We start from the raw sequence: 47961 nt of genomic DNA, 5'->3' as shown, positions 1-47961 counted from the left end.
CTGTTTGCGCCCTCGCGCGGCTTGGTTCAGGTGGTGCGTGTGCGGGGCGGTGCGGGGGTCAGTCCTTGAAGGTCTCGGACTTGACGTCGGCCCAGTCGGCGCCCTTGACCTGGTAGACGGTCAGCTGCTTGTTGGTGGTGTCGCCGTACTGGTCGAAGGCGACCTTGCCGGTCACACCCTCGAAGGAGACCTTGGACATGGCCTCGGTGACCTTGGCGCGGGCGTCGTCGGGGAGCTTGCCGTTGTTGGCGGCGACGACGGCCTTGACGGCCTGGATGATGGACCATGCGGCGTCGTAGGAGTAGCCGCCGTAGGCCGCGTACGGGTCCTTGTAGCCGGCCGCCGAGTAGTCGGCGATGAACTTCTTGGCCGAGGGGAGCTTCTCGACGGGGAAGCCGACCGAGGTGGCCAGGTCACCGTCGTTGGCCTCGCCCGAGGCCTTGATGAACTCGGGGTCGAAGATGCCGTCGCCGCCCATGGTGGGGATCTTGGCGCCGGTCTTCTTGACCTGGTCGGAGAGCAGGCCGCCCTCGGGGTACTGGCCGCCGAAGTAGACGGAGTCGGCGCCCGAGCCCTTGATCTTGTTGGCGGTGGAGGAGAAGTCCGTCTCCTTGACCGTCACGGAGTCCGTGCCGACGACGGTGCCGCCGAGGCGCTTGAACTCGTCGGAGAAGATCGCGGCGAGGCCGGCGCCGTAGGTCTGCTTGTCGTTGACGACGAAGACCTTCTTCTTGCCGGCGTCCTTGAACAGGTAGTTCGCGGCGAACTTGCCCTGGATGACGTCGGTGGTGGCGGTACGGAAGTAGGTCTTGAAGGGGCGCTTGAACTCGCCCTTGCCCCAGTTGTCACCCTGCGAGAGCGAGGGGTTGGTGTTGGCCGGGGAGACCTGGGTGAGGTTGGCCTTGTCGAAGTCGGCCTGCATCGACTGGGAGACGCCGGAGTTCAGCGGGCCGACGACGCCGAGGACGTCCTTGATGCCGACGAGCTTGGTGGCGTTGGCCTTGCCGGTGGCGGGGACGGCCTGGTCGTCGAGGGCCTCGATCTTGAAGGTTACGCCCGGGACCTCTTTGTTCTTGTTGGCGGTCTGGACCGCCAGGTCCACGGAGTTCTTGATGCCCTGACCCAGCGCCGAGAGCGAGCCCGTGAGCGGCGCGTCGACACCGATGACGACGGTCGTGCCGCCGGCAGTGTTGTCGGACCCGCCCTTGTCGTCGCGCGAACCGCAGGCGGTGAGGGTGAGTGCTCCCGTGGTGACCACGGTGGTGAGGATGAGCAAGGAACGGTTGCGCACGATGAATCCTTTCCCTGGCGCGGCCCCCTCGAGCTGAGGCGGTGCCGTGAAGCATGAAGCTGGAGGTGCCGTTTGTGAATGCCGGGCCGTACTGGGGATGACTGGGTGGTGCAGGGCCGTGCAGTGGACACGCCCGGCGGCGCGGTAACTGGCCGTGACTCTAAGCGCAGGTGGAGGAGGTGGGGAGCGGCGAGGTCAGGATGTGACTGTCTTGTTATCGCGAGGGGGAGAGGAGGTGGACGGCGGGTGGGCAAACTCGGGCAAATCGGTCAGCATGTGGGTGTTCACATAGTGAGAACGCCCAGTTCCGCTAAGGGGCTTGAGCGGATCATGCTCCTGTCGACCCGCCCGCGGAGGTCTCCGGATATCGGACAGTCACTCAAACGTCAGCGGACGGAACGCTGAGTGCAGCGCTCCGCTTGCCCCTCGCGTCGACGTCACGGAGTGTTACGGAGGCGGCTTCCAGTTCTCCGAACTCCCCGTCGCGCCGTTCGCCGCCGCGCACCGTCTTCGGGTCTCCTCGTCGGCGAACGAGGCCGCCGCCTCGCGCCCGGCGGCGCGCTCCTTCGCGCGGGCGAGCGCGAGGACCTCGTCGTGGATCACCAACTGCTCGTTGGAGAGCCCCTTCTGCTCCCAGTCGAGCCCCGCCCACTTGCTCCCGACCAGGGCTTCCTTGACCCAGTACGCGACGAGATCGACGCACAGGTCCACGGGGGATCTGGCGGTCGGCGACGTGGGCGACGGGGTGGGTGATGGGGTGGCGGAGGGGCGGGCGTCGGGGCCCGCGCGGGGGTCGCCGGCGGCGCAGCCGGGGAGCGTGGCGAGGGCGCACGCGGCGAGGGCGGTGCGGAGGGTGACGCGGAGGGCGGTCGTGACCGTCGTGCGCGCCGGAAGCCCCATGACGGCGACGCTAGTGGATGGCCCTTGCTCGACACAACGGGCCTTGATGCCGGGCGAGTTGGAGTTGTCCGGACCTGCTTGGACTTTGCTCGGGGGCATTGCTCGGACATGGAACGGCATGGAACGGCATGGAGCGGCATGGAGTGGCATGGGAACGGCCCGGGACGGTCATGACCGTCCCGGGCCGCGCCGGAAGCCCTTCGCGGGCTGGGGGTTCAGGTACGGGCTGCTCAGGCCCCGGCGCCGCTGCCGCCCGTGTTCGGGACGTTGCCGGCGTCCTTGGCGGTGACCTCGCGGAGCAGGCAGGTCAGCCGGGCCGTGCAGACCCGCTTGTCCTGCTCGTCGGTGATCACGATCTCGTACGTCGCCGTGGACCGGCCGCGGTGCACCGGGGTCGCGACACCCGTCACGAGGCCGCTGCGGACGCCGCGGTGGTGGGTGCAGTTCAGGTCGACGCCCACCGCGATCTTGGAGATGCCGCCGTGCAGCATGGAGCCGACCGACCCGAGGGTCTCGGCGAGGACGGCGGAGGCGCCGCCGTGCAGCAGGCCGTACGGCTGGGTGTTGCCCTCCACCGGCATCGTGCCGACGACCTTGTCCGCCGACGCCTCGAGGATCTGTACACCCATGCGGTTGCCGAGGTGGCCCGCCGAGAAGAGGGCGGGCAGGTCGACGCCGAGCGCGGCGTACTCGTCGAGGACTTCCTGCGGGAACTTCACGTGCTGCTGCTCGCCCATCGGCCCGGCTCCGTTCGTCTTCGTACTGCGTACGTCGTCAGTGCGTGCCTGAGCAAACGCTTAGGCGCGTGGCGATTGTTCCAGACGGACCCGGGCGGTGGGGCGGTCACCCCCGGTCAGCTCGTCGGTCGGCTCTTCGGTCGGCTCGGGAGGAAGAGCCGGCAGAGCGGGTCGTTCGCGTGCTGCGGTTCGTGGCAGGGGACGAGCCGGTAGGGACGGACCTGGAGAAGGAAGTACTGGTCGGGCGCCACGGGCGGCGCCTCCGCGCGGAACGGCTTGCCGTCGTCGTTCCTGATCCGGAGCTCGCCGCGGGTGCCCGCCGCATCCCGGTAGTCGGCCGCGATCTCCCAGTCGCAGCTCTCACGCTCGGTGACGGTCGCCGCCACCCGCAGGCCGCCGGGCGTGCTGCCGCCGCCGAGATCGATCTTCCGGTGGTCGAAGTAAGGCTGCCCCTGGTCGTCGCCTTCGTCGGTGATGAGCGGAACCGGGTTCGGCGTCCGGAGATCGAAGAGGACCCCCGGGTACGGCGCCTCACCCTGGGCCGGGTGTCGCAGGACGAAGCGGGCGGTCGAGGGGGCGCAGGTGACGTCGACCGCGCGCATGTCGGTGATCGACAGCTGGGAGGTCCGGTCGCTGAAGAGGTTGAGTTTGACGACGGTGGTCGGGCCGAGCATGAGGGTCTCGCCCGTCAGGTGGGGGCTCGCGCCGATGACCCGCCCGCCGAGGGGCCCGAGGATCCGCCACGCGTTCCGTCCGTAGTCGCGCGCCGCGATGTCCAGGGCCGCCAGCTCGCGCTGTTCCGCCGGGGTGATCGTCCGGTCGAGGACGATAGTCCAGTCGTCGCTGTCGAGCGCGGAGTTGTCGGGGTCCGTCGCGGTCGTGAACGGCGCCTCCTCCTTGTCCAGTTGCTTCTGGGCATCGTCCTCGGCGCGCAGCCGGGACTCCGTGGAGAGGGTGTCGTAGACGTACGTGACGACCTGACCGAGGCCGGCCGTGGCCAGGATCCCCAGGGCGATCACCACGAGCCCGCGCACGAGGACCTTCGTCCGCCGGGAGGGCGGCACCTCGGCGCCTGGAGCGATCCGCTCCATCGCGAGATCGCTCAGGGACGGCCCCTGGGGTTCGGGCGGAACCGGCGCCACCGGTGGGCGATCAGGCGGTGGCGGCTCCGGGGAGGGCGGAGAGGGTGGAGTGGACAACACGAGCCCCCGTTGCGTCCGTGAATGGGAGTGGAGGATACAGAGCGCCCCGGAACCCCCGGCAGAGCGGAACCGGTCACTCTGCCGAGCCGTTGCCTCCGCGAGGTCAGTCCCCCGCCCCCGCCGCCGGCACCAGCCGGACGATCACGGACTTGCTGGCGGGGGTGTTGCTGATGTCCGCCGTGGAGTCCAGCGGCACCAGGACGTTCGTCTCCGGGTAGTACGCGGCCGCGCAGCCGCGGGCCGTCGGGTAGTGCACGACCCGGAAGCCGGGCGCGCGCCGTTCGACGCCGTCCTTCCACTCGCTCACGAGGTCGGTGTACGCCCCGTCCGCGAGGCCGAGGGCCGCCGCGTCCTCGGGGTGGACGAGGACGACCCGGCGGCCGCCCTTGATACCGCGGTAGCGGTCGTCGAGGCCGTAGATCGTGGTGTTGTACTGGTCGTGCGAGCGAAGGGTCTGCAGGACCAGCCGGCCTTCCGGAACCGTCGGGTACTCGACGGGGGCGGCGGTGAAGTTGGCCTTGCCTGTCGCGGTCGGGAAGCGGCGTTCGTCGCGCGGTGCGTGCGGGAGAGCGAAGCCGCCGGGGGAGGCGGCCAGGCGGGCGTTGAAGTCGTCGAAGCCGGGCACCACGCGCGCGATGCGGTCGCGGATCGTGGCGTAGTCCTTCTCGAACTCCTCCCAGGGCGTGGCCGATCCGGCGCCGAGGACGGCCCGGGCCATGCGGGCCACGATCGCCGGTTCGGAGAGCAGGTGCGGGCTCGCGGGCGGCAGGTTGCCGCGCGAGGCGTGCACCTGGCCCATCGAGTCCTCGACGGTCACGAACTGCTTGCCGCTGCTCTGGACGTCCTTGTCGGTGCGGCCGAGCGTGGGGAGGATCAACGCGCGCGTGCCGGTGACCGCGTGCGAGCGGTTCAGCTTGGTCGAGACGTGGACGGTGAGCCGGGCGCGGCGCATCGCCGCCTCGGTGACGTCCGTGTCGGGGGTGGCTCCGACGAAGTTGCCGCCCATGGCGAAGAAGACCCTCGCCTCGCCGTCGCGGAGCGCCTGGATCGAGCGGACCACGTCGAAGCCGTGGTGGCGCGGCGAGACGATCCCGAACTCCTTGTCCAGGGCGTCCAGGAAGGCGGGCGCGGGCCGCTCGAAAATGCCCATGGTGCGGTCGCCCTGCACGTTCGAGTGGCCGCGCACGGGGCAGACGCCGGCGCCGGGGCGGCCGATGTTGCCGCGCAGCAGGAGGAAGTTGACGACCTCGCGGATCGTGGGCACGGAGTGCTTGTGCTGGGTGAGGCCCATCGCCCAGCAGACGATGGTCCGCTCGGATGCGAGGACCATCTCCAGGGCCCGCTCGATCTCGGTGCGGTCGAGGCCGGTCGCGGCGAGCGTCTCGTCCCAGTCGGCGGCGCGCGCGGCGGCCGTGAACTCCTCGTACCCGTGGGTGTGTTCCCGTACGAACTCCTCGTCGACCGCGCCCGGGGTCTCCAGGACCAGCTTGTTGAGCAGGCGGAAGAGGGCCTGGTCGCCGCCGATGCGGATCTGGAGGAAGAGGTCGGTGAGCGAGGCGCCCTTGAGGAGGCCCAGCGGGGTCTGCGGGTTCTTGAACTTCTCCAGGCCCGCCTCGGGCAGCGGATTGACGGAGATGATCTTCGCGCCGGCCGCCTTGGCCTTCTCCAGGGCGGAGAGCATCCGGGGGTGGTTCGTGCCCGGGTTCTGTCCGGCGACGACGATCAGGTCGGCCTGGTGCAGGTCTTCGAGGGAGACGCTGCCCTTGCCGATCCCGATGGTCTCCTTGAGCGCCGAACCGGAGGACTCGTGGCACATGTTGGAGCAGTCCGGCAGGTTGTTCGTGCCGAACTCGCGGGCGAAGAGCTGGAGGAGGAACGCGGCCTCGTTGCTGGTCCGGCCCGAGGTGTAGAAGAGGGCCTCGTCGGGGGAGGAGAGGGCGGTCAGCTCCTCGGCGATGATCGCGAACGCCCGCTCCCAGGTCACCGCCTCGTACCGCTCGGCGCCCTCGGCCAAATAGACGGGCTGGGCGATGCGGCCCTGCTGGCCCAGCCAGTACCCGCTGCGGTTCGCGAGGTCCGCCACCGGGTGCGCGGCGAAGAAGTCCGGGGTCACGCGGCGCAGCGTCGCCTCCTCGGCGACCGCCTTCGCGCCGTTCTCGCAGAACTCCGCCACGTGCCGCTTGTCGCCTTCGGGCCAGGCGCAGCCGGGGCAGTCGAAGCCGTCCTTCTGGTTGACCTTGAGCAGGGTCCGCGCGGTGCGCCGCACGCCCATCTGTGCCTGGGAGATCCTCAGGGTGTGCGCGACGGCGGCGAGGCCGGCGGCGGTGTGCCGCGGCGGCTCGACCTGCGGGGCGTCCTGGACCGGGTCGCCTGCGGGGGGCTTGCTGACCATCGCGCTCTCCCTTGAGCGGTCATCGTGTGGCGTACGTCTTCGATCCTGTCACGGGCCACCGACAGCGTGTGCCCGAGGGCTGCTGTGGGCGGGATTGTCAGTGGTCCGTGGCAGGATCGTGTCCGTGGCTGATACAGCATCGAAGAAGACCGAAGAAACCCGTCCGCGCCTGCTCCTCATGGACGGGCACTCCTTGGCGTACCGGGCGTTCTTCGCGCTGCCCGCGGAGAACTTCACGACCGCGACCGGACAGCCGACGAACGCCATCTACGGCTTCGCGTCGATGCTGGCGAACACGCTCCGCGACGAGGCGCCCACGCACTTCGCCGTCGCGTTCGACGTGTCCCGCAAGACCTGGCGGTCGCAGGAGTTCCCGGAGTACAAGGCGAACCGCTCCAAGACCCCGGACGAGTTCAAGGGGCAGGTGGAGCTGATCGGCGAGCTGCTCGACGCGATGCGCGCGCCGCGGTTCGCGATCGACGGCTTCGAGGCCGACGACGTCATCGCCACGCTCGCGACGCAGGCCGAGGCGGCCGGCTTCGAGGTCCTGATCGTCACCGGCGACCGGGACTCCTTCCAGCTGATCACGGACCACGTGACCGTGCTGTACCCGACGAAGGGCGTCTCCGAGCTGACCCGGTTCACCCCGGAGAAGGTCGAGGAGAAGTACGGCCTCACGCCGCAGCAGTACCCGGACTTCGCCGCGCTGCGCGGCGACCCGTCGGACAATCTGCCGGGCATCCCGGGTGTCGGTGAGAAGACCGCGGCGAAGTGGATCAACCAGTTCGGTTCGTTCGCGGAGCTGGTCGAACGCGCCGAGGAGATCAAGGGCAAGGCCGGGCAGAACTTCCGGGACCACCTGGATGCGGTCAAGCTCAACCGCGTCCTGACGGAGATGGTGCGGGACGTCGAGCTGCCCAGCACGGTCCAGGACCTGGAGCGCGTTCCGTACGACCGCACGGCCGTCGCGATGGTCCTCGACACGCTGGAGATCCGTAACCCTTCGCTGCGCGAGCGGCTGCTCGCCGTCGACCCGGGCGCCGCCGAGGAGCAGGCCCCGGCGCCCGCCGCCGGTGTGGAGCTGGACGGCTCGGTCCTCGGCGCGGGTGAGCTCGCCCCCTGGCTGGCCGAGCACGGCACGAAGCCGCTGGGCGTGGCCACGGTCGACAGCTGGGCGCTGGGCACGGGGAACGTCGGCGAGATCGCGCTGGCGGCCGGCGACGGCGCCGCCGCCTGGTTCGACACGACCGAGCTCGACGAGGCCGACGAGCAGGCCTTCGCCGCCTGGATCGCGGACCCGGAGCGGCCCAAGGTGCTGCACAACGCCAAGGGCGTGATGCGGGTCTTCCCCGAGCACGGCTGGAGCGTCGCCGGTGTCGCCATGGACACCGCGCTCGCCGCCTACCTCGTCAAGCCGGGCCGCCGCTCCTTCGCGCTCGACGCGCTCTCCCTGGAGTACCTCGGCCGTGAGCTCGCCCCGGCGTCCGCCGCCGACGGCCAGCTCGCGTTCGGCGCCGACGACTCGGCGGAGGCCGACGCCCTGATGACGCAGGCCCGGGCCGTCCTCGACCTCGGTGGCGCCTTCGAGGAGAAGCTCGGCGAGGTCGGTGCCCGCGAGCTGCTGCACGAGGTGGAGCTGCCGACGTCCGAGCTTCTGGCCCGCCTGGAGCGGCACGGCATCGCCGCCGACCGGGCCCATCTGGAGGCCATGGAGCAGCAGTTCGCCGGCGCGGTGCAGCAGGCCGTGAAGGAGGCGCACGCCTCGGTCGGGCACGAGTTCAACCTCGGCTCGCCCAAGCAGCTCCAGGAGGTGTTCTTCGGCGAGCTGAACCTGCCGAAGACGAAGAAGACCAAGACCGGCTACACCACGGACGCCGACGCGCTGGCCTGGCTGGCCGGGCAGACCGAGCACGACCTGCCGGTGATCATGCTCCGTCACCGTGAGCAGGCGCGGCTGCGGTCCACGGTCGAGGGCCTGATCAAGACGATCGCCGCCGACGGCCGCATCCACACCACCTTCAGCCAGACCGTGGCCGCCACCGGCCGGCTCTCCTCCACCGACCCGAACCTGCAGAACGTGCCGGTGCGCACCGACGAGGGCCGGGCGATCCGGCACGGCTTCGTCGTGGGCGAGGGCTTCGAGTCCCTGATGACGGCGGACTACAGCCAGATCGAGCTTCGGGTCATGGCCCACCTCTCCGAGGACGAGGGCCTCATCGAGGCGTTCGCCTCGGGTGAGGACCTGCACACCACGGTCGCCTCGCAGGTCTTCGGCGTCGAGCGGTCCGCCGTCGACGCGGAGATGCGGCGCAAGATCAAGGCCATGTCGTACGGCCTGGCGTACGGCCTGTCGGCCTTCGGCCTCTCCCAGCAGCTGAACATCGAGGCGGGCGAGGCCCGGGCCCTGATGGACACCTACTTCGAGCGCTTCGGCGGGGTACGGGACTATCTGCGCCGCGTCGTCGACGAGGCGCGCGCCACGGGGTACACGGAGACGATGCTGGGCCGCCGCCGGTACCTCCCGGATCTGAACAGCGACAACCGTCAGCGCCGTGAGGCCGCCGAGCGGATGGCGCTGAACGCTCCGATCCAGGGCACGGCGGCGGACATCGTGAAGGTCGCGATGCTGAAGGTGGACCGTGCACTGACCGAGGCGGGTCTCGCCTCCCGCATGCTGCTCCAGGTCCACGACGAAATCGTCCTCGAAGTGGCCCCGGGCGAGCGGAAGAAGGTCGAGTCCCTGGTCCGCGAGCAGATGTCCGCGGCCGCCTCGCTGCGGGCCCCGCTCGACGTCTCGGTCGGCGTGGGCGAGGACTGGGAGTCGGCGGCCCACTGACGGACCGGATCGCTCACGGCCCCCGGCGCGCCGCCGGGGCCGTGAGCGGGCGCGCCGGCGCTTGCGCCGAGCGGACCAGCGCGATCAGCGAGATCCCGGACGGGAGCGCTCCGGCTCACGACCCGCTGCCTCATGGGGCGCCGCCGGACGCGGGCGCGCTCCGCGCAGCCGCATCCCCGCCCCGTACAGCAGCAGGCCGACGGCGAGCCCCGCGCCGCCGCCGAAGCAGGCCGTCGGAATGATGTCCAGGGGCGTCTCGATCCGCCCCCAGTACGTGTACCAGCGCAGGCACCGGTGCACGATCCCGGCCAGGACGCACGCGCCGACGAGCCCGCCGGCCAGCCAGCGGCCCCGGCGGGTCAGGACCGGCACCTCGGCGGGCGGCGTCGCCCCGCCGGGCGCGGCCCGCAGCGCCCGTACCGTGAACCACACCAGCAGCACGAGCGCCAGGGCCGACCCTCCGTACTGGAAGTACAGATAGACCGGGAAACCGGCGATGATCTCGCCGAGGAACGGGAGCGCGCGGGTGCCCCAGCGGTCGAGATGCGTGAAGGAGTCCCACACCACGTGCGTCGAGGCGCCGAGCGCCGCCGACAGACAGAACCAGGTAGCCAGCGGCAGGACCGGCCGGCCGCGCCAGGAGCCGCCCCGGACGAAGCCGTACACCCGGCTCTGCCGTCGGGCCGGCAGCAGGGCCACCAGCGGCTCACGCACCATCAGCCACACGGCCACCAGCGCGGCGCTGATCAGCAGATCGACCGTCAGGATCCCCACGGGGGAGTGCGTGACGCTCCCGAAGAGCATCGCGCCCGGCACCGCGGTCGCCGCGAAATAGGTCATGTCGGGCGAGAACGACCCTGCCACGAGCGCGGAGGCGATCAGCGGTCCGCGTCCGGTGCCGTCGCGGCGGATGCCCGGCAGCACCGCGGCGGCATGGCTGAGCGTGAACGGCATCGGAACTTCCCCCTCGTGTCCGCGCCGGCCCCGGACGTCCTTCACGTCGGCGGTCGGCGGTCACGCCAGTATGCGGGAGCGATCTCCGCCCGGATCGTGGGCGACCAAGAGGTGACGAAAGCGTGAAACACGGTCAGGGCGCGGTGTCCCGGCGCCGGTCGGTGTCATAGGGTCTCCTGAGGCCATGCGCGGGGAGCGCGGGTGCAGTCGAGGGGGAGGGAATACGTATGGCAGCGCAATTCGGCCGCCGTCTTCGCAGGGGAGCCACGAGCGGTGCCGTCGTAGCGGCGGCGGTGGCGGCGCTGGCCGCCTCGCAGGCGCCCGGCGTGGTGCCGCCGCCCTCGGACAGCGCGGCCGGGGACCGGCCGGTCGGCGCCGGTGACGCGACGCCGACCCCGCCCGACGGTTCGGCCACCGGCGACTCGCCGTACTACACCGACCTGCCTCCGCTGAACACGCCGAACAAGCCCGGCACTTCCATAGACCTGCCGATCATCACCGGCCCCGCGGAGGCCGGCATACCCGCGTCCGTGCTCGCCGCCTACAAGCGGGCCGAGCAGTCGATCCGGTCCAGCGACCCCACGTGCAACCTTCCGTGGCAGCTGCTCGCCGGCATAGGCAAGGTCGAGTCCGGACAGGCGCGCGGCGGTCGGGTCGACGCCAACGGCACGACCCTCTCGCCGATCCTCGGCCCGAAGCTCAACGGTGTCGGCTTCGCCAACATCTCGGACACCGACAACGGCGCCTTCGACGGCGACACGACGCACGACCGTGCCGTCGGCCCGATGCAGTTCATCCCCTCCACCTGGGCGACCTGGGGTCAGGACGCCAACGGCGACGGCCGCAAGGACCCCAACAACATCTACGACGCCGCCCAGGCCGCCGGTATGTACCTGTGCGCCAACAACCGCGACCTCGCGGTCAAGGCGGACCTGGACCGGGCGATCCTCAGCTACAACCGCTCGACCGAGTACCTGCGCACGGTGCTCTCCTGGTTCGAGTACTACAAGCGCGGCACCCACCAGGTCCCGGACGGCACGGGCGTGCTGCCCGTCGACCGCAGCGACACCCCGAGCACCGGCCCCTCGTCGAAGCCCACGCCGACTGCGCCCGTCACCCCGTCGCCCGGCCCGACCACGCCGAAGCCGAACCCGACGAAGCCCGGCACCACTCCGCCGGTCACACCGCCCGTCACCCCGCCGACCACCCCGAAGGTCGCCACGCTCAAGGACGCCGGCACCGGCACCCTGACGGCCACCGTCGGCAGCGTCTTCGCCGAGCGACCGACGGTCGAGGCGCTGGACGCCGCGGGCAAGCCCGTCGCCGGAGTGGGCGTGCGCTTCGAGATCGTCGGCTCCACCGACGCCAACCTCGGTGGCGTGGCGAAGAGCGTCACTGTCCTCACCGGCCTCAACGGCCGGGCCGTCGCGCCGAACGTCCGGGCAGGCGAGCAGACGGGCACCTTCACGGTCCGGGCCACGGCCGTTGGCCGCAACACCGCGTCCGTCTCGTTCTCCGCGACCGTCACCGAGCGGCAGGCCGACGCGCTGGTCCGCGCCGACGCCACGGAGCTGACCGCCACCACGGGCGGCCGGTTCGCCGACCGCATCCTGGTGAAGGCCACCCTCGACGGCGCCGTCGCCTCCTCGGTGGGCCTGACCGCCACCATGATCAACTCGGCGGAGGACCCGCAGCAGAACAGCAAGGGCCCGTACTTCAAGGACGCCGACGGCAACCCCGTCCGCACCCTCACAGGCCTGAAGACGGACGCCTTCGGACTCGTCACCCTCCCCGACGTCTTCGCCGACGACCAGGCCGGCACCTTCCTGCTCCGGCTCACGGCGCCCGGTGGCGGCTCCGTGACCATCGAGCTCAAGGTCACCGCCCCGACCCCGGAGCCCGACCCGACGCCGACCCCGTCCTCCTCGCCTACGTCCTGAGGTACCGCCCGGCAGGCGCCCCCGAACAGGCGCCACGCCGCACGGTCAGTCGGTCCGCCGCCCTCCCGTCCACCCCGGACGAGGAGGCGGCGCTCTGCGTTTGAGTGCAACGTGTTCTCATCTCGGGCCCGCGTTGCTACGGTGCCCCCGCCCTGACGCCGCATCAGATCGAGCACCCGGGAGGCCGACCATGCGCGCCCTCGTAGCCGCCGCCATCGGGCTGGTCCCAGTCCTCCTCGTCATCCTCCTCGTCTCCGTGGTCGACCTGCCGCCCGACGGGCCAACCTCGCCCAAGCCCCTCCTCACCGCCGACCCCGGCCCCAAGAAGTAGGAGGAGCTCCGTCCATGCGCCGCCGAGCCAGCCTCGTCCTGCTCGCCTTCGCGGTCTTCTTCGCCGCGATGGCCCCCACCCTCCGCTGGTACGTCTTCCCACGCGTGGCGAAGATCCCGCCGAACCAGTACCAGGAGATCGTCCTGGAGGCGAAGCCCGCGACCCTCGTCGACTACTCGACCCTCACGGCCAAGAAGGTCGAGAAACTCACCATCATCCAGACCCTCAAGGGCAACGTGGAGGAGTCGAAGCGGATCGAACGCTCCGCCGGCCGCGACGTCGTCGTCTGGGACGCCCTCACCTACATCACCGGCCCCGACGGCAAGATGGTCTCCCAGATCCCCGAGCGGTACGTCTTCGACGCCCACACCCAGGACCCGGTCAACGCCACCGGCGCGACGGTCGACGGCGACGCCGTCCGGCGCGAGGGCATCGAGTTCAAGTGGCCCTTCCTCACCGAGAAGCGGGACTACCAGTACTTCGACGCCCGCTCCCGCACCACCTCCCCCATCCACTACAAGGGCACCCGCACCTTCCGCGGCATGGAGGTCTACTACTTCGAGCAGACCATCCCCTGGACCAAGGTCCCCATGCCGAAGACGATGCCGGTCAAGGGCATAACCCCCGAGATGATCAGCCAGTCGGGCATGTCCATCTGGTACACGACCAAGCGGATGTTCTGGGTCGACCCCGTCACCGGCGCCCCGGTCAACGGCGAGGAGATCCACGAGGAGGAGCTCCGCAACGACAAGACCGACTGGAAGGTCACCGCGTTCTCCGGCCACGTGAAGATGCGCGAGGACTACATCCGCGACACCGTCGAGCTGGTCGACTCCAACCGGACCGTCATCCTGCTCGTCACCTCCTATCTGCCCTGGACCTTCCTCACCCTCTCCCTCCTTCTGCTCGCGCTCTCCCTCTGGCTGGAGGCGCGCGGCCGGCGCCCCGCCCCGGACGGCCCCGCTACCGCTCCCTCCTGAGCCGCGCGCTGGTGTGCCGCGTCGGCGCCGCCCCGGCCGGGTCCTCCGGCCACGGATGCTTCGGATAGCGCCCGCGCAGCTCCGCCCGCACCGCCCGGTAACCGTCGCGCCAGAACGAGGCGAGGTCGGCGGTGACGGCGGCCGGCCGCCCGGCGGGGGACAGGAGATGCACCACGACCGGCGTCCCGGCCGCCACCCTCGGTGTCTCGGCAAGCCCGAACATCTCCTGCAACTTCACCGCGAGGACCGGCTGTTCGCCGCTGTAGTCCACCCGTATCCGCGACCCGCTGGGCACCTCGATCCGCTCGGGCGCCAGCTCGTCGAGCCGCCCCGCCTCGCCCGTCGCCCAGGGCAGCAGCCGCGTGAGCCCCTGCCCGGCGTCGATCCGACCGAGGTCGGCACGCCGCCGGGCCCGGGACAGCTCGGGCTCCAGCCACTCGTCCGCGCGGTCCAGCAGTGCCTCCTCCGAGACCTCCGGCCACGGATCACCGAGCACGCGGTGGAGGAAGCCGAGCCGCTGTCTCAGCTCCTGCGCCTCGCGGCTCCACCGCAACAGCCCGAGCCCCTCCCGCCCCAGCCCGTCCAGGAGCGCCGCCCGGACGAGCGCGGGGTCGGCCGTGTCCCTGAGCGGACGGGCGGCCAGCTCGACGGCGCCCAGCCGGGACACCGACCGGGCGACGACGTCCCCGTCCTCCCAGTGCACCTCCTCGCCCGAGGCGAGCAGATGCCCGGCGGCCGCCCGGGCGACGTCCTCGTCCACCACGGCCGCCAGTCGCACGCGGGCCGTGGCGCTCCGCGCGGTCCGGTCCGCCACGGCGACGGCCAGCCAGGGCGCCCGCCCGAGCCCCGAGCCCTCGGCGAGCTCGGCACCCGTCCCCGACACCATCAGGAACCCGCTCCCCTCCCGCGCCCGCGCCACCCGCTCCGGAAACGCGTACGCCGTCACAAGCCCGGCCACCACGTCCTCCCCGCCCCCGGCCAGGACACCGCCCCCGGCCAGGCGTCCGGCACCCCGGCCTTCGGCACCCCGCTCTGCGGCACCCCGGCCCCCGGCACCCTGGTCTGCGGCACCCCGGCCTTCGCCACCTCGCTCTACGGCGCCCCGGCCCCCGGCACCCCGCTCTTCGGCCCCCCGGCCTCCGGCGCCCTCCTCGCCCGCCGCCCGTTCGAGGCGCCGTGCCTCCGCCTTCCAGCGCGCCCCGTACCCGTCGGCGCCCCGCCGCGCGGCGCGCCAGGCGGCGGCCAGGTCGTCCCCGTACTCCCGGGGCGGCTCCTCGCTCAGCAGGGCGACCACCTCGGCCGCCCGTCGCGCGCCGACCTCGGGCGCGCCGTCCAGGAGAGCCCGGGCCAGCCGGGGGTGCACCCCGAGCCGGGACATCCGTACGCCCCTCCCCGTCGCCCGGCCCTTCTCGTCGACCGCGCCGATCGCCGTCAGGACGGAACGGGCCGCCGTCAGCGCCCCGGCCGGCGGTGCGTCCAAGAGGGCGAGGCCCTCCGCCGAAGGGTCGCCCCAGCACGCCGCCCGCAGGGCGAACGAGGCCAGGTCGGCGATCTGGATCTCGGGGGAGGGGAAGCGGGCCCGGCGCCCGTCGTCCGCCTCCGCCCAGCAGCGGTAGACGGCACCGAAGGACTCCCGCCCGGAGCGGCCCGAGCGCTGGGTCGCGCTCGCGATCGACACCGGCACCGTCGCCAGCGAGCCGAGGCCCCGGGCGTGGTCCATCCGCGGCTCCCTGGCCAGGCCCGAGTCCACGACGATCCGCACCCCCGGGACCGTCAGGCTCGACTCCGCCACGGAGGTCGCGAGGATCACCCTGCGCCGCCCGCCGGGCTCCGCCCCCTTCAGGACCGCGTCCTGCACCGCGGCCGGGGCCCGCCCGTGCAACTGGAGGACCTCCGCGTCCAGGCCGGCCAGCATCCCCGCCGTCCGCGCGATCTCCCCCGTACCGGGCAGGAAGCAGAGGACGTCGCCCGCGTGCCGCTCGCAGGCCAGCCGGACCGTCGCCGCGACATGGCGCAGGAGGGCTGGATCCACCCAGGTGCCGTGGGAGGGCCTGATCCCGGCGGGCGGCGCGGCGAAGTGCACGTGGTACCCGTGCCCCTCGCCCTTCCCCCACACGATGGGCGCCGGGCCGCTGCCGTCAAGGACCGTGAGGAGTCGCGCCCAGGCCTCGGCGTCGCTCGTCGCCGACGCGGCGATCAGCTTCAGCTCCGGCCGCAGCGTCGCCCGGACGTCCACCAGGAACGCCATCGCCGTGTCCGCGTCGAGATGACGCTCGTGGCACTCGTCGAGCAGCACCACGTCCACGCCCGCCAGCTCCGGATCACGCTGGAGGCGCTGGAGGAGGATGCCCGTCGTCACCACCTCGACGCGGGTCGCGGGACCGGTCCGGCGCTCGCCGCGCACCGAGAAGCCGACGGCCTCGCCGACCTCCTGGCCCAGCAGCCACGCCATCCGCCGGGCGGCCGCCCGCACCGCCATCCGGCGCGGCTCGGCCACCAGCACCCGCCGCCGGGGTCCGTCCCCTATGAGTCCCGCGAGCGCGAGCGGCACCAGCGTGGTCTTGCCGGTGCCGGGAGGCGCGTACAGCACCGCCGTGCCGCGCTCCTCGAGCGCGGTCAGCAGCTCGGGGACGGCATGGCGGACGGGGAGACGGTCGAGTGCGTCGTTTCGGATCACGCACTCAGTCTCGTACGTCACCGCCGACGGCGGGCCCGGCTGTCCACAGGCCCTGTCCGTTCATGTGACTATCCGGATCACCGCGGCCGTCCGTACTGGGCGGCCGTCCGTCCCGGGCTGGCGCTCGGGCCATCGGTCCGGGCTATCCGTCCCGCTCGCACACGAAGATCGCCGTGCCCGGGATCAGGTTCCCCCGCAGCGGGGACCAGCCGCCCCACTCCTGGCTGTTCCACGCCGGCCACTCCGGCTCGACGAGGTCGATCAGCCGGAAGCCGCCGGCCACCACGTCCCGTACCCGGTCGCCGATCGTCCGGTGGTGCTCGACGTAGACCGCCCGGCCCTGCTCGTCCTGCTCTACATAAGGAGTGCGGTCGAAGTAGGAGGCGGCGATCGACAGGCCCTCGGGGCCCGGCTCGTCGGGGAAGGCCCAGCGGATCGGGTGCGTCACCGAGAACACCCACCGGCCGCCCGGCCGCAGCACCCGGCGCACCTCGCGGAACACCTTCACCGGGTCCGAGACGAACGGCACCGCGCCGTACGCCGAACACGCCAGGTCGAAGGAGCCGTCGCGGAACGGCAGCGCGCCCGCGTCCGCCTCGATCAGCGGCACGTCCCCGCCGATACGCAGCGCGTGCTGGAGCTGGCGGTGCGAGAGGTCCAGGGCCACCGGCCGCGCGCCCCGGGCGGCCAGCCAGCGCGAACACTGCGCCGCCCCCGCGCCGATCTCCAGGACGTCGAGCCCCTTCAGCTCCTCGGCCGGTCCGAGCAGTCCCGCCTCGGCCTCGTCGAGCCCCTCCGGTCCCCAGACGAACCGGTCGTCCCCGAGGAAGGCCCCGTGCTCGCTCTGGTACTCGTCGGCGTTCCGGTCCCACCAGCCCCGGCTCGCCCGGCTGCTCTCGGAGTCCCCGGCGGCACGGCGGGTCGCCTCCGCTTCGTCGGCCCCATCCGCCCCGTCGGCCCCTTCGGCCTTGGCGGCCTTGTTCACGGGGTCGACTTCGTGTCCGTGCTCTTGGTTCATCTCGCCCGTCGTTGTAGTTTGCGCACAGCGTCGCCGTGCGGACCCCGAGGCCATGATGGCCTGGGGAGAATCGAGTTGTGCCGGGTATGTGGTGATCCGCCCCGCCTGCGCGCTTCGCGCATTGACCCTTCCCGGCTGCCCCCGTATGCTAAAGGTTGCGCTGCGGGCCTGCGCGCCTCAGACGGAGCAGGCCGCGCTCGCACGGTTGTATGTCCCCTCGGCTCACGAGGCGCCCCCCTTCATAGGGAACGGCGCTTCCTAGGCTGTCCGGCTTCTTCGGTGCGATACGGGCTCTCGGCGTAGCAGTACCTACGACTTTCTGTCCGTAACCGGAGCCCTTTCCCACATGACGAGCAGCACCGAGACCACCGCCACCAGCACCACCCCGCAGGTTGCGGTCAACGACATCGGTAACGAGGAAGCCTTCCTCGCCGCGATCGACGAGACGATCAAGTACTTCAACGACGGCGACATCGTCGACGGCGTCATCGTGAAGGTCGACCGGGACGAGGTCCTGCTCGACATCGGTTACAAGACCGAAGGTGTCATCCCGAGCCGCGAGCTCTCGATCAAGCACGACGTCGACCCGAACGAGGTCGTCAAGGTCGGCGACGAGATCGAAGCCCTTGTTCTCCAGAAGGAGGACAAGGAAGGCCGCCTGATCCTCTCGAAGAAGCGCGCCCAGTACGAGCGCGCCTGGGGCACCATCGAGAAGATCAAGGAAGAGGACGGCATCGTCACCGGTACCGTCATCGAGGTCGTCAAGGGTGGACTCATCCTCGACATCGGCCTCCGTGGCTTCCTGCCGGCTTCCCTCGTCGAGATGCGCCGTGTCCGCGACCTCCAGCCCTACGTGGGCAAGGAGCTCGAGGCCAAGATCATCGAGCTGGACAAGAACCGCAACAACGTGGTCCTGTCCCGCCGTGCCTGGCTGGAGCAGACCCAGAGCGAGGTCCGTCAGACCTTCCTCACGACCCTGCAGAAGGGCCAGGTCCGCTCCGGCGTCGTCTCCTCGATCGTCAACTTCGGTGCGTTCGTGGACCTCGGTGGCGTCGACGGTCTCGTGCACGTCTCCGAGCTGTCCTGGAAGCACATCGACCACCCGTCCGAGGTTGTCGAGGTCGGCCAGGAAGTCACCGTCGAGGTTCTCGACGTGGACATGGACCGCGAGCGTGTCTCCCTGTCGCTGAAGGCGACGCAGGAAGACCCGTGGCAGCAGTTCGCCCGCACGCACCAGATCGGTCAGGTCGTCCCGGGCAAGGTCACCAAGCTGGTTCCGTTCGGTGCGTTCGTCCGCGTGGACGAGGGCATCGAGGGTCTGGTCCACATCTCCGAGCTGGCCGAGCGCCACGTGGAGATCCCGGAGCAGGTCGTCCAGGTCAACGACGAGATCTTCGTCAAGGTCATCGACATCGACCTCGAGCGTCGCCGGATCTCGCTGTCCCTGAAGCAGGCCAACGAGTCCTTCGGTGCCGACCCGGCGTCGGTCGAGTTCGACCCGACCCTGTACGGCATGGCCGCGTCCTACGACGACCAGGGCAACTACATCTACCCCGAGGGCTTCGACCCCGAGACCAACGACTGGCTCGAGGGCTTCGAGACCCAGCGTGAGGCTTGGGAGGGCCAGTACGCCGAGGCGCAGCAGCGCTTCGAGCAGCACCAGGCTCAGGTCATCAAGTCCCGCGAGGCCGACGAGGCCGCCGCTGCCGAGGGTGGCACCGCCGCTCCGGCCGGTGCCCCGGCGGGCGTCTCCGGTGGTTCGTACTCCTCGGAGTCGGACGACAACTCCGGCGCCCTGGCGTCGGACGAGGCCCTGGCTGCCCTGCGCGAGAAGCTGGCCGGCGGCCAGAGCTGAATCAGCTCCGGTCCTGCTAGGCACTAGCTAGCCAACGACTGAGGCCCGCTCCCCTTCGGGGGAGCGGGCCTCAGTCGTTTCCCGGTACGCCCCCGTGATCACGCCGGGGGGCGCGTGCGCGTGCTCGCGCGCTGACACTCCGCTCACGAAAGCCGGGACTCGGGGAATGCTCGTGGGCCGGTGAGCGTTCTTTCCTAGGAACGCGAGGAGGAGCGGTAATCGTGCTTGATCCCCAGGATTTGTACGAATGGGACCAGAAGGGCCTGGCCGTGGTGGACGTGGCCCTGGCGCAGGAGTCGGCCGGGTTGGTCATGCTCTACCACTTCGACGGCTACATCGACGCAGGTGAGGCCGGCGAGCAGATCGTCGACCGACTGCTCGACACGCTGCCCCACCAGGTGGTGGCCCGCTTCGACCACGACCGGCTCGTCGACTACCGAGCCCGTCGACCGCTGCTCACCTTCCGGCGCGACCGCTGGACGGCGTACGAAACGCCCGCCATCGAGGTCCGCCTCGTCCAGGACGCCACCGGCGCGCCCTTCCTGCTGCTCTCCGGCCCCGAGCCGGACGTGGAGTGGGAGCGCTTCGCCGTCGCCGTCCGCCAGATCGTCGAACGCCTCGGCGTACGGCTCTCGGTCAACTTCCACGGCATCCCGATGGGCGTCCCGCACACCCGCCCCGTCGGCCTCACCCCGCACGGCAACCGCACGGACCTCATGCCGGGCCACAAGAGCCCCTTCGACGAGGCCCAGGTGCCCGGCAGCGCCGAATCGCTCGTCGAGTTCAGGCTCACCGAGTCCGGCCACGACACCCTCGGCGTCGCCGCGCACGTCCCGCACTACGTCGCCCGGTCCTCGTACCCCGACGCCGCGCTGACCGCGCTGGAAGCCATCACGGCCGCCACCGGTCTCGTCCTGCCCGGGGTCGCCCACACGCTGCGCACCGAGGCGCGGCGCACCCAGACCGAGATCGAGCGCCAGATCGGCGAGGGCGACGACGAGCTGACGGCCCTGGTCCAGGGCCTCGAGCACCAGTACGACGCGGTCGCCGGCGCCGAGACCAGGGGCAGCCTGGTCGCGGAGCCCGTCGATCTGCCGTCGGCGGACGAACTGGGCCGCGAGTTCGAGCGCTTCCTCGCCGAGCGGGAGGGCGACGCGTAGCGGCCGGACCGGGGGTCATAGGCTGCCGCTCATGCTGAAGGTGGGCCTGACCGGCGGTATCGGCGCCGGCAAGAGTGCTGTGTCGCGGCTCCTCGTCTCGTACGGGGCCGTGCTGATCGACGCCGACAAGATCGCGCGCGAGGTCGTCGAGCCCGGGACCCCCGGGCTCGCTGCCGTCGTGGCGGCGTTCGGGCCGGAGATCCTGACCGAGCAGGGCACGCTGGACCGGCCGAAGCTCGGCTCCATCGTCTTCGCGGACGCCGACCGCCTGGCCACCCTGAACGGGATCGTCCATCCTCTCGTCGGCGCCCGCTCCGCCGAACTGGAGAGTGCGGCGGGACCGGACGACGTCGTCGTCCACGACGTCCCCCTCCTCACCGAGAACGCCCTCGCGCCCCTCTACGACCTGGTCGTGGTCGTGGACGCCTCCGCCGAGACCCAGCTCGACCGGCTGGTGCGGCTGCGGGGCATGGCCGAGTCCGAGGCGCGCGCCCGGATGGCGGCCCAGGCCACGCGCGAGCAGCGCCGGGCGATCGCCGACCTCCTCATCGACAACGACGGGCCGCTGGAAGCGCTGGAACCCCAGGTGCGCGCGGTCTGGGAGCAGTTGACCCGGCGGGCGGCCGAAGGGAAGCGGTAACCCGGCCCAAAGCGGGGGCGTCCGCGCCGATCGGCCGTGCCTCCGGCTGGGTAGGGAACGCGCAGGCGCGGAATAGCCCCGCAGCACCCGATGTTGAACCGCCGGAGCAAAGGGAAGGATGCCACCGTGGCCGAGAGGAACCCCGAGACCCACGTCATCGACTTCCGCGCAGCCGAGCACCTGCTGGCCGCGCGGGACCCCCGCGGTGCCGTGAAACTGCTCGACTCGGTGATCGCCGCCCACCCCGAGAACACCGCGGCGCGGCTGCTGCGCGCCCGCGCCTTCTTCGCCGCCGCGCAACTGCGTCCCGCGGAGCTGGAGTTCGAGCTGGTCCTGGAGCGCGAGCCGGACAACGCGTTCGCGCACTTCGCCCTGGCCCGCACCTTCCAGCGCTCGGGCCGGCCCGACCAGGCCACCCGGCACTTCCGGCTCGCGGCCGCGCTCGACCCCAAGCCCGAGTACCTCCAGGCGGCCCGCTTCGACGTGGAAGGCTGACGGCTCGGCTCTCCGAGGAGGCTCGGCACTCCGAAGCGGCTCGGCTCGGCGTCGAGGTCCCGGCGGCGAGGGGATCGTCGGCCGACTCTCAGCGGCGGCCCGTGCCGCCGTGGTCCGGCTCGTACGGTGGGATGTCGCGTCCGGGCTGCCAGTGCGGCCCCTGACGCAGGTGGTGCAGCACCATCGACATGTCGACAGCCGCCACCAGGAACAGCACGCCGCAGGCCACCGCCCACCCCGGCCTGCCGACCAGGGCGAACACGGTCGTACCGAAGGCCGCCCAGAGCAGACCCCACAGACTCAGCCAGAACCGCAACCGCAGCGCACTGCGTGCGGTCGCCGGCTCACTGCCCGTACGCATGGCGGTCGCATCTCCTACAGAGGGTCTACCCCCGGCCGGAGGGTCTACCCCCGGCGCGCGCGGGCGAACATCACTCGAACGAGGGGTGTGCGGCCCTTCGGAGCGCCGGAGGGAACGGCCCTCCGGGCGCCTTCGTTCTCCCGTGCATGAGCGTACGGATGCGTGAGGGACACCAAGGGACAGGGCCCGGAGCCATCACCCCGGACGGCTGCGCCGTCGACGTGTATCTGCGTCTGGGGGTCGGGATCGAGCCCGATGTGATCGAGTCGGCCGTGCCACCGGGCGCTTCGCTGCTCGAACTGGGCTGTGGAGCGGGGCGGGTGACGCGACCCCTGGTCGAGCGTGGCTTCGCCGTGACGGCGGTGGACGAGTCGGAGGAGATGCTCGACGCGGTACGGGAGCGCGTACCGGGCGCCGAGACGGTGCGCAGCCCGATCGAATCGCTCGACCTGGCACGGCGGTTCGACGTGGTGACGCTCGCCTCGTACCTCGTGCACACGGCCGAGCACAGCGAGCGCCAGGCGCTCCTTGAGACCTGCAGAGATCATGTGCGGGACGACGGCTGCGTCCTGATCCAGCGTGAGGGCGAGTATTGGCACCGGGACGTGCCGCGCGAACGCCGGGACCCGAGCGGCTGCACGGTACGGATCCTCTCGGCGGACCCGGTCGGCGACGGCGTCAACTCGGTCGTCGCCGAGTACGTCTTCCCGGACCTGCGCTGGACCCAGACCTTCCGTTCGCGCCCCCTGAGCAAGGAGGACTTCGAACGGTATCTGGGCGAGGCCGGGCTCGCCGTGGACGCCTATCTGACGGACGACGGCACCTGGGTCAGGGCCCGCCCCACGCCCCGCTGAGAAGGGGCAGGAGAAGGGGCGGGAGAAGGACCGGGCCGGGCTCCATGTCGGGGCGTCGCTAGTGGACGAAGCTGTAGCTGCGCCAGGGGAGGGTGTCCGGCGCGATCCTGTTGCTCGTGTTGGTGGCCACGTAGATGTAGTCGCCCTGGCAGTTCCGGTTCCGGTACGCCTTGAGGTCGATGAGCGTGCCGTTCTCGATCGCCGTCACGCCGGACGGCGCAAGGCGGTGGCAGCCCTTCACCGACGGGCTCGTCACGGAGATCACGACCTCGCGCTCGGTCTCGTAGGTCACGGGGCCCACCGCGGTGCGGCCGAGGCCGGAACAGCCCGCGACGGCGAGCGTCAGGAGCGCGGCCCCGGCGGCGGTGCCGAGACGCCGGTGTACGGACATGGCGGGTCCTCGTCTGTCGGGCGAAGGCGGCAGAAGCCCTGTTCCCCGTCACCCTGCCGCCTGCCGCCCGGGCTGTCATCCGGTGCTGGGCCGCCCGGGCGAAGCGGCGCGAGGGCCCGTTGTCAGACCCCACCCGTAAGGTCGGAGATCCAGTCGGAATCCGTCGAGGAACGGGAGGTGAGCGGGACCGTGACCCAGCACAGCGCGCAGACCTGCGCCGCCGTCTTCCTCCCGGCCGCGCTGCCCCGGGAGGGGCGGGTCGCCTTCTGGTCCCCGGACGGCGGTCCGCTGCCCGTCGTCGCGGGCGCCGAGCCGACCGAGCTCACCGTCGTACGACGACACGGCGCCGGAGTCCGCAGCCGTACGGTCCCCGCCATGGCCCTCGGCGTCGCCGAGGCGCTCCCGGAGCTGGTCGCCGCCCGCCACCGGCCGGGCGCCCACCCCGCGGCGGCCTGCTGGGGTGCCGCCGCCCTGCACGCCCTGCACCTGGCCGCCAGGGGCCGGCTGCTGCCGGGGCTCACCGCCGACGACCTCGACGCCTGGCGGGCGGGGCCGCTGGACGCCGACGACATCGCGCATCTGCGGGCCGTCGCCGCCGCCATGCCCCAGGAAGCCCACGCGGTGCCCGTGCCCGGCCGCAGCCCGCTCCAGCTGCCCGAGCCGGAGGCGCTGGTGCGCGCCTTCCTCGACGCGGTCGCCGACACCCTGCCCCGTACCCCCGCCGCCGCCCACGCGGCCGGGGCACCCTTCGCCGCGCGCGCCGCCCAGCACCTGCCCCGCGCGCGTGCCTGGGCGGCCGAGGCCGCCGCCGGCATGGACGCCGGAGTCCGGGTCTCGCTCCGCCTCGACCTCGCCGGGTACGAGCTCTTCGACATCGCCGAGGAGGGCGGCGACGAGCGGCAGGCCGCCGCGGCCCTGCTCCAGGTCCACAGCCTGGCCGACCCCACCCTCGTCATCGACGCCGCGGCCCTCTGGGCGGGCGACGGCGACGAGCTCTTCGGGCCGCGTGCCCGGATCGACGCCGTCCTCGCGCTGCGCCGCGCGGCCCGCGTCTGGCCACCGCTCGGCAGGCTCCTGGAGCGCGACGTCCCCGATGTCCTCGCCGTCACCGAGGACGAGCTGTACGAGCTGCTCGGCCCCGCCGCCGCCCGCCTCGCCGACGCCGGGGTCGCCGTCCACTGGCCCCGCGAACTGGCCCGCTCGCTCAGCGCCTCCGCCGTCGTCCGCCCGCCCCTCGCCGCCCCGGGCTCCGCCACCGACGGCACGGCGTTCTTCGACAGCGAGGAACTGCTCCGCTTCAACTGGCAGCTGGCGCTCGACGGCGACCCGCTCACCGAGCGCGAGATGGACGCGCTCGCCGAGTCCCACCGGCCCATCGTGCGGCTGCGCGACCAGTGGGTGGTCGTCGACCCCGACCTGGTCCGCAAGGCCCGCAAGCGCGAACTCGGCCTGCTGGAGCCCGTCGACGCCCTCGCGGTCGCCCTCAGCGGCACTGCAGAGGTCGACGGCGAGACCGTCCGCGCCGTGCCCGTCGGCGCCCTCGCGACGCTCCGGGACCGGCTCGTCGCCGGCCCCGAGGAGATCGAGGCACCCGCCGGGCTCGACGCCACCCTGCGCGACTACCAACTGCGCGGACTGGCCTGGCTCGATCTGATGACCTCGCTCGGACTCGGCGGCTGCCTCGCCGACGACATGGGACTCGGCAAGACCGTCACCCTCATCGCCCTCCACCTGCGCCGGGCCCGCCGCGCTCCCACCCTCGTCGTCTGCCCCGCCTCCCTGCTGGGCAACTGGCAGCGGGAGATCAAGCGCTTCGCCCCCGGCGTCCCCGTGCGCCGCTTCCACGGCGCCGACCGCTCCCTCGACGGACTCGCCCCGGACTCCGGCCTCGCCGGCTTCGTCCTCACCACCTACGGCACGCTCCGCACCAGCGCCCCCCACCTGGCAGAACAGGAGTGGGGGATGGTCGTCGCCGACGAGGCCCAGCACGTCAAGAACCCCTTCTCCGCCACCGCCAAGGCGCTGCGGACCATCCCCACGGCCGCCCGCGTCGCCCTCACCGGCACGCCCGTGGAGAACAACCTCTCCGAGCTGTGGGCCCTGCTCGACTGGACCACCCCCGGCCTCCTCGGCCCCCTCAAGGCCTTCCGCTCCCGCCACGCGCGCGCCGTCGAGAACAACGAGGAGATCGAGCACCAGGAGGCCGTCGACCGCCTCGCCCGCATGGTCAGGCCCTTCCTGCTGCGCCGCCGCAAGTCCGACCCCGGCATCGTCCCCGAACTGCCACCGAAGACCGAGTCCGACCACCCCGTGGCCCTCACCCGCGAGCAGGTCTCGCTCTACGAGGCCGTGGTCCGGGAGACCATGGCGCAGATCGAGGGCGCCGAGGGCATCGCCCGCCGCGGGCTCGTCATGAAGCTGCTCACCTCGCTCAAGCAGATCTGCAACCACCCCGCGCAGTACCTCAAGGAGCAGACGGCCAAGGGCGGCGGCACCGCCAGGCTCGCCGGCCGCTCCGGCAAACTCGCCCTGCTCGACGAGCTCCTGGACACGATCCTGGCCGAGGGCGGCTCCGTGCTCGTCTTCACCCAGTACGTCTCCATGGCCCGGCTGCTCGCCGACCACCTGGCCGCCCGGGCGATCCCGGCCCAACTGCTCCACGGCGGAACGCCCGTGGCCGAGCGCGAGCGCATGGTCGACCGCTTCCAATCCGGTGACGTGCCCGTCTTCCTACTGTCGCTGAAGGCGGCCGGCACCGGCCTCAACCTCACCAGGGCGGGGCACGTCGTCCACTTCGACCGCTGGTGGAACCCGGCCGTCGAGGAGCAGGCCACCGACCGCGCGTACCGGATCGGCCAGACCCAGCCGGTGCAGGTCCACCGGCTGATCGCCGAGGGCACGGTGGAGGACACCATCGCCGAGATGCTCCGCGCCAAACGCGCCCTGGCCGACGCCGTCCTCGGCTCCGGAGAGGCCGCGCTGACCGAACTGACCGACCGCGAGCTGGCCGACCTCGTGTCCCTGAGGAGGCCGTCATGAACCGCCGCTCCGGCGCCTCGCCGCGCCCCGTCGCGGCCCGCCCCGGAACCGGGGCAAGGGCAGGGGCCGGATCCGGTGCCGGGAGGTTCGGGGGCCCGCGCCACGACGACCTGCGCCGTACGTTCCCCGCCCTCGCCCCGCGCGAGGCACCGGACGGCCGGTTCGCCGCCACCTGGTGGGGCAACGCCTGGGTGGACGCCCTGGAGGACACCGCCCTCGACCCGGCACGGCTGGCCCGGGGCAAGGCGTACGCGGGGCGCGGCCACGTCGACGCGATCACGGTCACGCCCGGCCGGGTCATCGCGTACGTCCACGGCACCCGCCCCCGCCCGTACCGCACCGAGATCCGTCTGCGGACGCTCGGCGACGACGGCTGGGAGCGGTTCCTGGACGAGGTCGCCGCCCGCCCCGACCACATCGCCGCCCTGCTCGACAAGGACGTTCCGCACGCCCTGGAGGCCGTCACCGGGTTGCTGCCCGCGCCCGGCGATCTCGTCCCCGACTGCTCCTGCCCGGACGACGGTTTCCCCTGCAAGCACGCCGCCGCCCTCTGCTACCAGTCGGCCCGGCTCCTCGACGAGGACCCCTTCGTCCTCTTCCTGATGCGGGGGCGCGGCGAGCAGGAGATCCTGGCCGCCCTCACCCACCGCAACGCGGCCCGCTCCGCCGCCGAGAAGAGCGCGACCGCCCCGCCCATGGCGACCGTTCCGGCCCGCACCGCCCTCGCCCCGCTGACGGGCCACGCCCTGCCCTCGCTGCCGCCGCCGTTCCCCCTGCCCGCCCAGCCCGGCCGCCCGCCCGTCTACCCGCCGGACCCGCACGCCCCCGACCCCCTCGCCCTGGACCTGCTCGCGTCGGAGGCCGCCGCCCGCGCCCACGCCTTTCTCGCCACCGGCCACGACCCCGTCGCCGCGCTCACCCCCTGGCAGGACGCCGTCCGGCTGGCCGCCGCCCACCCCGGCTCCGGACTCACCGCCTCCACTCGCGCGCTCTACCGCGACCTCGCGCACGCCCTCGACCGCACCCCCACCGACCTGGCCCGCGCCGTCGCCGCCTGGCGGCAGGGCGGCCTCGCCGGACTCACCGTCCTCGAAGAGCCCTGGGACCCGCCCGCCGGCCCCTTCGACCGGGCCCGACCCGCCCTGCTCGCCGCCGACCTCCCGGCCTTCCGCCCCTGGCGCAACCACCTGTCGACCCGCTCGCTCCAACTCCGCTTCGGCCGCGACGGACTCTGGTACGGCTACGAGTCGGACGCCGACCGCGAGGACTGGTGGCCGCGCGGCACCCCCGACGCCGACCCGGTCGGAGCACTCACCGACCTGCTGGGCCGCTGACCACCGGTCGCCCCCTTCGGGGCTGCGTGTCGCTTGTCGTTCGAACGGCAGCGTTTACCCCGTCCGTTCGAGGTCAATCCCACTCGATGGAGTGAAACCCGCCAACGGCCTGATCCGGCCTCGCCAGGATCGCGTTAATTGCGGTACGGGCGAATGCCCGTGAACACCTCCAGAAGGCAGGAAGCCATGAGGCAGATTCGCCGAAGTGGTCTGGCCACATTGATGGTCACGGGTGGCGCGCTCGCGCTCTCGGCGGGCGCAGCGCACGCCGACTCCGGCGCACAGGGCGCCGCGGTCGGTTCGCCGGGCGTCGGCTCCGGCAACACGCTGCAGCTGCCGGTGCACGTCCCGGTCAACGTCTGCGGGAACACCGTCAACGTCGTCGGACTGCTCAACCCGGCCGCGGGCAACCGCTGCGCCAACACGAGCGCGTCCGAGGGGTACGGCTCGGACGCCGAGGGCGGCGGCCGCAACCACAAGGACCAGCCCGGAACCCCGCGCAGCGGCGGCCACCCCGGCGGCGGCTCCCACGGGAGCGGTTCCCACCAGGGCGGCTCGTCCAACGGCGGCGGAGCCACCGCCGAGGGGATCGCGGAGGGCTCGCCCGGCGTGCTCTCCGGCAACGGCCTCCAGCTGCCGATCGACCTCCCCGTCAACGTGAGCGGCAACTCCGTCAACGTCGTCGGCATCGGCAACCCGGCCATCGGCAACACCGCCGTCAACGGTCCCGGCGAGCCCGAGGCGCCCGTCGAGGAGCCGAAGCCGCCGGTGAAGGAGGAGCCGAAGCCGCTGCCCGCCCCGGTCGACGACGAGGCCGAGGTCCCGGCCCCCGCCCCCGCGCCCGGTCCGCAGGGCGACTCCGTCGAGCTCGCCAGCACCGGCTCGGACGTCGTCGGCTACGCCGCCCCGGCCGCCGCCGCGATGCTGCTCGGCGGCGCGCTCCTCTACCGCCGCTCGCGCCGCACGGGCGCCCAGGTCTGAGACCCCCCGCGCGGTACCTCCCGGCCTCACACGGGCCGCCAGGCCCGGAGCACCGCCTCGATGGCGGGTGCGACGTTCGTCCGGGCCTGGTGCCGGGGAACCCCGCGCATGAGCAGCGTGTCGTACTCGGTGTCGACATGCCGTACGGCGGCCCGCACCGCGGCCGTGACCGCACCCCGGTCGAGCGCGCGCCCCGCCGCCGTACGCCCCACCCGGCCACTGCCCTTGTGGGAGGCGTGAGCCGCGATCTCCGCCGCCCGGTCCACCGGACAGTGCGGGAAGAGCCGCAGGATCTCCGCCTCGAGGGCGACCGTGACCGCCGCGTCCCGCTCCGCACGGCGGGCCGCGTCCCGCGCCCGCCGCCGCGACCGCGCCTCCGCGTCCGCGAGACAGGCCGCCTCGGCCCGGGCGAGCGCGTCCTCCTCGACGAGGAGGCCCTGACGTTCGTACCGGGTACGGCGCCTGTTGTGCCGTACGACCACCGCCCACAGCGCGCTGCCCTCCCGGGCCCGCCGGGTGAGCGCGGTGTTCCCGCGCCGCAGGAACACCAGATGGCCCAGGTCGGCGCAGTCCAGGCAGACCGGAGCGTTGAACTCCACGATCATCCGCTCCAGCGGTCCCTGGGAACACTCCGAGCAGCGGCGGCGCTTGAGCGGTTCGACGACGACGGGTGCGACCAGGTCCACGGCGGCCTCCTCAGCCTCGGTCTCGGCTTCAGCCTCAGCGCACCCCGGCGCGGACGCCGCGAAGATGTTCGGTGCTTGATATTCGTTCGATTTCACGCCCCATCACCCTCTAGGGTCTGTCGCGTGGCAACGAAACTCAATCAGATCATCGCAGTGGAGAAGGGCGTCAAGTCCAGGGCGCAGCAGGACCTGACGGCGGCACATCACGGGCTGCAGAAGCCCGCGTTGCTCGCCGGTATCTCCCGTACCTACCAGCCCAAGGACGAGGAGGGCGAGCAGCTTCCGCCCGAGTCCACGCTGGTGCAGGTGAAGGCCGAGGACGTGCTGCGCGACACCGCGCGGGCGTTGACGCGGCTCTTCGATGTGACCGCCACCAAGGACTGGTCCAACTGCGAGGCGCGCGCCGACATCACCGTCGACGGACGTGTGCTGGTGGGCCAGGTGCCCGTCGCCTACCTCCTGTTCCTGGAGAAGCAGCTGACGGACATCCACACCTTCGTCCGCAAGCTGCCCATCCTCGACGCGGCCGAGTCGTGGACGCAGGATCCGTCGACCGACGCGTGGAAGACCGAGGTCGTCCGTACGGTGCGGACGAAGAAGGTGCCGCGCAACCACGTCAAGGCGGAGGCGACCGACAAGCACCCGGCGCAGGTCGAGGTGTACTACGAGGACGTGCCGGTCGGTTACTGGACCACGGTGAAGTTCTCCGGCGCCCTGCCGGCCCGGCGCGTGAACGAACTCCTGGAGCGGGTGGAGAAGCTCCAGCAGGCGGTCAAGTACGCCCGTGAGGAGGCGAACAGCGCCGAGGTCACCGACCAGCGGGTCGGCGACGCCGTCTTCGGCTACCTCTTCGGGTAGCGGGACACGGGACAACCCATGAACTCCCCGGCCACAGAACACGGTCGGGGTGCGCGAGGAGCGCAAAGCTGAAGCTGAGCCTTGTCGTGAATGCGCGGCCCTTCTGAGAAGGGTCGCGTTCAAACTCAGACTATTGCTCCAGATTCAGTATGCGCCGCTCATCGCCGGATCGACCGGGCCCGGGCCCTGGTGCGTCGAAATGCCAGTTCGAATCTGGTCGGCCGAGCTCGATCGGCCGTGGTCCAACGGCAGGACGCGACGCAATGACGACTGACCCGGGCTCTTAAGTGTGCCGGCGTGTGATGTGAGCGGCATCGACCAGGGTCCGGGGGCAGGCTACGCCCTCGGACCCGCTCCATTTCCCCCGTCTTCGCCGTCTACTGGCGGTAGCCGCTGAGGAAGCGCCCGATGCGGCTGATCGCCGCGTCGAGATCGTCGGCGTACGGCAGGGTCAGGATGCGGAAGTGGTCCGGGCGGGGCCAGTTGAAGCCGGTGCCCTGCACCACCTGGATCTTCTCGCGCAGCAGCAGGTCGAGGACGAACTTCTCGTCGTCGTGGATCCTGTGCACCTTCGGGTCGAGCCGCGGGAAGGCGTAGAGCGCGCCCTTGGGCTTCACGCAGGAGACGCCGGGGATCTCGTTGAGCTTCTCCCACGCCTTGTCGCGCTGCTCGTGGAGCCTGCCGCCCGGGGCGGTGAGCTCGTGGATCGACTGCCGGCCGCCGAGCGCGGCCTGGATGGCGTACTGGGCGGGGGCGTTCGGGCACAGTCGCATGGAGGCCAGCATGGTCAGGCCCTCCAGATAGCTCTTCGCGTGCTGCTGCGGTCCGCTGACGACCAGCCAGCCGGAGCGGAAGCCCGCGACCCGGTAGGTCTTGGAGAGCCCGCCGAAGGTGAGGACGACGAGATCGGGGGCGAGGGAGGCGGCCGGGTAGTGCACGGCCTCGTCGTAGACGATCTGGTCGTAGATCTCGTCGGCGAAGACCATCAGTCCGTGGCGGCGGGCGAGGTCGAGGATGCCCTCGACGATCGCGCGCGGATACACCGCGCCCGTGGGGTTGTTGGGGTTGATGATGACGACGGCGCGGGTGCGGTCGGTGATCTTCGCGGCCATGTCGTCCAGGTCCGGGTACCAGTCGGCCGACTCGTCGCAGAGGTAGTGCACGGCCTTGCCGCCCGCGAGGGTGGTCACCGCCGTCCACAGGGGGAAGTCGGGGGCGGGGATCAGCACCTCGTCGCCGTCCTCCAGGAGCGCCTGGACGGCCATGGAGACCAGCTCGGAGACTCCGTTGCCGAGGAACACGTCGTCGACGTCGACCTCCGGCAGGCCCATCGCCTGGTAGCGCTGCGCGACCGCGCGCCGGGCGGAGAGGATGCCGCGGGAGTCCGTGTAGCCGTGGGCCTTCGGGAGCATCCGGATCATGTCCTGGACGATCTCCTCGGGCGCCTCGAACCCGAAGAGCGCGGGGTTTCCCGTGTTGAGGCGCAGGACGCTGTGGCCCGCCTCCTCCAGGGCGTTGGCGTGCTCGATGACCGGGCCCCGGATCTCGTAGCAGACCTCGCTCAGCTTGCTCGACTGCCGGAACTCCATGCGACGACCTCCCCAGACGTAATGGTGCTGCTTGGTTTTACCAAGTTCAAGCTTGGAAAGTCCAACAACTTGTCTAGACTGCGTCGCATGCCACGTCGTCGAAGCTATGACCAGTACTGCGCCGCCGCCCGTGCCCTCGACGCCGTGGGCGACCGCTGGACCCTGTTGATCGTCCGTGAACTCCTCGCCGGGCCGCGCCGCTACACGGACCTGCACGCCGACCTCCCCGGAGTCAGTACGGACATGCTGGCCGGCCGCCTCAAGGACATGGAGGGCGCCGAACTCGTCACGCGCCGCCGCCTGCCCGCGCCCGTCTCCGCGTACGTGTACGAGCTCACGGCCCGCGGACGCGAACTGCTCCCCGTCCTGCGGGCCCTGGCGCAGTGGGGCGCACCCGCCCTGGAGGAGCCCCGGCCGACCGACGCGGTACGCGCCCACTGGTTCGCCGTCCCGCTGATGGGCGCCCTGGAGGGCGCGGTGACGGGAGTCGTCCAAATGACCCTGGGCGAGGGCACGTTCCACGTACGGGTCGGGGGTGACGGGCCGCCCGCCTATGGAGACGGACCGCCGGTCGATCCCGCCGACGTCGTGCTGCGGACGGACTCCGCGACCTGCCGAGCCCTTGCGGGCGGGGAGACGACGCTCACCCGGGCGGTGCGGGACGGTCGGATCGAGGTGACCGGAGACGGCGTTTCGGCCGGTGAACTGCGGGAGCGGCTCCTGTCGGTGGCGATCGACTGATCGTCAATCCCCGTCCGGCTCATCACCCTTACGGGTAGCGTAGGGCTGTTTGGCGGCCTGGAGACGAGGGCCGCGGGGAAGCGGGAGGGGCTGCTCCATGGTGATCGACGTCCGCACCGACCGGGGGACACCGGCCGGTGAGACCCTGGTGGTCGAGCGGGCGGGCACGCGGGAGGAGGCCCGCGGCACGCTCGCGAAGGGAACCTCCGCCGGAACGCTCCGGATCAAGCCGCCCAAGGGCCGGACGGACGTCGTCTTCCGGACCGTCACGCTCGCCCCCGGCGACTCCACCGGCTGGCACCACCACCCCGGCCAGATCATCGCCGTCGTCCAGTCGGGCACGCTGACCCGCTTCCTGCACGACTGCTCCGTCGAGACCGTGTCCGCGGGCGAGGCGTTCGTCGAACTCGCGGGCCGCAGGAACCGGCACATCGGACACAACTTCGGCACCGAGCCCGTCGTGCTCTACATGACCTGCCTGCTGCCCCAGGGCGCGCCGCTCGCGATCGAGGCGGAAGCGCCGGACTGCGCGCTCCGCCTCACCTAGCGGTGTGCGGCCGACGCGGCGGCCGGCCGGTCCCGGGCAGCGGTCCGCGCCGCGATTCATAGACTCGATGCTCGAACCCTGACGCCCATGACAAGGTCAAGCCCGTGCGATTCGAAGCGATCACCTGGGAGCGCCTCTCCGAGGCGCTCGCCGCGCACATCGACGGCGCGATGCCCGGTGACGGGAGTGCCTGGCTGAAGGTCGGCATCGACGGGGCGCCCGCGGCCCCGACCCGGGAGACCGCCGAGCGGATCGCCGAGGCGTTGCGGGTGCGTGGCCGGTCCGTGCTCGTCGTCGGCACGGGAGGGTTCCTGCGGCCCGCGTCGCTCCGCTACGAGTACGGGAAGCAGGACCCCGACTCGTACTACAGCGGCTGGTTCGACACCGGAGCGCTCTGGCGCGAGGTGTTCGGGCCGCTGGAGGCGGGCGGCAGCGGGCGCGTCCTGCCCGACCTGTGGGACCCCGTCACCGACCGCGCCACCCGCAGCCCCTACACGGAACTGCCGCCGGGCGGAGTCCTCGTGGTGCACGGGCCGTTCCTCCTCGGGCACTGGTTCCCCTTCGACACGACCGCGCATCTGCGGCTCTCGCCCGGAGCCCTCGCGCGCCGCACCGAGGAGCCCTGGACCCTGCCCGCCTTCGAACGGTACGAGAAGGAGGTCGGCCCGTCCGACGCCGCCGACGTGGTCGTCCGCGCCGACGACCCGCGCCACCCCGCCTGGACCGGCCTGCCCGGCGACGGGCCCTAAGGGCGCGTCGCCGGCGGGCGCCCGCCCACCACCGTCACGGCCACCGCGCCCGCCCGGCAGCCCGCCTCGGCCGCCTCCAGGGCGTCCGCGCCCGCCAGCAGGGCCGCGAGGAACGCCCCGGTGAAGGCGTCGCCCGCGCCCGTGGAGTCCACCGGCCGTACGTCCGGGGCCGGAACGCGCCCCGTCACCGCGTCCGCCTCGGCGACCAGCGCGCCCCCGGCGCCGAGGGTGACCGCGACCAGCGGGAACGTACGGCTCAAGGTCTTCGCCGCCTCGGCTGGATCGGCGCATCCCGTGAGCAGCAGTGCCTCGTCGGCGTTCGGGAACAGCGCCTCCACCCCTCGCGCGGCCGCGAGGAACCTCTCCACGCCCAGCTGCTTCAGGAACCCCGCGGACGCCGGGTCCACGCTCACCGGGATCCCCGCCTGCCGCGCACCGCGCATCGCCCGCAGCGCGGCGGCACGGCTCGAGTCGGCGAAGAAGAGGTACCCCGACAGATGGAGGCGCGCCGCCCCGTCGAGGAACGCGTCGGACCAGTCGGCGGGGGAGATGCGCAGCGCCGCGCCGCTGTCGGTCAGGAACGTGCGCTCGGCGCCCGCGTCGACCAGGGATATCACCGTCGCCGTACCGACCTCGCCGTCCGCGACGAGCAGCGGTCGCACGCCCGCCCGGCGGAGCGCCGCGTCGTGCCACACGGCCTCGTCCGCGCCGACCCGGCCGAGCAGCGCCACCGACGCGCAGCCCGAACGCGCCGCCCAGCAGGCTACGTTGGCCCCGGCTCCGCCCGGCAGCCGGCGGATCTCGGCGGCCGTGTCGGTCGCCGGAGCGAGCGGCGTCCGGTGCCGGGCCACGATGTCGGTGACCACGTCGCCGACGACCAGGAGACCGCTCATGCGCCGACGCCGGCGTACGCGGCGGCGATCCGCGCCCCGAGCCGCACATTGCCGCGCACCGCCGCCAGGTTCGCCTCCAGGGACGCCCCGTCCGTGTGCACCATCAGATACTCCAGCAGGAACGGGGTGACGGCCTGGCCGCCGATCCCCTTCTCCTTCGCCGCCGCGAGGCCCTGGGCGAGGACCCGGTCGTGCAGGGCCGGATCCAACTGCTCGGCCACCGGGACCGGGTTGGCGACGACCAGCGCCGCGTACGGCTCGCCGAGCCCGTCCTTCGCCCGTATCACCCCCGCCACCTCCTGGGGGGTCCGGAGCGTCCAGTCGACCGGCTCCCCGGAGGAGGCCAGGTAGAACCCGGGGAAGTGCTCCGTCCCGTACCCGACCACCGTCACGCCCAGGGTCTCCAGGCGTTGCAGGGTCGCCGGGACGTCGAGGATCGACTTCACGCCCGCGCACACCACCGTGATCCCGACCCGGGAGAGCAGCCGCAGATCGGCCGACTCGTCCTGCGTCTCGGTCCACTCCCGGTGCACCCCGCCGAGCCCGCCGGTCGCGAAGACCCGGATGCCGGCCGCGTCCGCCAGCCACGCGGTCGCGGAGACCGTCGTCGCGCCGGTCGCCCCGGTCGCGAGCGCGGGCGCGAGGTCGCGGTGGCCCAGCTTCCGGACCGTCGGGTCCTCCGCTATCCGCGTCAACCCGCCCTCGTCGAGCCCGACATGCGCGACGCCGTCGATCACCGCGATCGTCGCGGGCACGGCGCCCCCGCTCCGCACCAGGGCCTCCAGCTCCCGGGCCACGGTCAGATTGCGCGGGCGCGGCAGGCCGTGGGCGATGATCGTGGACTCCAGCGCGACGACGGGCCGGCCCTCGCGAAGGGCCTCCCGTACCTCTTCGGACACCTGTGTGGACATGTCCCATTTCTGGCCGACCACACGCCCCTCAAACCTCGGTGGCGTGCTTCAGCCACAGCGCGGCAGCCCGGGCAGCCGGCCCGCGTCGACCACCTGGATCACCGGTCGGGCGTCGGCGTTCTTGGCGTTGCCCACGCTGTACGCGACCGCCAAGGCGCCGCCCCTGGCCTGCGCGTAGCCGTACGCGGGCGTGATCCGCGCGTACGAGCCCGAGCTCAGGTCCAGGGCGTACGAGGTCTCGGGGGTGCGCCAGGTGACCAGACGGCCGCTGATCCGCAACTGGTCCATGCCGTCGACGGCCGGCGAGGTGGTCACGACCGCCGTCGCCCGCGCGTCCCCCGGACGCCACACCATCAGCCGGGGCGCGGACTCGCCCTCCACCCAGGCCCAGGTGCCGCCGTCGGAGACCGCCGCGCGGATGTCACGGAGCCCGGCCAGGGAGCCGGGCAGCGCGGCCGGCCGGCCGTTCGCGAGGGAGACGGCGGCGAGCCGGGTGCTGGAGCCCGCCGACTCGCGCCACACGAGCAGCCCGCCCGCGGCGAACGGCGTGTCCATCACGCCCGTACGCAGGGCCCTGGGGGCGCCGCCGGCCGCCGGGGCCGCGTACACCGTGGCCCTGCCGTCGCCGACGCCCTGCGCCCAGTGGACCGTGCCGTCGCGGACGACCGGCTGGGGGAGCGGGCCCGGCCGGTCGGCCCGGGCGAGCCGCCGGGACGCGCCCGTCTCGGCGTCCCACACGTACAGGCTCCACGGGCTGTCCAGGGTCCGTCCTTCCAGGACGGCGAAGGCGGCCCATCTGCGGCCGTCGAAGTCGGCCGCGAGCACTTGGTGCTCGACGGGGTCGGCGAGGTCGAGCAGCGTGCGGGGCGTGCCGCCCGCGCGGATCAGTGCCGCCCGGCGGCGGTCGCCGCCGGTGAGCTGGACGACCGTCCAGCCCGGTCCGGTGTCGGTGAGCACCGCCCGCTGCCCGGCCGGGGTCCGCAGCTCGCCCGCGTCGAGCGCGGAGCGCCAGGCGGTGGGGAGCCCGACCTCGCACGCGGCCGCCAGGGCGCTCGGCCGGGGGACCGGTGCGGTGGACCGGTCCGGCGGCACCGGCTCGGGGCCCGACCGCGCCGACGAGCATCCCGCGAACAGGACGCCCGTCAGCAGCAGCGCGAGGGCGCGGGCCCCGGCGGGGGAGGACGGCAGGGGTGTCTTACCAGACGTAGCCACGGCCGCCCATGATGGTGGTGATGGTGTCGGACGAGATGCGCGCCGACTTGGGGACGGAGCCCGCCCACGAGATCACGCTCGTGCTCACCCCGCCCACCGGGTCGAGGTAGTTGACCTGTCCGGCGGCGTTGGCGGTGTTGTAGCCGTCGATCGAGACCCAGTGGAATATCTCCACGTTCGGGTGACCGACGAGGTGCGGGCCGCCCGGCACCTCCCAGGCGTTGCCCGCGATCGCGTAGTCGTTGTCGGTGTTGTGCGTGATGTGCTGCTTGAAGTTCGCCTTGTCGGTGGCGCTCGGGGTGTACGGCAGCGCCCGGGGCACGTAACCGGCGCCGGGCAGACGGCTGTTCAGGGCGTCGGCCATCGGATAGCCGGTCGGGTTGGGCACGTTGATGTTGATTCCGTACCAGGCCGTGCCGCTGGTGCTGGTCCTGAGCAGGTTCGCCGCGTCCTGCTGCGAGCGGCCGGCGACCCCGTCGCGCGCGGACTGGGTGATCACCAGGGTGGCGGGTCCGCACCAGTACGAGGTCTTCTGCGACTGGTGGAGTCCGCCGGAGACCTTGTAGCCGACGAGCGCGGCCCGGGTGCGGACGCCGTCGAAGCCTCTGCTCGCCTCGGCCTCCTTGGCGGCGCTCAGTCTCAGCTGGGCCGCGGTGAGCCGCTGCGGGCCGAGGGTGTCGTGCGCGGCCTTGTAGGAGGCGCCGGGGGCCAGCTGCTCGGAGGCGCCGGGTCCGGTGGCGGCCTGGGCCGAGGGGGCGGCCGTGACGGCCGAGACGGCCGCGAGGAGCGCGGCGGCGGTGAGGGCCGCGGTGCGGCGGGCGGTGCGGGGGATGGTGCGGGGAGCGATGGATATCGCGGGCATCACACTCTCCTGTCGGAGGTGGGGGAGGAGGTCACGAGGGAGCTTGACGCGCGCACGCCAAGCTGGACAGGGGGCTCGGTGGATTCCGTCCGACCAACATTGGGCGCACCAAAGGCGCCATCCGTGACCAGCGGGGACATCGGTCCGTAACCTGCCCCGCCACCCCCGGTTTTCGGCCGTGCGGCGCCGCGATGCCGCCCTCGTCGGCGTACGCGTATGAGCCATTCCGCCCCCGAAGGGGCCGAGGTGTCCATCTGTCACCTATACGACGCCGGACCGCTCGACTTCGACCCGAGTTAGGCCAACTGGGCGCGTACGACACTGTGTACGAAATCAGTGGCCGGGCTGCCGCGGTGGCCGGGCGGAAGGGCGGGCGGCCGTTCGGGTGCCGGTCCGAGGCCGTGCTTCGGATTCCGTCGCCGGCGAGCGGTCCGGTGAAGTCTCCTGGTCAGGCGGGAAGTGGAGTCGATTCCTCCACCCCGTCCCGGGCGTGGGGCGGCCCGGAGGCCCCGCTACAGTCACCCGCCATGACGACACATGACCAGGCCTCCTTCGCCGTCCACATCCCCGACGCGGAGCTGGAGCCCGAGCCGCTCGACCCCGCCCAGATCGTCTCCGGCACGCCCGAGGTGACCGGCAAGGTCCTCTGGGAGTCCGCCGACGGCAAGCAGGTGCGCGGCATCTGGCAGATCACCCCCGGCGTGGTGACCGACACAGAGGCCAACGAGCTCTTCGTCGTCGTCAGCGGGCGCGCCACCGTCGCCGTCGAGGGCGGTGCCACGCTCGAGATCGGCCCGGGCGACGCGTGCGTGCTGCGGGAGGGCGACCGGACCACCTGGACGGTGCACGAGACGCTGCGCAAGGCGTACCACATCAGCCTCTGAGGGCTCCGGCCTCGGGGCGACATCGGATATTGGATCTTGGATATCGGATCCAATATTTCCAGATCTTTGGATCCGATATCCAAGATCCAATATCCGATGTTCGCGCGGGGCCGTCAGGCCGTCCGGCGCAGGACCCCGCGTACCGCCAGCGCCGCCATCGGCAGCAGCAGGCACGCGCCCACCAGGTTCAGCCAGCCGTAGCCCGCCTCGGCCACGATCAGCCCCGCCATCAGACCGCCGACTCCCGCGGCGGTGTTCATCATGAAATCCGACAGACCCTGCGCCGCCGCCCGGGCGGCCTGGGGCACGGAGTCCGTGAGCAGGGCCGAGCCCGACACCAGGCCCGCCGACCAGCCCAGGCCGAGGACGAAGAGGCCCGCGGCGGTCTGGCCGTGGCTCGGCCCCGCCGTGCCGGCGAGCAGCGCGGCCACGGAGAGAAGGCCGACCGCGAGCCCGATGACGGAGAGCCGGCCGAGCCGGTCCGACAGCCAGCCCATGACGGGCGAGAAGGCGTACATGCCGGCGATGTGGCCGCTGATGACGAGGCCGATCAACTGGATCCCGGCGCCGTGATGGCTCAGGGCCACCGGGGTCATCGACATGATCGAGACCATCGCGGTGTGCGAGGCGGCCACGGTCACCAGCGCGAGGCGGGCGCCGGAGGACTCCCGTACGGCCCGGATCCCCGCCCGCAGCGAGCGTGCGTCGGCCTCCTGGCCCTCCTCGGGGGCCGCCAGGGCGCGGGCCGTCAGGAGCGGGTCGGGGCGCAGCAGAAGCGCCACCACGAGCGCGGCGACGAGGAAGACGCCGGCCGCCCAGACGAAGGGTCCGGCCGCCGCCGGGATGCCGAGGCCGGCCACGCTCTCACCGGCGGGCGCGGCGATGTTGGGTCCGAGGACCGCGCCGATGGTCGTGGCCCAGACGACGGTGGAGATGGATCGGGCGCGGCGGTCCGGTTCGGCCAGGTCGGCGGCGGCGAACCGGGCCGCGAGGTTCGCCGAGGACGCGGCGCCGAACCCGACCAGACCGGCGAGGAGCAGCGGGAAGCTGTCGGCGACGGCCCCGAGGACGACGACTCCGGCGCCGAGCGCCCCGATCAGATAAGCCAGGACGAGCCCGGGCCGCCGCCCGCGCGCGCCCATGAGGGCGGCCAGCGGCATGGCGAGCAGCGCGGGTCCGGCCACCGAGGCGGTCGAGGCGAGGCCCGACAGGGCCTCCGAGCCGCTCACCTCCTTGGCCAGGACGGCGGCGAGGGCGATACCGGTGGCTATGCCGAGCCCGCCGAGTATCTGCCCGGCGATCAGCACGGCCTGTATGCGCCGCCGCAGCGCGGCTATTCGGCCGGCGGCGGCCGCGTCAGACGCGCCGGCCAATGGGCCGGCCGATGCGCCCGCCACGGCGTCGGCCACCGGGCCGGACGCCTTCGTCGGAAGCGCGTCGACAGGCGAGCCGGGGGAGCCAGGGAGGCCGGAGGAGCCAGGAGAGCCGGCGGCGTCAGGGGCATCGGGGCTGTTGGTCACTGACGTGAGTGTGCCAGCCGCCCCCACCCCTGAGAACGCCCCGTGCCTCAGAAGAGCGGCTGCGGCAGCACGCCCTCCAGGGCGAGCAGCGTCCGCTTGGTCTCCAGGCCGCCTCCGAAGCCGCCGATCCCGCCGTCTCTCTCCACCACCCGGTGGCACGGCACGACCACCGGCAGCGGATTGGCGCCCATCGCCGCCCCGACGGCCTGGGCGGCGCCCGGCTGCCCGACCCGCTTCGCCAGGTCTCCGTACCCGACGACCGCCCCGAACCGCACCCCCTCCGCAAGCTCGCGCAGCACCTGGCGGTTGAAGCCCGTCGTCAGCGTCCAGTCGAGCGGCAGGTCGAACGCGCGCCGCCCGCCCGCGAAGTACTCGGCGAGCTGCCGTATCGGCTCGGCGAGCCGGCCCGAGGCGCTCTGCACCGGCTCCGCGCCGAGCTGCCCCGCCAGCCGGCCGACCGCCGCCTCCCGTACCGCCTGGTCGGCGTGGAAGACCACGCTCACCAGGCCGCGATCGGTCGCCGCGAGCAGCAGCGGGCCGATGTCGCTCGGCACGACCGCCCATTCCACCGTGGTGTCCATGAACCTCACCGTACGGCCGGCCACTGACATCGCGGTCGTCACGGCCCGGTCTCGTCTCGGTCTCACCGTCGCCAATTCCCGGACCTCGTGGTCGTACGGTCCTCGGCGCGCCATAATCTCGCCCCGGTAGGACTACTCAGCGGTACCGACTGATTTCGGACGACGTGACACCAGACGTGACACCAGACGTAACACCACGGGGTGGAGGGCAGACGCTCATGCAGGGCACGGTCGACGGTTTCAGTTACGGCCTCGTCACACCGGTCGCCGCCTTTCTCATGGCGTGCCTCGGCGGCGCCCTGGGCCTGCGCTGCACCACGAGATCCCTGCGGCACCGCGACACCTTCAAGGCCGGCTGGCTCGCCCTCGGCGCGACCTCGATAGGCACCGGCATCTGGACGATGCACTTCATCGCGATGATCGGCTTCTCCGTCGACCGGGCGCCGATCAGCTACGACCGCCCGATCACCTTCGCCAGCCTGGGCGTCGCCATCCTGATGGTCGGCATCGGCATCTTCATAGTCGGCTACCGCGGCGCCACCGCGCTCACCCTGGTCACCGGCGGCACCATCACCGGTCTGGGCGTCGCGACCATGCACTACCTGGGCATGGCCGGAATGCGGTTCCAGGGGACCATCGACTACGACACCCCCACCGTCGCCCTCTCCGTGGTGATCGCCGTCGTCGCGGCCACCACCGCCCTCTGGGCGGCCGTCTCGGTCCGCGGCTTCCTGGCCAGCGTCGGCGCAAGCATGGTGATGGGCCTCGCCGTAAGCGGCATGCACTACACGGCCATGGCGGCCGTCAACGTCCATGTGCACGGCATGGGCGGCGCCACCGGCGGCGGTGACTCCGCCACCTCGCTCCTCCTGCCGATGCTGATCGGCCCGGCGGTCTTCCTGCTCCTGGCCGCCGTGGTCGTCATGTTCGACCCGCTGCTCGTGATGGGCGACCCGGACTGGCAGCGCCCCACCACCCACGGCCCGTACCGCCCCGGCGTGCCCGCCCAGCGCCGTGCCCCCGCCTACGGCGAGCCCGCGAACTGGTCCTCCCGGCAGCCCCCCGGACGCGGAGCGCGCGGCACACGCGCGGGCCGCAGGAGCGCCGGCCGGACCGCCGGCCGGGGCGCGCACCGCTCCCAGGAGTGGTGAGACCGGGGTTTCCGAGCGCCCGGTGAGCCGGGGGAGGCCCGACTGTCAGTGGGGGGTCGTACGGTGGTTCCATGCGGCCCGTTTCCCAGATCGAACGTACGGTGGCGCCCTTCGAGGTCGTCAGTCCCTACCAGCCCAGCGGCGACCAGCCCGCGGCGATCGCCGAGCTCGAACGGCGCATCCGCGCGGGCGAGAAGGACGTCGTCCTCCTCGGCGCGACCGGCACCGGAAAGTCCGCGACCACCGCGTGGATGATCGAGAAGCTGCAGCGCCCCACGCTCGTGATGGCGCCGAACAAGACGCTGGCCGCCCAGCTGGCCAACGAGTTCCGCGAGCTCCTGCCGAACAACGCGGTCGAGTACTTCGTCTCGTACTACGACTACTACCAGCCCGAGGCGTACGTCCCGCAGTCGGACACCTACATCGAGAAGGACTCCTCGATCAACGAGGAGGTCGAGCGGCTCCGCCACTCCGCGACGAACTCGCTGCTGACCCGCCGGGACGTCATCGTGGTCGCGTCCGTCTCCTGCATCTACGGTCTCGGCACCCCCCAGGAGTACGTGGACCGGATGGTCCCGCTCAAGGTCGGCGAGGAGATCGACCGGGACCAGCTGCTGCGCCGCTTCGTCGACATCCAGTACACGCGCAACGACCTGGCGTTCACCCGGGGCACCTTCCGGGTCCGCGGCGACACCATCGAGATCTTCCCCGTCTACGAGGAGCTCGCCGTCCGCATCGAGATGTTCGGCGACGAGATCGAGGCGCTCTCCACGCTCCACCCGCTCACCGGCGAGATCATCAGCGAGGACCACGAGCTGTACGTCTTCCCCGCCAGCCACTACGTGGCGGGCCCCGAGCGCATGGAGAAGGCGGTCAACGGCATCGAGCGCGAGCTGGAGTCCCGCCTCGCCGAGCTGGACAAGCAGGGCAAGATGCTCGAGTCGCAGCGGCTGCGCATGCGCACCACGTACGACATCGAGATGATGCGCCAGATCGGCTCCTGCTCCGGCATCGAGAACTACTCGATGCACTTCGACGACCGCGAGCCCGGCTCCGCCCCCAACACGCTCCTCGACTACTTCCCCGAGGACTTCCTCCTCGTCATCGACGAGTCGCACGTCACGGTCCCGCAGATCGGCGCCATGTACGAGGGCGACGCCTCCCGCAAGCGGACCCTGGTCGACCACGGCTTCCGGCTGCCCTCCGCGCTCGACAACCGCCCGCTGAAGTGGGAGGAGTTCCAGAAGCGGATCGGCCAGACCGTCTACCTCTCGGCCACCCCCGGCACGTACGAGCTGTCGCGCGGCGACGGCTTCGTCGAGCAGATCATCCGCCCCACCGGCCTCGTCGACCCCGAGGTCGTCGTCAAGCCCACCGAGGGCCAGATCGACGACCTGGTCCACGAGATCCGGCTGCGCACCGAGAAGGACGAGCGGGTCCTCGTCACCACGCTGACCAAGAAGATGTCCGAGGACCTCACCGACTACTTCCTGGAGCTCGGCATCCAGGTCCGCTATCTGCACAGCGACGTCGACACCCTGCGCCGGATCGAGCTGCTGCGCGAGCTGCGGGCCGGCGAGTACGACGTCCTGGTCGGCATCAACCTGCTCCGTGAGGGACTCGACCTGCCCGAGGTCTCGCTCGTCGCCATCCTCGACGCCGACAAGCAGGGCTTCCTGCGCTCCGGCACCTCGCTGATCCAGACCATCGGCCGCGCGGCGCGCAACGTCTCCGGACAGGTCCACATGTACGCGGACACCGTCACGCCCGCCATGGAGAAGGCGATCGACGAGACCAACCGCCGCCGCGAGAAGCAGGTCGCGTACAACACGGCCAACGGCATCGACCCGCAGCCGCTCCGCAAGAAGATCAACGACATCGTGGCCACCATCGCCCGCGAGGAGGTCGACACCGAGCAGCTCCTCGGCACCGGCTACCGCCAGGGGAAGGACGGCAAGGGCGCCAAGGCCCCCGTGCCCTCCCTCACCGCGCACGCCCCCAAGGGCAAGCCCAAGGGCGGCAAGGCGGGCTCCACGGTCGAGCTCGGCGACCGCCCGGCGACCGAACTCGCCGCGATCATCGAGGAGATGACCGACCGGATGCGCGCCGCCGCGGCCGAGCTGCAGTTCGAGGTGGCCGCCCGGCTCCGGGACGAAGTGGGAGAGCTGAAGAAGGAGTTGCGCCAGATGAAGGAGGCGGGACTCGCCTGACACGACGGGCGGACAGCGGGCGGACGGGCCGTGGACGGCGGGTGACCGGCAGGTGGTCGGTGGTGCGGCGGGCTGCCCGTCCGGAGTGCCCGGTGTGTTGCAAGACCGACACAAAACCGCTCCCTCTCTGCTGCGCTGTCAGTGCCCCTGCGTAGGGTGCTGGACAACCGCGCGCACAGCGGAGGCGGCGGCGGGGATCGCGAGAGAGGGGACAGCGCGTGACGGTCAACATGACCAAGGGTCAGGCCATCAGCCTGGAGAAGCAGGGCGGCGGCAGCCTGACGTCCGTACGGATGGGACTCGGCTGGCGGGCGGCGCCCCGTCGCGGCCTGTTCGGTTCGCGTACGCGCGAGGTCGACCTGGACGCCTCCGCGGTGCTCTTCGCCGACAAGCAGCCGGTCGACGTGGTCTTCTTCCGGCACCTGGTCAGCGACGACGGCTCGGTCCGGCACACCGGCGACAACCTGGTGGGCGGCGCGGGCTCGGGCGGCGACGACGAGTCGATCCTGGTCGACCTCCAGCGCGTCCCCGTCCACATCGACCAGATCGTCTTCACGGTGAACTCCTTCACCGGGCAGACCTTCCAGGAGGTGCAGAACGCCTTCTGCCGGATCGTCGACGAGACCAACGGCGAGGAGCTCGCGCGCTTCACCCTGGACGGCGGCGGCCAGTACACCGCGCAGATCATGGCGAAGGTGCACCGGGCGGGCTCGGGATGGCAGATGACGGCGCTGGGCAACCCGGCCAACGGCCGGACGTTCCAGGACCTCATGCCCGCGATCCTGCCGCACCTGTAGTCCGGCACCGCACCACACACCGTCAGCTCCCGGAGGCAGCAGGCCACCGGGAGCTGTCCCGCATCACCATCGGATCCGAGGGGACAGAGACGATGACGGCCGAGCTGGTCCGGGGACAGAACCACCCGCTGCCCGACACCCGACTGGAGATCCGGGTCGCGGCCGGTCATCCGGTCGTCGCCGGAGCCACCCTCGCGGACGAAGGAGGCCGGGTCGCGGGCGTCGAGTGGATCGCCCACCCCGGCTCGCCCTCGCTGCCCGGCGTCGAGGTCTCCCAGCAGGCCGCCGCCGACCACCGCCTCGCCGTCGACCTGGACGCCGTCCCGGCCACCGCGCACCGCCTGTCGGTCCTCCTCGCGCTGCCCGTCGGCGTCGGCGGACCGACCCGCTTCGGCGCGGCCGCGGCGCCCTTCGTCGCCGTCACCGGCCTCGACGGCGCCGAGATCGCCACGTACACGATCACCGGCCTGGACCGCGAATCCGCCGTCGTCGCCCTGGAGCTGTACCGCCGTCAGGGCGCCTGGAAGGTGCGCGCGATGGGCCAGGGGTACGAGGGCGGTCTCGCCGCCATGCTCGGCGACCAGGGTCTCCAGCGCCCCGCCGACCTGGCCGCCACGATCCTGGAGGCCGTCTCCCGGGGCCTGGCCCGCTCGGTCTCCGCCCCGCCGCCGCGCGTCCCCGAGGCCGAGCGCGTACGCCAGTCGGCGTCGACGGCGCCCGAGTCGCAGGCCACCGCCGCCGAACCGACGACGCCCACCGTGCCGGTGACCCAGACGTCCCCGGTGACCCAGCCGCCCCCGGCGACCCCGCTGCCCCCGCCGTCCACCCCCGTGCCCACGAGCACGGCCGGCGGCCCCATCGACTACGCCCACCCCCGGCGTCGCCAGGCGGCCCCCGAGCCGCCCCGGCAGGCCCCGCCCGTCCCTGTCGCGGGGGACGCGAGCGGCTGGTCCATGGACGAGCGGCTCTACAACCAGGTGTGGGGCATGTTCGAGGACCTCGCCCGTACGACCGCCGCGTACCGCAGCGCCTGCGAGTTCGCCGAGTCCCGGCTCGACAAGGAGCTCGACGGCCTGCTCTCCGACCCCCGGAGCCGCATCGGCGGCGCCGGGGACGCCGCCCGCGCCGCCGCCCGCGCCCGGCACGACGAGCTCACCGCCCGCGCCCAGGAGGTCCTGGACCGGGACCTGGACCAGCTCACCGCCGAGTCCGATGTCGTCGAACCGGCCCTGCCACCCGCCTACGCCCGCTGGGACAACCCCGTCTGGCACGCCTACCGGGTCCCCATGGAGGCCCCGATGGCCGTCCGCCTGGGCGACCTCCACCTCCCCGAGCGGACCGAGCTGCGCATCCCGATGCTCGTCCGGCTCCCGCTGGAGCGCGGGCTCTGGGTCGACATGGGGTGCGAGCACTCCGAGGCGGCGGGCCTGCTGGACGAGGCCGAGCTGCGCCGCCTCGCGATGGACACCGCCGTCGCGCACGCGGCCCGGCTGCTCGCGGTGTACCCGCCCGGCGAGTTCACGGTCCATGTCATCGACCCGGCGGGCACGGCCGCCGCGGCGCTCGCGCCCCTGGTCGAGGCGGGCGTGCTCGCGGGCCCGCCGGCCGCCGGAGCCACCGGGGTGCAGGACGTCCTCGGCCGGCTCATCGAGCGGGTGGACCTGGTGCAGATGGCGCTGCGGGCGGGCGCGCCCGACGCGCTGCCGCCCGGCCTGGACACCGCCGAGCAGCTCCTGATCGTCCATGACTTCCCGCACGGTTTCGACGACCGGGCGGTGACCAGGCTCCGGTACCTCGCGGACGAGGGCCCGGCGGTCGGGGTCCACCTCATGATGGTCGCGGACCGCGAGGACGCCTCCGCGTACGGCCCGGTGCTCGACCCGCTGTGGCGCTCGCTGATGCGGATCACCCCCGTACCGGACGACCATCTCGCCGATCCGTGGGTCGGCCACGCATGGATGTACGAGCCGCCGCTCTTCCCGTCCGGCAGCCGGGTGCTGTCCCAGGTCCTCGCCCGGGTCGCGGAGTCCCGTCGGCAGTGGGGCGGCTGAGCCGAGGGAGGCTGACCTGAAACGCCGTTGACCTGGCCCTTTGGGTCGCCTTTACCCTTGCCTTTACCTTTTCTTGGTTCTTCGGGTAGTGTTCTTGGCGCGGAGGGGAGTACTCCCCTAGCGCGGCGTTCCCGTCAATACGGACGTACCCCCGACCGGGGGTCGATCCCGGGGCGTCGGCCCGGCCTGTCCTGTACGGCCCGGGTGGAAGAGACCTCCGGCAGCGACGACGCTGATCAAGTAGCCGTACGACGCCGGAGGCGCAGTGGACGTTTCGACGACTCTCTGGGTGCTGACCATTCTCGGTCTGAGCGCCCTCATCGCGATCGACTTCTTCATCGGGCGCAAGCCCCATGACGTGTCGGTCAAGGAAGCCGGAATCTGGACGATCGTCTGGATCGCGCTGGCCGCGCTCTTCGGCATCGGACTGGCGGTCTTCGGCAACAGTCAGGCGTCCGGCGAGTTCTTCGCCGGATTCATCACCGAGAAGTCGCTGAGTGTCGACAACCTCTTCGTCTTCGTCCTGATCATGGCGAAGTTCTCGGTGCCCTCGCACCTCCAGCAGCGCGTGCTGCTCGTCGGCGTACTGATCGCCCTGGTCCTGCGCGCGATCTTCATCGCCGCCGGCGCCACGATCATCGCCAGCTTCTCCTGGGTCTTCTACATCTTCGGCGCGTTCCTGATCTACACCGCGTGGAAGCTCATCAAGGAGGCGCGCGCCGGAGAGGACGAGGACGACTGGGAGGAGAACCGTCTCCTCAAGTCGGTCGAGAAGAAGTTCGGCGTCGCGGACAAGTACCACGGCACGAAGCTCTTCATCAAGGTCAACGGCAAGCGGGTGCTGACCCCGCTGATGGTCGTCATGCTCGCCATCGGCACGACGGACGTCCTCTTCGCCCTCGACTCGATCCCGGCGATCTTCGGCCTGACCCAGGACCCGTACATCGTCTTCACCGCCAACGCCTTCGCCCTGATGGGTCTGCGGCAGCTGTACTTCCTGATCGGCGGACTGCTCAAGAAGCTGGTCCACCTCAGCTACGGCCTGTCGGTGATCCTCGGCTTCATCGGTGTGAAGCTGGTGCTGCACGCACTGCACGAGTCCGGGGTCCATGTTCCCGAGATCTCCATCCCGTTCTCCCTCGCCGTCATCGGTGGTGTCCTGGTCATCACCACGATCACCAGCCTCATCGCCTCCAAGAGGCAGGCGGAGCGCGAGGCCGTCGAGGCCGCCGCGAAGGGCGAGAGCCCGGCCGCCGAGGCCGGCGAGACCGAGAAGGACAGCGTCGGCGCCTGACGGCGTACGGCACCGTAGGAACGCACCGCGGCCGGTGCGGGCGGCTCACCACCGCCC

The 47961-nt window shown here is 72.1% G+C and carries 40 protein-coding genes; 22 read left to right on the top strand and 18 right to left on the bottom strand.

From position 1 onward, the window contains the following. Positions 1-58: 58 nt before the first annotated feature. From ACFWRO_RS27340 to ACFWRO_RS27320, 5 genes are all read right to left on the bottom strand, one after another. A complete protein-coding gene (locus ACFWRO_RS27340; RefSeq protein WP_384514208.1) occupies positions 59-1291 on the bottom strand; it encodes a branched-chain amino acid ABC transporter substrate-binding protein in 1233 nt (410 codons plus the stop codon). A 447-nt stretch (positions 1292-1738) separates the two neighbouring features. After that, the gene (locus ACFWRO_RS27335) at positions 1739-2191 is read right to left on the bottom strand and encodes a hypothetical protein (protein ID WP_384514206.1); all 453 of its coding nucleotides are present in this window, start codon (positions 2189-2191) and stop codon (positions 1739-1741) included. A 230-nt stretch (positions 2192-2421) separates the two neighbouring features. Beyond that, on the bottom strand, positions 2422-2928 hold the full coding sequence (locus ACFWRO_RS27330; protein ID WP_384514204.1) for a PaaI family thioesterase: 507 nt from the start codon (positions 2926-2928) through the stop codon (positions 2422-2424). A gap of 116 nt (positions 2929-3044) precedes the next feature. Further along, a complete protein-coding gene (locus ACFWRO_RS27325; protein ID WP_384514202.1) occupies positions 3045-4070 on the bottom strand; it encodes a hypothetical protein in 1026 nt (341 codons plus the stop codon). A gap of 163 nt (positions 4071-4233) precedes the next feature. After that, positions 4234-6522 carry an FdhF/YdeP family oxidoreductase gene (locus ACFWRO_RS27320; RefSeq protein WP_384514200.1) on the bottom strand — a complete coding sequence of 763 codons (2289 nt, stop codon included), beginning with the start codon at positions 6520-6522 and terminating at the stop codon, positions 4234-4236. Positions 6523-6646: 124 nt separating this feature from the next. On the opposite strand from ACFWRO_RS27320, the gene polA reads away from it, so the two are divergent. After that, positions 6647-9358: a DNA polymerase I gene (gene polA / locus ACFWRO_RS27315; protein WP_384514198.1), complete on the top strand. Its 2712-nt coding sequence runs from the start codon at positions 6647-6649 to the stop codon at positions 9356-9358. An 84-nt stretch (positions 9359-9442) separates the two neighbouring features. Here the strand turns inward: polA and ACFWRO_RS27310 are convergent, their stop codons facing one another. Next, positions 9443-10312 (bottom strand): DUF4184 family protein, encoded by an 870-nt coding sequence (locus ACFWRO_RS27310; protein ID WP_384514196.1) that lies wholly within the window; start codon positions 10310-10312, stop codon positions 9443-9445. 227 nt (positions 10313-10539) lie between these two features. On the opposite strand from ACFWRO_RS27310, the gene ACFWRO_RS27305 reads away from it, so the two are divergent. The 3 genes from ACFWRO_RS27305 (at position 10540) to ACFWRO_RS27295 (ending at position 13563) form a co-directional block, all read left to right on the top strand. Next, complete coding sequence (locus ACFWRO_RS27305) at positions 10540-12252, top strand: lytic murein transglycosylase (protein WP_384514194.1); 1713 nt, start codon at positions 10540-10542, stop codon at positions 12250-12252. A gap of 190 nt (positions 12253-12442) precedes the next feature. After that, positions 12443-12583 (top strand): SPW_0924 family protein, encoded by a 141-nt coding sequence (locus ACFWRO_RS27300; RefSeq protein ID WP_355111251.1) that lies wholly within the window; start codon positions 12443-12445, stop codon positions 12581-12583. 14 nt (positions 12584-12597) lie between these two features. Beyond that, positions 12598-13563, top strand: a complete 966-nt coding sequence (locus tag ACFWRO_RS27295; RefSeq protein ID WP_384514192.1) for a DUF3068 domain-containing protein — start codon at positions 12598-12600, stop codon at positions 13561-13563. On the opposite strand, the gene ACFWRO_RS27290 is transcribed toward ACFWRO_RS27295, so the two are convergent. Both ACFWRO_RS27290 and ACFWRO_RS27285 read right to left on the bottom strand, forming a co-directional pair. After that, positions 13547-16240, bottom strand: coding sequence for an ATP-dependent RNA helicase (locus tag ACFWRO_RS27290; RefSeq protein WP_384514191.1), 2694 nt, complete (start codon positions 16238-16240; stop codon positions 13547-13549). The genes ACFWRO_RS27295 and ACFWRO_RS27290 overlap by 17 nt on opposite strands. Positions 16241-16382: 142 nt before the next feature. Continuing rightward, entirely contained in the window at positions 16383-17258 is an 876-nt protein-coding gene (locus tag ACFWRO_RS27285; protein WP_384514189.1) for a class I SAM-dependent methyltransferase, read from the bottom strand. Positions 17259-17604: 346 nt separating this feature from the next. Here ACFWRO_RS27285 and rpsA point away from each other — a divergent pair, with 346 nt between their 5' ends. The 4 genes from rpsA (at position 17605) to ACFWRO_RS27265 (ending at position 21408) form a co-directional block, all read left to right on the top strand. Beyond that, complete coding sequence (gene rpsA, locus ACFWRO_RS27280) at positions 17605-19113, top strand: 30S ribosomal protein S1 (protein WP_384514187.1); 1509 nt, start codon at positions 17605-17607, stop codon at positions 19111-19113. Between the two features lie 221 nt (positions 19114-19334). Beyond that, entirely contained in the window at positions 19335-20273 is a 939-nt protein-coding gene (locus ACFWRO_RS27275; protein ID WP_384514186.1) for a PAC2 family protein, read from the top strand. A 31-nt stretch (positions 20274-20304) separates the two neighbouring features. Then, on the top strand, positions 20305-20913 hold the full coding sequence (gene coaE, locus ACFWRO_RS27270) for a dephospho-CoA kinase (RefSeq protein ID WP_384514185.1): 609 nt from the start codon (positions 20305-20307) through the stop codon (positions 20911-20913). A gap of 126 nt (positions 20914-21039) precedes the next feature. Then, a complete protein-coding gene (locus ACFWRO_RS27265; RefSeq protein WP_384514183.1) occupies positions 21040-21408 on the top strand; it encodes a tetratricopeptide repeat protein in 369 nt (122 codons plus the stop codon). Positions 21409-21496: 88 nt separating this feature from the next. Here the strand turns inward: ACFWRO_RS27265 and ACFWRO_RS27260 are convergent, their stop codons facing one another. After that, entirely contained in the window at positions 21497-21769 is a 273-nt protein-coding gene (locus ACFWRO_RS27260; RefSeq protein WP_384514181.1) for a DUF6343 family protein, read from the bottom strand. Positions 21770-21927: 158 nt separating this feature from the next. Here ACFWRO_RS27260 and ACFWRO_RS27255 point away from each other — a divergent pair, with 158 nt between their 5' ends. After that, entirely contained in the window at positions 21928-22623 is a 696-nt protein-coding gene (locus tag ACFWRO_RS27255) for a class I SAM-dependent methyltransferase (RefSeq protein WP_384514179.1), read from the top strand. Positions 22624-22681: 58 nt separating this feature from the next. Here ACFWRO_RS27255 and ACFWRO_RS27250 read toward each other — a convergent pair whose 3' ends face one another. Beyond that, a complete protein-coding gene (locus ACFWRO_RS27250; protein ID WP_384514178.1) occupies positions 22682-23014 on the bottom strand; it encodes a hypothetical protein in 333 nt (110 codons plus the stop codon). Positions 23015-23203: 189 nt separating this feature from the next. On the opposite strand from ACFWRO_RS27250, the gene ACFWRO_RS27245 reads away from it, so the two are divergent. The 3 genes from ACFWRO_RS27245 (at position 23204) to ACFWRO_RS27235 (ending at position 28368) form a co-directional block, all read left to right on the top strand. Further along, complete coding sequence (locus ACFWRO_RS27245; RefSeq protein ID WP_384514176.1) at positions 23204-26053, top strand: DEAD/DEAH box helicase; 2850 nt, start codon at positions 23204-23206, stop codon at positions 26051-26053. Further along, positions 26050-27387, top strand: coding sequence for an SWIM zinc finger family protein (locus ACFWRO_RS27240; RefSeq protein ID WP_384514175.1), 1338 nt, complete (start codon positions 26050-26052; stop codon positions 27385-27387). Before ACFWRO_RS27245 ends, ACFWRO_RS27240 begins: the two co-directional genes overlap by 4 nt. Before the next feature lie 186 nt (positions 27388-27573). Next, entirely contained in the window at positions 27574-28368 is a 795-nt protein-coding gene (locus ACFWRO_RS27235; protein WP_384514173.1) for a chaplin, read from the top strand. Positions 28369-28394: 26 nt separating this feature from the next. On the opposite strand, the gene ACFWRO_RS27230 is transcribed toward ACFWRO_RS27235, so the two are convergent. Beyond that, positions 28395-29054 carry a DUF2293 domain-containing protein gene (locus tag ACFWRO_RS27230; protein WP_384514172.1) on the bottom strand — a complete coding sequence of 220 codons (660 nt, stop codon included), beginning with the start codon at positions 29052-29054 and terminating at the stop codon, positions 28395-28397. A 123-nt stretch (positions 29055-29177) separates the two neighbouring features. On the opposite strand from ACFWRO_RS27230, the gene ACFWRO_RS27225 reads away from it, so the two are divergent. Then, complete coding sequence (locus ACFWRO_RS27225; RefSeq protein ID WP_384514170.1) at positions 29178-29912, top strand: hypothetical protein; 735 nt, start codon at positions 29178-29180, stop codon at positions 29910-29912. A gap of 377 nt (positions 29913-30289) precedes the next feature. Here the strand turns inward: ACFWRO_RS27225 and ACFWRO_RS27220 are convergent, their stop codons facing one another. Beyond that, positions 30290-31501 carry a pyridoxal phosphate-dependent aminotransferase gene (locus tag ACFWRO_RS27220; protein ID WP_384514168.1) on the bottom strand — a complete coding sequence of 404 codons (1212 nt, stop codon included), beginning with the start codon at positions 31499-31501 and terminating at the stop codon, positions 30290-30292. Positions 31502-31588: 87 nt separating this feature from the next. On the opposite strand from ACFWRO_RS27220, the gene ACFWRO_RS27215 reads away from it, so the two are divergent. From ACFWRO_RS27215 to ACFWRO_RS27205, 3 genes are all read left to right on the top strand, one after another. Next, positions 31589-32242 carry a winged helix-turn-helix transcriptional regulator gene (locus ACFWRO_RS27215; protein WP_384514166.1) on the top strand — a complete coding sequence of 218 codons (654 nt, stop codon included), beginning with the start codon at positions 31589-31591 and terminating at the stop codon, positions 32240-32242. 97 nt (positions 32243-32339) lie between these two features. After that, a complete protein-coding gene (locus ACFWRO_RS27210) occupies positions 32340-32789 on the top strand; it encodes a cupin domain-containing protein (protein WP_384514164.1) in 450 nt (149 codons plus the stop codon). A gap of 104 nt (positions 32790-32893) precedes the next feature. Further along, positions 32894-33538 carry a uridine kinase gene (locus ACFWRO_RS27205; protein WP_384514162.1) on the top strand — a complete coding sequence of 215 codons (645 nt, stop codon included), beginning with the start codon at positions 32894-32896 and terminating at the stop codon, positions 33536-33538. Here ACFWRO_RS27205 and ACFWRO_RS27200 read toward each other — a convergent pair. Genes ACFWRO_RS27200 through ACFWRO_RS27185 form a run of 4 tightly spaced genes read right to left on the bottom strand, consistent with a single transcriptional unit; the run spans position 33535 to position 37416 of the window. Further along, entirely contained in the window at positions 33535-34431 is an 897-nt protein-coding gene (locus tag ACFWRO_RS27200; protein WP_384514161.1) for a carbohydrate kinase family protein, read from the bottom strand. The genes ACFWRO_RS27205 and ACFWRO_RS27200 overlap by 4 nt on opposite strands. Beyond that, the gene (locus ACFWRO_RS27195) at positions 34428-35342 is read right to left on the bottom strand and encodes a pseudouridine-5'-phosphate glycosidase (RefSeq protein WP_384514159.1); all 915 of its coding nucleotides are present in this window, start codon (positions 35340-35342) and stop codon (positions 34428-34430) included. Before ACFWRO_RS27195 ends, ACFWRO_RS27200 begins: the two co-directional genes overlap by 4 nt. A 48-nt stretch (positions 35343-35390) precedes the next feature. After that, on the bottom strand, positions 35391-36554 hold the full coding sequence (locus ACFWRO_RS27190; RefSeq protein WP_384514158.1) for a hypothetical protein: 1164 nt from the start codon (positions 36552-36554) through the stop codon (positions 35391-35393). Continuing rightward, a complete protein-coding gene (locus tag ACFWRO_RS27185) occupies positions 36538-37416 on the bottom strand; it encodes a hypothetical protein (protein WP_384514156.1) in 879 nt (292 codons plus the stop codon). The genes ACFWRO_RS27190 and ACFWRO_RS27185 overlap by 17 nt, the downstream gene beginning before the upstream one ends. Positions 37417-37943: 527 nt before the next feature. On the opposite strand from ACFWRO_RS27185, the gene ACFWRO_RS27180 reads away from it, so the two are divergent. Beyond that, a complete protein-coding gene (locus ACFWRO_RS27180; RefSeq protein ID WP_384514155.1) occupies positions 37944-38300 on the top strand; it encodes a cupin domain-containing protein in 357 nt (118 codons plus the stop codon). Between the two features lie 113 nt (positions 38301-38413). Here ACFWRO_RS27180 and ACFWRO_RS27175 read toward each other — a convergent pair whose 3' ends face one another. Together ACFWRO_RS27175 and ACFWRO_RS27170 are read right to left on the bottom strand one after the other, a co-directional pair. Further along, complete coding sequence (locus tag ACFWRO_RS27175) at positions 38414-39673, bottom strand: MFS transporter (RefSeq protein WP_384514226.1); 1260 nt, start codon at positions 39671-39673, stop codon at positions 38414-38416. Positions 39674-39867: 194 nt separating this feature from the next. Further along, positions 39868-40401, bottom strand: coding sequence for a methylated-DNA--[protein]-cysteine S-methyltransferase (locus ACFWRO_RS27170; protein WP_384514153.1), 534 nt, complete (start codon positions 40399-40401; stop codon positions 39868-39870). A gap of 218 nt (positions 40402-40619) precedes the next feature. Here ACFWRO_RS27170 and ACFWRO_RS27165 point away from each other — a divergent pair, with 218 nt between their 5' ends. The 5 genes from ACFWRO_RS27165 (at position 40620) to ACFWRO_RS27145 (ending at position 47904) form a co-directional block, all read left to right on the top strand. Next, entirely contained in the window at positions 40620-41552 is a 933-nt protein-coding gene (locus tag ACFWRO_RS27165) for an MHYT domain-containing protein (protein ID WP_384514151.1), read from the top strand. Positions 41553-41623: 71 nt separating this feature from the next. Continuing rightward, positions 41624-43762, top strand: coding sequence for an excinuclease ABC subunit UvrB (uvrB, locus tag ACFWRO_RS27160; protein WP_384514149.1), 2139 nt, complete (start codon positions 41624-41626; stop codon positions 43760-43762). 218 nt (positions 43763-43980) lie between these two features. Next, the gene (locus ACFWRO_RS27155) at positions 43981-44559 is read left to right on the top strand and encodes a TerD family protein (protein ID WP_384514147.1); all 579 of its coding nucleotides are present in this window, start codon (positions 43981-43983) and stop codon (positions 44557-44559) included. Positions 44560-44651: 92 nt separating this feature from the next. Beyond that, positions 44652-46610 (top strand): TerD family protein, encoded by a 1959-nt coding sequence (locus ACFWRO_RS27150; RefSeq protein WP_384514145.1) that lies wholly within the window; start codon positions 44652-44654, stop codon positions 46608-46610. A 265-nt stretch (positions 46611-46875) separates the two neighbouring features. After that, complete coding sequence (locus tag ACFWRO_RS27145) at positions 46876-47904, top strand: TerC family protein (protein WP_384514144.1); 1029 nt, start codon at positions 46876-46878, stop codon at positions 47902-47904. The last annotated feature ends 57 nt before the right edge of the window (positions 47905-47961 follow it).

It is taken from the genome of Streptomyces sp. NPDC058579, assembly GCF_042718575.1.
Classification (GTDB): Bacteria; Actinomycetota; Actinomycetes; order Streptomycetales; family Streptomycetaceae; genus Streptomyces.
Note: the sequence above shows the minus strand (reverse complement) of the source record. Positions and strands in the feature narration are given on the sequence as shown.

Excerpts from the sequence above, each read along its gene's own strand:
- ACFWRO_RS27335 (WP_384514206.1), bottom strand. The coding sequence starts at position 2,191 with ATGGGGCTTCCGGCGCGCACGACGGTCACGACCGCCCTCCGCGTCACC.
- ACFWRO_RS27330 (WP_384514204.1), bottom strand. The coding sequence starts at position 2,928 with ATGGGCGAGCAGCAGCACGTGAAGTTCCCGCAGGAAGTCCTCGACGAG.
- ACFWRO_RS27320 (WP_384514200.1), bottom strand. The coding sequence starts at position 6,522 with ATGGTCAGCAAGCCCCCCGCAGGCGACCCGGTCCAGGACGCCCCGCAG.
- ACFWRO_RS27310 (WP_384514196.1), bottom strand. The coding sequence starts at position 10,312 with ATGCCGTTCACGCTCAGCCATGCCGCCGCGGTGCTGCCGGGCATCCGC.
- ACFWRO_RS27305 (WP_384514194.1), top strand. The coding sequence starts at position 10,540 with ATGGCAGCGCAATTCGGCCGCCGTCTTCGCAGGGGAGCCACGAGCGGT.
- ACFWRO_RS27300 (WP_355111251.1), top strand. The coding sequence starts at position 12,443 with ATGCGCGCCCTCGTAGCCGCCGCCATCGGGCTGGTCCCAGTCCTCCTC.
- ACFWRO_RS27295 (WP_384514192.1), top strand. The coding sequence starts at position 12,598 with ATGCGCCGCCGAGCCAGCCTCGTCCTGCTCGCCTTCGCGGTCTTCTTC.
- ACFWRO_RS27285 (WP_384514189.1), bottom strand. The coding sequence starts at position 17,258 with ATGAACCAAGAGCACGGACACGAAGTCGACCCCGTGAACAAGGCCGCC.
- rpsA (WP_384514187.1), top strand. The coding sequence starts at position 17,605 with ATGACGAGCAGCACCGAGACCACCGCCACCAGCACCACCCCGCAGGTT.
- coaE (WP_384514185.1), top strand. The coding sequence starts at position 20,305 with ATGCTGAAGGTGGGCCTGACCGGCGGTATCGGCGCCGGCAAGAGTGCT.
- ACFWRO_RS27260 (WP_384514181.1), bottom strand. The coding sequence starts at position 21,769 with ATGCGTACGGGCAGTGAGCCGGCGACCGCACGCAGTGCGCTGCGGTTG.
- ACFWRO_RS27255 (WP_384514179.1), top strand. The coding sequence starts at position 21,928 with ATGCGTGAGGGACACCAAGGGACAGGGCCCGGAGCCATCACCCCGGAC.
- ACFWRO_RS27250 (WP_384514178.1), bottom strand. The coding sequence starts at position 23,014 with ATGTCCGTACACCGGCGTCTCGGCACCGCCGCCGGGGCCGCGCTCCTG.
- ACFWRO_RS27240 (WP_384514175.1), top strand. The coding sequence starts at position 26,050 with ATGAACCGCCGCTCCGGCGCCTCGCCGCGCCCCGTCGCGGCCCGCCCC.
- ACFWRO_RS27235 (WP_384514173.1), top strand. The coding sequence starts at position 27,574 with ATGAGGCAGATTCGCCGAAGTGGTCTGGCCACATTGATGGTCACGGGT.
- ACFWRO_RS27220 (WP_384514168.1), bottom strand. The coding sequence starts at position 31,501 with ATGGAGTTCCGGCAGTCGAGCAAGCTGAGCGAGGTCTGCTACGAGATC.
- ACFWRO_RS27215 (WP_384514166.1), top strand. The coding sequence starts at position 31,589 with ATGCCACGTCGTCGAAGCTATGACCAGTACTGCGCCGCCGCCCGTGCC.
- ACFWRO_RS27210 (WP_384514164.1), top strand. The coding sequence starts at position 32,340 with ATGGTGATCGACGTCCGCACCGACCGGGGGACACCGGCCGGTGAGACC.
- ACFWRO_RS27200 (WP_384514161.1), bottom strand. The coding sequence starts at position 34,431 with ATGAGCGGTCTCCTGGTCGTCGGCGACGTGGTCACCGACATCGTGGCC.
- ACFWRO_RS27195 (WP_384514159.1), bottom strand. The coding sequence starts at position 35,342 with ATGTCCACACAGGTGTCCGAAGAGGTACGGGAGGCCCTTCGCGAGGGC.
- ACFWRO_RS27185 (WP_384514156.1), bottom strand. The coding sequence starts at position 37,416 with ATGCCCGCGATATCCATCGCTCCCCGCACCATCCCCCGCACCGCCCGC.
- ACFWRO_RS27180 (WP_384514155.1), top strand. The coding sequence starts at position 37,944 with ATGACGACACATGACCAGGCCTCCTTCGCCGTCCACATCCCCGACGCG.
- ACFWRO_RS27170 (WP_384514153.1), bottom strand. The coding sequence starts at position 40,401 with ATGGACACCACGGTGGAATGGGCGGTCGTGCCGAGCGACATCGGCCCG.
- ACFWRO_RS27165 (WP_384514151.1), top strand. The coding sequence starts at position 40,620 with ATGCAGGGCACGGTCGACGGTTTCAGTTACGGCCTCGTCACACCGGTC.
- uvrB (WP_384514149.1), top strand. The coding sequence starts at position 41,624 with ATGCGGCCCGTTTCCCAGATCGAACGTACGGTGGCGCCCTTCGAGGTC.
- ACFWRO_RS27150 (WP_384514145.1), top strand. The coding sequence starts at position 44,652 with ATGACGGCCGAGCTGGTCCGGGGACAGAACCACCCGCTGCCCGACACC.